The following is a 55,563-nucleotide window of genomic DNA, read 5'->3' as shown; positions in this document are numbered from 1 at the left end:
CCATGCCACCCGAAAACTTCAGCGGTGGCAATGCGCCCTTGGGGGCCAGCATGGGGTCCACCAATATGCGGCGTCGGCCCAACTCCACCACCACCGTGGCATTGCGAATTTGTTGAATGTTCATGGAAAGCCTCCTGTGTTGATGGTATTCATCATCCCAACAACCAGCCCTTGACAGGTATGGCATACATTGACATTTTTAAGTCATTTTCTGCCACCGTCTTTTCCATGATCATTGGCCTGTTGCTTTACCCGGGTTGCATGCCTGCCGGCCTGCTGTCGTTCAACGACTTGCTGCAGGCTGCCAATCGGCTTGCCCGAAAACCCCTGTTTGAAACCGTGTGGGTGGGCACTCGCCTGGAGGCAGTGGCCTACGGCAACGGTGTTTCGCTACAGCCCAATGCCCTGTTGAACAACACCGAGCTGGACGCACTGTTGATTCCAGGCCTGTGGACCGAGTCACCCACTGACATGGCACAGGCCTTGGCGCAACAGGCCGAGTTGATCGACCAACTTCGAACGTTGCCGGCCCCCATTCAACTGTGGAGTTACTGCACCGGGGTTTGTCTGGCTGCTGCCAGCGGGCGACTGAATCAACACGCGGCCACCGCCACCTGGTGGCTGGCTGAATTTGTTGAACGGAAATACCCGAAGGTTCGGTGGCACGTGGACAGCGACTGCATTCTGACCCCAAAGGTGGGCACGGCGGCTGGTGTACATGGTTACTTGATGTTGGCGCAGGAACTGGTTCGGACCCACCTGAAAACCCCGGTGTTTCAGGAATTCATGCGCTTGATGGTGCTCCCCCGCCCGGTCCAGCACCACCCGGCCTTCCGCTCCTTTGCGTTCATGGAACAGGCTGACCCGCTTTTGCGGCAATTGGCGGAGCTGGTGGCCAAAACACCGGCCGAAACAATCACGGTTCAAGCCTTGGCGACACAACTAAACCTGAGCGAACGCACTTTGGCCCGCAAAGTGCGGGATTTGACCAACACACCGGTTGCGACCTACGCACGCCTTTTAAAACTGCACCAGGTGAGCGAGCAATTGATTTGGTCCAGCCTGCCCGTGAGCAGCATCAGCAGCAACCTCGGCTACAGCAACGAATCCAACCTTCGCCGCCAGTTCAAACAGGTCACCGGGCTGTCGCCTTTCCAGTATCGGCGGCAATATGCTCGGCGTTGACTCTTCCAATCGACGACATGCCTGGAGATTTCCTACTGAGTACCTCGGTTGAATGAATCAATCTGGGCTCGATTTTGAATCGAGCGAAATCATCGATAACGTTGCCGATTGATTCTATTTTCTATCGGTGCAATGAAGGCTGATTTTTTTCTGAAACTGAGTGGTATCACTGGGGAATCTGTCGATGCCAAATTCAAAGATCATATCGAGATTCTTGGGTTGAATTGGAAGATTTCACAGCAAACCGATATGCAGCGTGGTGCGGGTGGTGCCATTGGAAGATCTGATGTTGGCGACGTCGTCATCACCAAGTTATTGGACAGATCCTCACCGACACTTCGCCTTTTGTGTTGCCAGGGCACCTGCTTAGAATCTGCCACTGTTTTAAAACGAAAATCCGGATCTATACCCCTTGAATATTTCAAGATGACTTTGAATAACGTTGTCATCAGCGAAATCCAATTGCATTTGGGAGAAGGTGGAACACCCGACTTAGAAACGATCCGTCTGAGTTTTTCAGAATTCATCGAGGAATATATTCCTCAAAACAAGATTGGCTCAGGGGGAGGCGCCGTGCGCCAAGGATACAGCGTGACAAAGCGTATCAAACTCTAGTGACTCACCATGGATGTTCTGTCACCCAAACGCGGAAAGCTTACCTTCGACAGTGAAGGAAACGAGGGTGGACCATATCACAGCAGAAGCTTGCACCATCCCAGTTTTGTATCGGGGGTAACGCTGGGTCGGGGCTATGATATGCGAGAAAAGTCGTCTCAAATGATTGAATCGGACCTGATCCGTGCGGGTCTTGAGCCTGTTTTAGCAAAACTGATTGCGCAGGCGTCTGGCCTGAGTGGAGAGAATGCCCGGCAATTTATCAAGCGCCCGGAGTTCAACAATTTTGAAATTTCGGCTGTTGTCCAGTTGAAGCTTTTTGAAATTGATTACGAACGTCATCGCCTGGATGCCAAACGAATATGGGATAGCTCTGAAAATCAACAACGATATGGTGCCGGTATGTGGGACGAACTCAACCCACGAATACAGGACTTCATCGTTGATTTACGTTACCAAGGTTTGTATTCAAAGTCGATGCGGGACCGAATTCAAAAGTCTGCCGGGGCAGGCAATCTGCAAGAATTGAAGTCCAAATTTTCGCAGGCAATCACTGAAATGGGTTTGCGAATGGATCAGAGAAACAAGCGCAGAATCGAGTTTTTAAGTTCGGATGGCTCATAGATTAACAAGCCTTCATTCTGAAGTCGAACCTGATCTCAACATTTCTTGCTGAAACCAGCCCCGCTTCCATCGGAATACCACTTGAAAATCAGGCTCCCGCTCAATCCAAGCTTTAGACATCCACGTAACCGGCTCGGCGACAAAGACGCCGTCCGGCATCAAGTACAGAGCCCCTTCATCATTGCTTTCATCAGGAAACTTTGCAGCCTGAGCGCTTAAAAAATCGTTGTTTCTCAGCGTACGAAGACCGACACTTTCCTTCTCAATCGGTGAAAATGAATGGGATGGACTCCACTTATAAAACTCATAGCGCCAGGTTTGGTGACCCTCACCATCCTCCGTTGCAACGACCACCAACTTGTGATGTTGCTCAAGCGCATAAGTCCGAATGTATTTAGTTAAATTGGTCGAACATTGCTGGAAAGCAAGTGCGTCAGAAGATTTTTGGGTCAAACGCCATGCCGTCTCAGTAGACGTGCTTTCCTCAACCTCAAAAAGCCTGCAAGCCGAGGGTTCAGCTTTTCCTCTGATCAGACTTAAGGCCCGATTTTTTGGAAAATCCTCAGCAAGAAGCGGGGAGTGATCGTATAGCGCAGCAACCCATCGAGAATCCCAGCTGGAGGCTGCCATTGAAACTGGATGAGCAATACACAAACCCAGCAAGATTAACAAACGAATGTTACGCAGCACGATGTATTGGTTCACGAATAAACTGCAGTCACTATAAACCGTGGTGACCCACCGAGCTGAGTCATCCCTCGCGATGGTGATGCTGGCACTTCCCTCGCACGAAGGAGGAACACTTTAAGCTCTGCAGATCAAATAGACTCGGATAACAGACTTGCTCAACCTTTATCAGAAACCAGTACAATAGAAAGATGGATTTGACGAACCTCGGGCTTTATTCACTTCAGCAAGCAGCTGCGCTATCCGGTGCCAAAACACTGGAGATTAACCGCTGGCTGTTTGGATATAGAAGTAGAGAAGGTGGTGTTCATGCGCCTTTGTGGGAAGTGGAACTTAGCGGGGAGAGGAAAAAAAATATCGGGTTCCGCGATTTGATGGAACTCAGAATTGTTTCTGCTTTCGTCAGAAAAGGGGTTCCTCTTCGAGTCATTCGACAAGCATTGGTTAATTCCAAACAAATATTCGGCATACAGTATCCGCTTACATCGCGCAGATTTTTAACTGATGGACAGTCGATTTATCATGAAGCGCTAGATAGCGAATCAGATGAGCTAACCGATTTAGTAAAGCGCCAACTGGTTTTCAGGAACATCATCAAACCGAGCCTATATGAAGGTATCGAATTTGATAAAAGTGGAGCTGCAAATCGTTGGTTTCCGATGAAAGACCATACAGTCGTAGTCGACCCGACTGTAGCTTTTGGCAGACCATCATTGGCTTCCTATGGAGTACCAACAGAGACTTTATTTCTTGTCTATAAAGCGGAGGGGAACGATTTCCTCGCCGTTAGCCATCAATTCGGTATTCCGGTGAATGACATTCAAAAAGCTGTGAAGTTTGAGTCGCAGCTTCTAGCAGCTTGAGATACTTTATCGACAACAACCTACCTCCAGCCTTTGCTAAAGGATTGGACGGATTTTCGCTTGGACGAGGGTTATCTGAAAAATCCGTTGTCCATCTAACCGACCTGTTTCCTCCGAACACCAAAGATCAAGATTGGATTCAATCGCTGGCCAGGGAAAAAAATTGGGTCATTATTTCTCAAGATGGGTTTAGAAAAAATGATCTTGAGCGTGAAGCCATTCGACGATCAGGACTTTTTGTGATTGTTTTGAGCAAACAGTGGTCAGATCATTCGTATTGGAGTAAGGCACAAAACTTTGTCAGGTGGTGGCCCTCCATATTAGATTTCGTAGAAAAAACACATGGTGGTGGTGCCGTCAGAATACCTTGGCGGTTCAGTGGCAGATTCGAGCAAATAAAGATTTAGTCATTTGAATCTGTTTGTATGAGATTCTAGCCAGATACCCCCACCCAGGGAACTTCCCAACCCCTTAGCACTCAAAGCGGAAGAGTGCTAAACTAAGCTCCAGATTTCGGTTGTTTTCTGGAGAATCCGGACCTATGACCACCACTGCATTGACATTGAACACCGCCCCCATGGCCGCTGCCAGCAGCACGGCCCTGACTGTTCGCGACCCCTGGGCCCTGGTGGCCCGCGGCCCGCTGGGCAATCTCGATGCCTATATTTCAGCCACCCACCAAATCCCCATGCTCACCCCCGAGGAAGAGCAGGAGCTGGGTGAACGCCTGCAACGCGACAACGATCTGGAAGCTGCCCGCCGCTTGGTGCTGAGCCACCTGCGGCTGGTGGTGGCTGTGGCCCGCCAGTATTTGGGTTATGGCCTGCCGCATGCCGACCTCATTCAAGAGGGCAACATTGGCCTGATGAAGGCTGTCAAGCGCTTCGACCCCAGCCGGGGCGTGCGCTTGGTCAGCTTTGCCTTGCACTGGATCAAGGCGGAAATTCACGAGTACATCATCCGCAACTGGCGCATGGTGAAAATGATCACCACCAAGGCCCACCGCAAGCTGTTTTTCAACCTGAGCAGCTTCAAGAAGTACGGCCAAACCCTGTCGCAAGACCAAATTGCCGAAGTGGCCAGCGAGCTGAATGTGCGCCCAGAGGATGTGAGCGACATGGAACGCCGCATGGCCGGTGCCGAGTTCAGCCTCGACCCCGTGATTGACATCGACAGCGACGAAGCCACCCACAACCCGGTGCGCTACCTGGCCGCCGAGGGTGCAGAGCCCTCTGAAGTGCTGGAAGCAGCCAGCCACGAGCGCCTGCACGCGGAAGGCCTGCAATTGGCCCTGGAAAGTCTGGACGAGCGCAGTCAACGGGTGATTTCCAGCCGCTGGTTGGCTGGCGACCAGGCCAAAACCCTGCACGACCTGGCGGCCGAACTGGGTGTGTCGGCCGAGCGGGTGCGCCAAATTGAGGTGGCTGCCATGAAGAAGATGAAAACCGCGCTGCTGAAATACGAAGCGGCTTGATTTGTCATTCACATCACCTACACTAAGGGCTTGGTATCAAGCCCTTTTTTATTGCACAAACTTTTACTGGCACGGCCCAGCGCGAGTCATCCATGATTGTTGTCCACCACCTTGAACACTCCCGCTCACAGCGCATTCTCTGGCTACTGGAAGAACTCGGCCTGCCGTATGAAGTGAAGCACTACAAACGGGATGCCAAAACCTACCTGGCCCCGCCGGAGCTATTCAAAGTGCACCCCTTGGGCAAAAGCCCGGTGATTACAGATGGCGATGTGACCGTGGCCGAAAGGGGCGCCATCATTGAATACTTGGTCGACAAGGCCGGTGGCAAATTGCGCCCGGCACCGGGCACACAAGCCCACCGCGACTACACCTACTGGCTGCATTTTGCGGAAGGCTCGGCCATGCCGTTTTTGGTCATGACCCTGATTTTCAACAAAATTGAGCAAGCCCCTGTGCCCTTGCTGTTGAAACCCCTCATTCTGCCCATCGCCAAAGGCATTTCAGCCCAAGTCAAAAAGAACTTTCTGAACCCCAACCTGGAACGGCAATTTCAGTATCTGGAGGGCATTTTGGCCAAGCAACCCTGGTTTTGCGGACAGAGCATGACCGCAGCCGACATCATGATGAGCTTCCCGCTGGAAGCCGCCATGGACCGGGCCTCCGATGCATCCAGCAACCTGCCTCACATCAAAGCCTTTGTGGACCGCATTCACGCCCTGCCCACCTACCAAAAAGCCCTTGAAGTGGGCGGCCCCTACGCGTACGCTTAAAGCACCATGAACACATCCAACACGCCAGAGAAAGCCCTGCAGGAAGCCACCCTCACCGGTGTTCGCGGCCAGGTTCAATTGATGCGCGACGGCGCGATTCTGCCAGCAGCAGAGGGTATGGCGCTGTTGCCGGGCGACCGCATTGTGACCGATGCCACGGCCCATGCCGTGGTGAAGTTCACCGGTGTTGCTGAGCCCTTGGTGATTGAACAAGGCTCCGCAGCAACCCTGAACCTGCAAACACTGGATGGGCAAGACGCCCCACAGTGGGTAGCCGCTGACATGCAAGGAGACGGTATTTTCTTCCAAGACCCCAGTGCAAGCGCGCAAGCCACAGGCGACGAAGGCGTGTTCGGTTTGGTGGGCACCGGCTTGGTCACAGGCGGAGCATTTCCCGTTATTGAAACAGTGGCAGCACTGGCCGGTACCGCCGCCATTGTGGCCGACAGTGGCAACAGCAGTGACACAACCACCAGCATGTCCGCGGACACCTCGGGCAGCGGCACCGACACCACGGGTGGCAACACGGGCGGGACGGATACCGGCGGTGGTAACACCGGGGGTGGCGACACAAGCGGTGGCGGTACAGACATGGGCGGTACGCCCACAGCGGGCCCGCTGGATGCAGTTCTTGCGCCAGTCACAGACAGTGTGGACACCTTGCTGACCACACTGGGGATCCCCAACCCGATTGGGCACTCTGCCTTGCCAACCGAGGGTTTGAGCAGCCTGACCGGTGCATTGACTACGGCCTAAGTAACTGGCACAGATCGGGCTGAGTGGACGTTCGCTGATGACTTGCTGCTGTGCACTGCGCGATCAAACCCAAACAATGCCGGTGTGCACGGCGCCGAACAGTCAGCCCCCCGATCGGTTTGACCCGCACAGCATTCGAACACACGGACCGAGATGTCTGAGCCACGCAGTGGCGAGTTCTCGGGACGGTTCGACATGCGCGGGGCAACCTTTACTTTTCGGGGGGCGTTCGGACCGGGCTACCGGTGTTGCTGGGGGCTATAAAACTGACCGGGCTACCGGCGTTGCCAAGGATAAGCAGACTAAACCGGGTCTGCGTTAACTTTTACTTCCCATCCAGAATTTGCGCCACATCCTCAACAACCGGCACCGGGTCAGCATTGTGCCTAACCAGCAAACGCGCCCTGCCCTGTTGATCAAACACATAACTGGCAGCGGTGTGGTCCATCAGGTAGTTGCCATCGGGCTTGTCCACCTTTTGCGCAAACACCCGCAGCCCAGCCAGCAAGGGCTTTAATTCATCGGGGGTGCCCCACAGTGCCTGAAAATCGGGGTTGAATTGCGGTACGTATTTGGCAAGAAGCTCAGGGGTGTCCCGCTCCGGGTCCACCGTCACAAAAATCACCTGCAGGTTTTTACCCTTCTCGCCCAGTTTGGCTTTCACCTCATTCCATTGCTGCATGGTCGTCGGGCACACATCCGGGCAGTGGGTATAGCCAAAAAACAGCGCAACCACCTTGCCTTTGTAGCTGTCCAGCGTACGGGTTTCGCCCTGCAAATCTTTCAGCTTGAACGGGGCCACCAGGGACGACCCAGTGATGTCGGTGTTCACGAACTTGGCAGGGCCAACATTGCAGGCGGACAACATGCCAATACCGAGGCTCAGGGCCAACACGGCCAGGACACGACGACGGGAAACAACTTGCAGGGACAACATCCAAACCCCCAACAGAACAGACAGACCAATGGCCTTCTTACCAGGCCACGTAGTGATCAACCAGAAGCGCGGCAAACAACAGCGCAAGGTAGGCAATGGAAAACGCAAAGGCCTTTTTGGCTTTGGCGTCGCTGTAGCGCTTCCACAGCACCCAACCATAGCCAATAAAAATGGCATTCAACACCACAGCACTGACCAGGTAAATCCAGCCACTCATTTTCATGGCGAAGGGAATCATCGTGGTGGCAGCCAGCATCAGCGTGTACAAAAATACATGCAGGCGGGTGAATTCAGCCCCATGCGTCACAGGCAACATCGGCAACCCGGCCTTGGCGTATTCCTGCGTGCGGTAGAGGGCCAAAGCCCAGAAGTGCGGTGGGGTCCACACAAAAATAATCAGGAACAGCACCAGCGCCTCGGGCGACACGGTGTTGGTGACCGCAGCCCAACCCAACACCGGCGGCATGGCACCGGAAGCGCCGCCAATCACGATGTTTTGGGGCGTGTTGGGCTTCAGAATGAGGGTGTAAATGATGGCGTAGCCCACGAAGGTGGCCAGTGTGAGCCACATGGTGAGCGGGTTCACGAAAAAGTAGAGCACCCACACACCCAAGCCGCCCACCAACCCGGAAAACACCAAGGTTTGCATGGAGTTCAGTTCGCCACGTGGCAAGGGGCGTGCGCGTGTGCGCGCCATGACAGCATCAATTTGCTGCTCAACCAGACAATTGAATGCCGCCGCAGCACCGGCCACCAGCCAAATGCCAAACGTGGCAGCCACCAGCACCTGCGCATCGGGCAGGCCGGGCACCGCCAAAAACATGCCGATGACTGCGCAAAACACAATGAGCGCCACCACGCGTGGTTTTGTGAGCGTCCAGTACTGCTTGGCAATGTGGGAGAGGCTGCTCACGGCGGGTCGGCTACTTTTGGTGGAATTGGCGCTGGTCATGGTGGATAAGCCTTGTCGATCAGGCCCCGGCGTGCGGGATCACTCGGTGGCTTGCAAGCCGATAGTTTACCAAGATCAGCGTCACCAGAAGCAGCGCCGCGCCCCCATTGTGCAGAACCGCCAACCACAACGGCAGGTGGAAGACCACATTGCCAATGCCCATGGCGATTTGCAGGGTCAGTACACCCACCACTTTCAAGGCCAATGCCTGGCGGCCGGGCGTGCGCCACAGGGCCAATGCCAGGGTCAGCAACACGGCAGTGACCACGATGGCGCCCATGCGATGGGTGAAATGAATGGCGGTGAGCGATGACACGTTCAACAACTGCCCATCGGGTGTTTCGCCCAGCTCACGCACAATGTGGAACGCGTGATTGAACTCCATGGTGGGCCAGTAGCTGCCTTGGCAGGTGGGGAAGTCGGTACACACCACCGCTGCATAATTGGTGCTGACCCAACCACCCAGAATGATTTGCGCGCACACCACCAGCAGACCTGCACGGGCCAGCCACACCAGCCGCTGCGAATCCCGCGGTGGAGATACGGTGCGGGCCGGCGTGGTTTGGCGCAGCCACAGCCAGGTGAGCAAACCGAGCACCGACATGCCGCCAATCAAATGGCCTGTCACGATGGCCGGCTTGAGCAGCAAGGTTACCGTCCAGGCACCAAAGGCGCCCTGCAAGCAGACCACGCCCACCAGGGCTGTGGCCAATACCGGCGACTGCCGCAGCTCATGACGCTTTCGCCAGGCCATGACGGCAATCGAGATAATCACCAAACCCAAGAAGCTGGCAATGTAGCGGTGAACCATTTCTTTCCACGCTTTGGGAATGGACACCGGCCCGTGGTCGCCGCCTTGCTCCTGCACAGCGGCTGCAATATCGGCAGCCGCGTGGCTGGGCGTGAGCTTGCCGTAACAACCTGGCCAGTCGGGGCAACCCAAACCTGCATCAGACAAGCGCACATAGGCGCCCAGCATGATGAGACCGAAGGTCAACACTGTGGCAAACATCACCAATCGCTTGAAACTCATGACTTCCTCAACCCACGCTTAACCAATATTGGACGCCCACAACAGGCGGCTGATGTCCTTTCGAAACTTGTCGAATTCCAGCTGTGCATTCGGCGGAAACCGCATCATGACGTGCCCAAGCGGGTCGGCCATGAACACATGGTCTCGAATGCTGCCCACCGCTTCAACGCCCTTGGTGCCGACAATACCCTGGCTGAGCGGCAGCCAGTTGTTCAGGTCAGCCTCAGCAGCGCGAATGAAATGCACATTCGGAAAAGCCCGCAACAGCTGGGTCTCCAGGGGGCCGCTGTCAGTCACAAACACCACCCGCTCAATTCGGCTTTGATCCTTGCCCTTGCTGGCACGCGCCTGCCGCTGGAAAAACAGGGTGTTTTGGCAGACTTGATCACATTGACTGCTGATGACCTGAATCAGCACCCACTTGCCTTTGAGCGACTGCATGGAAAAGTCGTCGCCGTTGATGTTTTTGAACACCGTGGCAGACACGGGCATCTGCGGATCGAGAATGGTGCCGTAGTTGTTGGTGACATCGGGCTTGTTGACGAAATAGAGGTAAAACGCCGCCACAATCGGCAGCGCACATGTCAAAAAAACCAGAATGATGGTGCGTCGGCCACTTCGGGTCGACGACGGTGTATTGGATGAGGTGGGCATTGCATTCATGGTGTCTGCTCTATCGATTCGTTTCAGCCGCAAAGCGGAATTCTTTCCACAACAAAAACAGGGTCAAGGCACCCAGTGCCACGGTCATGCCGTACCACTGGAACGCATAGCCCCGGTGCCGGGCCACCTGCTCGGGCAAACCCACCGCCGCCATGTAAAAGCCGTCTTGCTGGCGCGCGCCTTGGCCGGTTTGATCGGTGTCAGCCACCGGCTGCAAAGTGACCACAAAATTGCTCACCGGTTCCTTCATCAGCTGCGCAAACGCATCACTGCTGAAGTTGGACCACACGCGTCGCCCCTGGTCAGTCTCCTCATGAATGGCACTGGCAGCACCACCCACCTTGAAGCCGAACAATTCCGCTGCCTGCGCAAAGCGGGGCAAAATGGTGCCCGTCAGCTCGACCTCACCGGGTGCTGTGCTGGGCAACGGTGGTGCCTTGCGCGGGTTGGCCGGGTCACGCAACAACAAACCGCGGTCCACTGGAATGACATAATGCTGGCCAGTCGGCTGAAACCCCTGCACCACCATGACCGCGGGCAAACCGTTAAATTGACGGTTGTCCACGTACACCACCGCATCGGCTAAATATTGCCCATGCAGCAAAATTTTGCGATAGGACAAATTGTCCAAGTCCACACGGGCCGACTGCGGGCTGATGGGCGCTGCTTTCAGGGCCTGTGCCTGGTGATCGTGCAGGGCCTGCTTTTCATCGCCCCGACGGGTTTGCCAGTTTCCCAACGACCAGGTACCCCAAGCCATGGAAAACCCCAGGAATGCCGTCAACAGCCACTTTGAGCGCGAAAAAGGTTGAGCGGACTTATCCATGACACACCCTGCCATGACATACTGCGGTGGGCGCACACGCGCACACATTGATACAGGTGCAGTTCATGAAAGTTGTTATCGCCATTGGGTTCATCGTCATTTTGGGCAGCTTGGCCTCTGCCTTTTTCTTTCTGATGAAAGACCGCAGCAAATCACCCAACACCGTGGTGCGCTCGCTCACAGTGCGAATCGGTGTATCCATTGCCCTGTTTCTCATGATTCTGATTGCCTACAGCCAAGGCTGGATTGAACCCACCGGCATCCGTTAAACAGCTGCTGAACTGCAGCTAGGCGGCGCCACTGTCAAAAACAAGGCCACCGGACTTGATCCAGTGGCCTTGGGGTACTTCCTGTTTAATGGGTATTCGCAGTTCGGCACAATCCGTCCGAACCGGCTTACAGCCAGTACACCACCACGTACAGACCTAACCACACCACGTCCACGAAGTGCCAGTACCACGCAGCCGCTTCAAAGGCGAAATGGTGCTCAGGCGTGAAGTGGCCCTTCATGCAGCGAATCATGATGAAGAACAACATGATGGCGCCGATGGTTACGTGGAAACCGTGGAAACCGGTCAACATGAAAAAGGTGGAACCAAACACGCCGGAGGTGAGCTTCAGGTTCAGCTCGGTGTAGGCATGGTGGTATTCATAGGCTTGGAATCCCATGAAAATGGCACCCAGCAGGACGGTGAGGGCCAAGCCCATGATCAACTTGCCGCGCTGGTTGGCCAGCATGGCGTGGTGCGCCCAAGTCAGGGTGAGGCCAGAGGTCAACAGCAATGCGGTGTTGATGGTCGGGATGGGCCATGGACCCATTTTCTCGAAAGACTCGATGGTGCCCGCCGGACCGGTGTTGGGCCAATGCGCGCCGAAATCGGGCCACAGGAAAGACTTATTATCCAGGTCACCCAGCCAAGGCATCGCGATTTGGCGTGCATAAAACAGCGCACCGAAAAACGCGGCAAAAAACATGACTTCCGAGAAAATGAACCAACCCATGGACCAGCGGAAGGACACATCCACCCGGTCGCTGTACATGCCACCTTCAGACTCGGAGATGACGGTTCGAAACCAGCCAAACAGCGTGAAGAACAGGATCGCCATGCTCACCGCAAAGGAGATGGGCCCCCAGCTCACACCGTTGACCCAATTCGACATGCCCAGCACGAAAAAGAACATCGCCAATGCGCCCATGATGGGCCATTGGGACAGGCCCGGCACAAAGTAATATGGTGCATTCGCACGCATGGTGGTTTCTCCTATTTCTCGTATGTAGAGGTATTCACTGCTTCTTGAATTCTTATTGTGACTGCCTATACAACATCAGGCCGTGGCCACAACCCATTTCACCAACATCACCAACCCGATCACAAACACTGCGGCGGCACCAATGCCCACCAAAATGACATGCACCGGGTTGAGCTTTTGCATGTCTTCAGCGTGGCTTTTGCCCTTGCGCACCCCAAAAAACGACCACAACACAGCGGACAGCGTCTGCAAAAACGTGGCCTTATCAGCCTTGCGGCTGGCCGCCTGCTTGATGTCATCACTCAAGCGCGTTCCTCAGGGTTTGGCTTGCGCCGTTGCGCCAGCCACTTCAAAAAAGGTGTAACTCAGCGTGACGGTGTGAACATCCTTGGGCATTTTCGGATTAATCACAAACACCACGGGAAACTCTTTGCTTTCACCGGCCTTGAAGGGCTGCTGCTTGAAACAGAAGCATTCCAGCTTGTTGAAATCAGCGGCCGCCTTCATGGGCAAATAACTGGGAATGGCCTGCCCCTGCACATCCCGGTCCAGGTTGTTTTTCACCTGGTACTTGATGGTCACGATCTCACCCGGATGAACCATCATCCGGTGGGTTTCGGGCTTGAACACCCAATTGCCCCGCTCGTTGGCATCAAAAATCACTTCAATGCTTCGGCTGGTATCCACTTGCGTGTTTTTAACCACTTCCGCGGCATTCACATCCTGCTTGGTGAGCACATTGATGCCGGTCACCTTGCAAATGGCACGATAGATCGGCACCAGCGCGTAACCAAACGCAAACATGGCCACCACAATCACAGCCAGCCGCACCAGCATTTGCCGGTGCAAACCTTTTGAAGCGACCTGTTTGCTGCTCATCAATACTCCGCCCGAAGGCTTTTACTGCATCAAATTCAAAATACTGGGTTCCATGATCTTGCGGACCACAATTCCCACAAAGAACACCAACGCAACCGACAACAGAATCAGTCCGGTTTTCCGGTTGCGTTGCTTTTGTTCAGGTGTCACTTCGAGACCTCTCACTTCACCACGGGGGGCGTTTCAAAGGTGTGGAATGGCGCGGGTGATGGAACAGTCCACTCCAGGCCTTCTGCACCTTCCCAGGGTTTGGCGGGTGCCTGCTCACCTTGCTGGAACAACCAGGCCCTCAACACACACCACAGAAAGATCAGCTGAGACAAACCAAACCAGAACGCCCCAATGGTGGCAATGGCGTGGAAGTCGGTGAACTGTGTGGCGTAGTCTGCATAGCGGCGTGGCATACCGGCCAAGCCCAGGAAGTGCATGGGGAAGAAGGTCACGTTAAAGCTGATCAGGCTGGACCAGAAGTGCAGCTTGCCCAGTTTTTCGCTGTACATGCGGCCAGACCACTTGGGCAGCCAGTAGTAGGTGCCAGCAAACAGGGCGAACAGAGAACCGGCCACCAGCACATAGTGGAAGTGGGCCACCACGTAGTAGGTGTCTTGCAGCTGAATGTCCACCGGTGCAACCGCCAAAATGAGGCCGGTGAAACCGCCCATGGTGAACACGAAAATGAAGCCCACGGCAAACAGCATCGGGGTTTCGAAGGTCATGGAGCCTTTCCACATGGTGGCCAACCAGTTAAACACCTTCACGCCGGTGGGGATGGCGATCAGCATGGTGGCATACATGAAGAACAATTGGCCTGTGACTGGCATGCCGGTTGTGAACATGTGGTGCGCCCACACGATGAACGACAGGATCGCAATCGATGCTGTGGCGTACACCATGGAGCTGTAACCAAACAGGGTTTTGCGGGCGAAGGTGGGCACAATGTGCGACACGATACCGAAGGCCGGCAAAATCATGATGTACACCTCGGGGTGACCGAAGAACCAGAAAATGTGCTGGTACATCACGGGGTCGCCACCGCCAGCGGCGTTGAAGAACGATGTACCGAAGTGACGGTCGGTCAACACCATGGTGATGGCACCAGCCAGCACGGGCATCACGGCGATCAACAGGTAAGCTGTGATCAGCCAAGTCCAGCAGAACATCGGCATCTTCATCAGGGTCATGCCTGGCGCGCGCATGTTCAGGATGGTGGTGATGATGTTGATGGAACCCATGATGGAAGATGCGCCCAGAATGTGCATCGCGAAAATCGCGGCGTCCATGCCAGGGCCCATTTGTACAGACAAGGGTGCGTACAGTGTCCAGCCGGCTGCTGTGGCACCACCGGGCATGAAGAACGAGGCTGTCAGGATGATGGCGGCAGGCACCATCAGCCAGAAGCTGAAGTTATTCATGCGGGCAAAGGCCATGTCGGAACAGCCGATCTGCAGGGGGATCATCCAGTTGGCAAAGCCCACGAAAGCAGGCATCACCGCGCCAAACACCATGACCAAACCGTGCATGGTGGTGAGCTGGTTGAAGAACTCGGGGTGAAACAACTGAAGGCCGGGCTGGAACAATTCCGCACGCAGCATCAATGCCAGAATGCCGCCTTCCAGCAACATGGTGAATGAAAAAATCAGGTACAGGGTACCGATGTCTTTGTGGTTGGTGGCAAACAGCCAGCGACGCCACCCGTGCGGATGGTCATGGGCGTGGTCGTGGCTGTGGTCGTGTCCGTGGGCCAAATCTGCCGCGGTAGTGCTCATACTAATCTCCCAAGCAAATTATTGACGTGCAGCCATCACAGCTTTTGGCTGGACGACCGGGTCAGGACCTGTACCAGCATTGGCCCAGGCATTCCGTGTGTAGGTGATGACAGACGCGATTTCCACATCTGACAGCTGTTTCCAGGCCGGCATGGCATTGCGGCCGTGCAGCAGGATGTCAATTTGACCCGCCTGTGGGCCCATGACCAGCTTGGAACCCACCAGCGCGGGAAAAGCGCCAGGGATGCCCAAACCAGTGGCCTGGTGGCAAGCCGCACAGTTGGCATTGAATACTTTCTCGCCGCGGGCTACCAGGTCTTCCTTGGTCCATTCCTTGTTGGGATCGTCCTGCTTGGCCTTCATTTCGGTCAGCTTGGCTTGAACCCACTTGGCATAGTCTTCTTCGGATTTCACTTCCACCACGATGGGCATGAAAGCATGGTCTTTGCCGCACAGCTCAGCACATTGGCCGCGGTACACGCCCACTTTTTCTGCTTTGAACCAGGTGTCGCGCACGAAGCCGGGAATCGCATCCTGCTTCACGCCAAACGCCGGGATCATCCAGGCGTGAATAACGTCGTTGGCTGTGGTCACCATGCGGATTTTCTTGCCCACTGGAACCACCATGTTGTTGTCCACTTCCATCAGGTAGTGTTCGCCACGGGGAGCAGCGGTTTCACCTTTGTGGTCTTCAATCTGGTTTCGCGGGGTGGACAGTGTGGACAGGAAGGAAATGCCCTCGCCTTCGCCCGCGAGGTATTCATAACCCCATTTCCACTGGTAACCCGTCGCCTTGATGGTGATGTCCGCATTGGAAGTGTCTTTCATGGCGACCACGGTTTTGGTGGCGGGCAAGGCCATGCCGATCACGATCAAGAAAGGAACCACGGTCCAAATGATTTCAACGGTGGTGCTTTCGTGAAAAGAGGCCGGCTTGGCGCCTTTCGACTTGCGGTGGGCAAAGATTGAGTAAAACATCACGCCAAACACAGCCACGAAAATGACCAAACAAATCACCAGCATCATGGTGTGCAGGTCATAAATTTGGCGTGCAATTTCGGTCACAGGCTCAGCCAGGTTGTACTGGCGCGGTTGCCCGGACACGTTCTCGGCGAGTGCTGCACCTCCGAAGGTTGTCATCGCAACAGCAGCGGCCGCAGCCAGTGCTCCACGAAACCCCAAGGACGACTTCAACATGGCGATCCTCAATCTCAAAAAAAGTCCAATCGATAAACAGCTGCTTGACTAGAACCGAGCTGGTTTACACCGCACAAGCCGCCCTGGCCAACGCTGCACGCAATTCCTTGTGCAACGCCGGCTTGTCTTTTTCGGCAATAAACTTGCCGATTTTCACGTGTTGGCCTTTGTGACTGATGGTCAGAGGCGCCTTGTAACGTCCGTTGTAATCCAGCCGGGCCCACTGGGGGGACAGCGAAATTTCGGTGCGCTTGGCACCGTCTGCAAACACAAGCTTGAGCTGGTAGGGTGCAAGTTCGATCATTTCGAAATCTGTGGCATGCCTGGCATACACCAGAAACGCCACACCCACCAGCATCAACTCAAGGCCCGCAAACGGCAACACAATCCAGTAACCCGCAATCAGGAACCCGGTGGCTACAACCAGGGTCGAACCGCAGATGGCCGCATACCAAGCCAGCAATTGCCGTGGGGATAAGGAACAGTTTTTCCGAAACACCCACCGCTCAGACTGATTGGCCTCGACCAGATCAACCTCGGGTTTGGACGTCGTGTGTTCAAACCCGGGACTTGAATCTTCTGGAATCATGCCCATGTACCTCATAAGAGCAGTCATTCAGACCCACCACACCCATTGACTGGATGTAGAAGAAACCTTCGAATTATAGGCTCAAGAATTACGACCAATCAACAAGGCTGGCGCATTCAATCCGTGTTTTCCACGAAATACTTCAAGTACATTCGAGTACATTCAAAAAAGACCTTTAGCGACGGCTACTTGGCGCCACGTCGCCCACCAATGTCCTGAAGCCGAACCGTGGCCAAACCGGGCTTGGGCGCACGCTCAACCTTCCAGGCATGCCCATACACCAGCTCCAAAGTGAGCGGAATACGGCCTGTGTCATTTTGTCTCAGCCCTTCCAACTCGGCCAAAGCCTGTGTTAGGGCTGTTTTCCCACGCAGACCCGTTGAAACACCACCCCCCAGGGCGAGCAGGTTGTTACCCATCAGCGCACGCCAATCCGCGAGCAGCGCTTGCGGCGCGGCATAGGTCAAGGTCAATTTCTCCATCTCCATGACTGGGTCTGAAAAACCCAACCGGCTAAGCAGGTCGCCCACATCATGCATGTCGGGGAAGTCGGGCATGGCCACACCCAGTGCTTGCGCAACGCCAGCCAGCTCGGTGGCCGTGTCAGGACCAAACAACGAGAAAAACAGGCCACCGTCTGGCTTGAGGATACGGTGCCATTCCTGCACCTGAAATGCAGGATCGGCCACATGGTGCAACCACAGGGGCGACCACACCATGGCCATGCTGGCATCCGGCAACGGCACGGGTTGCGAAGGCAGCACGGCGGTCGTGCTGGCTGGCGACTTTCCCCAACCAGCCCACAGGCGGGACAGCACCCCTACCACGGTGTTGTGTTGATCCGGTGGCAACAGGGGCAGGGCTTCGGGTGCACAACGCATGAATTCCCGACCTTCAAAGAGTGTTTCCACCGGCCCAAGCACGGCTGGGTGTAACCAGCCTTGGTGCAATACCCCTCCCTCGGCTGGGCGCATGATCTGCGCCCGGTCCACCATCCGGCGATTGACTTCATCCAGGATAAACGGCGCTGGCCCACGAACCCTGCGTGCCCATTGACGAACCCAAGCGGCATTGGAACGCTCGATTTTCCAGAACTCACCCATATGAAACCACCAAACCGCATGCCCGCAACAAAGCACCGATTGTATCGGTTTTGGCTGAGTGCCCGGCATGCATTTGAACAAGCCGACCCCTGGCTCCCTTGGCGGGTTTGCACAGCCTGCGAACAGCCATTTCGCAGGCACGCCACGGCAGGCCATGCCCTGTGCGCCTGGCTGTGTACTTCGTGCACAAAACACGTGGCCATCGCGCAGCGCACTGTGCGCTGTGTTCAATGTGCCTTGCCATTGGGGCCACGCCCACAGGCCTTTGGCTGGACACGGTGCCGCCACTGCAAGGCAAACCCAGACCCTGATCTACAGGCGTTGGTCTGCAGCGATTATTCGCCCCCGGCCGATGACTGGATACAGACCATGAAATACCGAAAAGGCTGGGGCATGGTTCCGATGTTGGCCGACTGGCTGGCCGACCAATGGCGGCAAGACCACCGCTTTGCGCAGAATCGCGATTGGACAAGTTGCACGCTGCTGCCGGTGCCCAGCAGCCCCGGGCGCCTGCGACAACGCGGCTATAATCAGGCGGCGTTGCTGGCCAAAGCGCTGGGCCAGCGGCTGAACTGGCGATTGAACACCGACACGTTGCACAAGACAGAAGACACCCAATCCCAAGCCGGATTGGACAAGGCTGGCCGCCTGCAGAATTTGCAACATGTTTTTCGCGTGGTCAAACCCGTTCAACGCCTGGGCACCATTGCCTTGGTGGATGATGTGATCACCACCGGTGCCACGACCGCTGCTTGCGTTCACGCGCTGCGGCGGGCTGGCGCGCAGCGCATACTCGTCATGGCCATTTGCAGGACTCCAGAATGATTCACGTGGTATTGGTTGAACCCGAAATTCCGCCCAACACAGGCAATGTTATCCGGCTATGTGCCAACACCGGTGCGCAACTTCACTTGATCGAACCCTTGGGCTTTCCGCTGGACGACGCGCGAATGAAACGGGCGGGCCTGGACTACCACGAATACGCCCAGATGAAAGTGCACGCCAATTGGCAGGCATTTCTGGACAGCGAACAACCCCGACCTGACCGGTGCTTTGCCATGACCACCAAGGGCCAACGCTCACCATTTGAAGTGGCCTACCAAGCCGGTGATTACTTGGTGTTTGGCTGCGAAACCCGGGGCCTATCCGAGGACATTCGCAGTTGGTTTGCGCGCGAGAACTGGTTGAGGCTACCGATGCGACCTGAGAGCCGGTCGCTTAACTTGTCCAATTCCGTGGCAGTCAGTGTGTACGAGGCCTGGCGGCAACTGGGTTTTGGGGGTGGACGCTAGCCGGGGACCTGCTCCGATTTTGCGCCGCGGGAGAGCAGGCGCATCACCCCCTCGCCTGGGCTGATGCCCTCAAACAGGGTGGCATTCACCGCCGCGGTGATGGGCATGTCGACCCCCAACCTGGCAGCCAGTTCATGCACCACCGGCGCACATTTGACGCCCTCAGCCACCTGCCCCAGCTCTTGCAGAATCTGCTCAAGGCTTTTTCCCTGCGCTAGCATGAGTCCTACCCGCCGGTTTCGGGACAAGTCGCCGGTGCATGTCAAAATCAGGTCACCAAACCCGGACAGGCCATTCAGCGTCTCGGGCTGTGCACCCAAGGCAGCGGCCAGTCGCTTGATTTCAGCCATGCCGCGGGTGATGAGCGCTGCGCGCGCATTCAAACCCAATTGCATGCCATCGCACATGCCAGTGGCCACCGCCATGATGTTTTTAACGGCGCCGCCCACTTCGGCACCCACAATGTCATCGAGCTCGTAGACCCGCATGGCTGCATGGTGTGCCGCCGCCACCATGGCTGCCCGATGGGCAGGACAAGCGGATGCCGCGGTGAGTGCACAAGGCAAACCTTTGGCCACTTCGGCGGCAAACGAGGGGCCAGTGAGCGCGCCACCATGGGGTTTGCCCAGCACCGCCTCCACCACCTGGTGCGGCATTAAACCGGTGCCCACTTCAAATCCCTTGCAGAGCCACACAATGGGCGGCCATTTCTCAAAGGGAACAATGTTCAGCAAGGCCTGCAAAGTGGCACGCAACGCGCCCATGGGCGTACCCAACACCCACAGACGCTCGTCGGCTGGGCCCTGCAGGGCATGGCGGGCAGCCTCTGCAAAATCAGCCTCAGCCTTTAAATGCAGATTGAGCTTGATGCCAGCCAAGTAGCGGGGGTTTTCATTGACGTGGTTAATGGACTCGACCACCTGCACATCGCGCCCCCACAGCACCACATGGTGGGCAAACGCCATGTGCGTGGCCACTGCGGTGCCCCAGGCACCAGAACCGAAAACGGTGATGTGCATGGGGCCTCCCGTGGCGAATCAGGCGTTGGCGGTGGATGCGGCGGCGGCTTCTTGCGCAGCAGCCAGGCGTTGCTGGTAGAACTGCTCGAAGTTAATGTCCGACAGGTGCACGGGCGGAAAGCCTGTGCGGGTGATCATGTCGGCCACGTTGGCACGCAGGTACGGGTAGATCATGCCGGGGCAGAGAATGCCCAGCAAGGGGTCGTATTGGTCTTCGGGCACACCGGAAATTTCAAAAATACCGGCCTGCTTGCATTCAACCAAAAAGGCAACCTTGTCACCAATTTTGGCAGTCACCGTCACAGTCACTTCCGATTCAAACACGGTGTCGCCCAGGCGCTGAGCACCCACATCCACCGACACTTCAATGGCGGGTGGATTTTTTTCCAGAAAAATTTGGGGGGCGTTGGGCAATTCCAGTGAAGCGTCTTTGACGTACACACGCTGCATTTGAAAGACGGCTTCTTGGGCTTGTTCGGCCATGTGCTGGCTCCTTGATTCGGGTTTCGGGTTATTGGTCGCCGTTCAACAACGGCATGAGTTTGCCAGCGCGGTCCAGCGCGGCCAGGTCATCGAAACCGCCCACATGGGTGGAGCCGATGTAAATTTGGGGCACGGTACGGCGACCGGTTTCAGCCATCATTTTCTCGCGCTGTTCGGGCTCCAGATCGATCCGGATTTTTTCAATCGAGCTGACGCCGCGTTCGGTGAGCAGACGCTCAGCGCGCTGGCAGTAGGGGCACACCGCGGTGGTGTACATGCGGACTGGGGCCTGGGTGTTGCTCATGTGAATACTCCTTTACAGACATTGCCGGGACGATGGCTTAATAAGTGGACCGTTCAGGCTTTCGATTTGGTGCTGTTCTTTTTCAGGGGCAGACCCGCTTCAAACCAAGCAGCAATGCCACCATCCAGCACCTGCACATCGGTGTAACCCTCGCCCTGCAAAATTTTGGCGGCAGGCACGGCACGCAAGCCTTTTTGGCACACCACAATAACCGGGATATCCTTGTTTTTGGACACGGTGGCCGCCTTGGCCTTGATTTGGTCCAACGGGATGCGTTTGGACTGTGCGATGGCGCCCACGGTGTTGAAAGTGTCTTCGTCGCGAATATCGATCACCACGGCCTTTTTCTGGTTCAGCAACAGGGTGGCCTGCTGGGGCGTTACGCGGCGCGCACCGCCTTTCATCACGGAGGGCCACACCAGCATCAGGCCTGAACCAATCGCCAGGGCAATCAACCAGCTGTTGTGTACCAAAAATTCTTGAGTCATACAGGTTACTTCGAGTGGGTCTTGGACGGCCTTTGATTATATAGCCTTGAATCGAGGCTAAAATGTGGGTTTGCCCAATCCTGACCAATCCTCTGCGGCCAACAGGCCGCGACGACAAAGGCCTCGACATGTACAAACTCGTATTGATGCGCCACGGCGAGAGCCAGTGGAACCTGGAAAACCGATTCACAGGCTGGGCCGACGTGGACCTGACCGACAAAGGCCGTGAAGAGGCTCGCAAGGCAGGTGAACTGTTGAAAGCCGAGGGCTTCAGCTTCGATGTGGCCTACACGTCGGTACTGAAACGGGCCATCCGCACGCTGTGGATTGCCCTGGACACCATGGACCAGATGTGGCTGCCTGTGGTGCACACCTGGCGCCTGAACGAACGCCACTACGGCGACCTGCAAGGCTTGAACAAGGCAGAGACAGCCGCCAAGTTTGGTGAAGAGCAGGTGTTGATTTGGCGCCGTGCCTATGCGATTGCCCCCAACCCCATGACGGTGGACGACCCCCGCTTTGCGGGCAAAGACCTTCGCTATGCCAAGCTGAAGCCACAAGAGGTACCGCTGACCGAGTGCCTGAAAGACACGGTGGACCGCGTGATCCCCATTTGGAATGACGGCATTGCACCGGCCATCAAAGCCGGTCGGAAGGTGTTGATTGCTGCGCACGGCAATTCACTGCGCGCGCTCATCAAATACCTGGATGGCCTGTCGGAAGACGAAATTCTGAAGGTGAACATCCCCACCGCCCGTCCGCTGGTGTACGAACTGGACGAGAACCTCAAGCCCATTCGCCACTATTATTTGGGCGACCAGGCAGAGATTGAAGCAGCCATGGCCGCGGTGGCCAACCAGGGCAAGGCCAAGTAACGTCGATTGTTCCAACACCTGCCACCAACCATGAAGCCGCCCTGCTCAAGGTGCCTGCCCAGCGGCCTATTGCTGCTGGCGGCGCTCTATTTGTTCGCCCCTGTGGGACATGCCGCCACACAGGGCAACCCCGGGCGGGAATCGGCCGGCGCGCAGAAAGAACGGGATGAAGTTCGCAAGCAGCTCGAGGCTGTGAAAAAAGCGATTGCCCAAACCAGCACCGAAAAGAAACGCGCAGCCAAGGCACTGGGTGTGGTGGAACAAAAACTGAAAGACACGGCGGCCCGAATTGCGGCGTTGGACAAGGAACGCAAGGCCCTGGAGGCGGACATTGAGGACTTAACCCGGCAGGAAGCCCAACTGGCACTGGATTTGGCCAACACCCAAGACCGCCTGGCACGGGTGCTGCGCAACCAGTACCGCCGTACGGAAATCAACCCCACCCAGGCCTGGTTGGCAGGCCAATCCGCCAGCCAGGCTGCGCGGGACGGGTACTGGTACGAACGCATTTCCACAGCTGAAAAGGCATTGGCCGAACAACAGGTGAGGCAGGCTGAGGCGCTGGAAAAACTGCGCGTGGGCCTGGAGAAAAAACAAGACCGCCTGGAAGACACGATTGAGCGCCAGAGCAAAGCCCAAAAAGACTTGGCAGCCCAAAAAGAAGAACGCAGCCAGTTGATTGAAGACCTTAATTCCAAGCTGAGCGACCAGGAGTTGCAACGCAAGCGATTGCAACGGGATGAACAACGCCTGACCAACACCATCAACCAGTTGGCAAGGGCCATCGAAGAAGCCAAGCGGCGGGAGGCGGAGCGCGCCGCCCGCATCACCACCCTGCCCGATATCAAGAAAGGAACCCCGCCCAAAGAACGGGAAGCCCGCCCGTTCACGCCACCGCCCATGCCCAGCACGGGTGATTTTGCCAAACTCAAAGGCCGCATGGTGTTGCCGGTGCAAGGCACCATCGTGGGCCGCTTCGGCGCGACACGCACCAAAGACGGTCAAGGCCCTTCCTGGAAAGGCCTGTTCATTTCAGCAGACCCCGGACAACCCGTCCGGGTGGTGGGCAACGGCCGTGTGGTGTTTGCAGACTTTATGCGCGGGTTTGGCGAAATTCTGGTGATTGATCATGGTGACGAGTTCTTGAGCGTTTATGGAAACAACGGCAAACTGCTGAAGAAAACAGGCGATACCGTGAATGCCGGGGATGTGATTGCCGAAACCGGCAACAGCAGTGGTACCCTAGACAACGGGCTATACTTTGAACTCCGGCGTCAGGGCATCGCCTTCGACCCGCTTTCGTGGACCAAAGGTCAATAAATACTATGCAGCAGAAGTTACGGACAGTCAGTTTGGTGTCGGCCGGTGTGGTGGCTGGCGTGTTGGTCAGCCTGGGCGTGAGTGCCGTGGCCCAGCGGCAGCAACAACCGCCCGAGGCCTTGCCGCTGACCGAGCTTCGGCAGTTCACCGAAGTGTTTGGCGCCATCAAGAACTTCTACGTGGAGCCGGTGGGTGACGACAAGCTGTTTCAGGGTGCCATCAGCGGCATGGTTTCGAACCTGGACCCGCACTCCAGCTATCTGGATGCCGACGCGTTTAAAGAGCTGCGTGTGGGCACCCAAGGTGAATTTGGTGGCCTGGGCATTGAGGTGGGAACCGAAGACGGCTTTGTGAAGGTGATCTCGCCGATTGAAGACACCCCAGCGCAAAAAGCCGGCGTGAAAGCGGGCGACCTGATTGTGAAAATTGACGACAAACCCACCAAAGGCATGAGCCTGTCCGACGCGGTGGGCATGATGCGCGGCAAGCCAAAGACCGAGATCAAGCTCACTTTGTTGCGCAAAAACGAGGACAAGCCGATTGTGGTGACCATTGTGCGCGACGTGATCCGCGTGCAAAGCGTGAAGGCCAAAATGCTGGAAGGTGGCTATGGCTACGTTCGCGTGACCCAATTCCAGGAACACACCGGCGAATACCTGGCCAAGGCCCTGAACAAGCTGCAGGCTGAAAAACCCATGAAAGGCATTGTGCTGGACCTGCGCAATGACCCCGGCGGTTTGCTGAATGCCGCCGTGGGCGTTGCGGCAGCATTCCTGCCCCAAAACAGCCTGGTGGTCAGCACCGATGGCCGCACCGAAGACTCCCAGCGCAAGCTGGTGGCTTCTCCCGATGATTACCTGCGCGGCAAAGAAAAGGATTACTTGCGAGACCTGACCGCCGTGGCCAAAACCCTGCCCATGGTGGTGGTGGTCAATGGTGGATCGGCATCGGCATCGGAGATTGTGGCTGGTGCCCTGCAAGACCATGGCCGCGCGAAGGTGCTGGGCACGCAAACCTTTGGCAAAGGTTCGGTACAGACCATTCTGCCCCTGAACAACAACACGGCCATCAAACTGACCACGGCGCGCTATTACACGCCGTCAGGCCGCAGCATCCAGGCCAAGGGCATTGTGCCCGACTACCTGGTGACGGAAACACCCAATGGCGACGTCATTGAGCGTGTCCGCGAAGCCGACCTGTCACGCCACTTGTCCAACGACAAAGGTGAAAAGGAAACCCCCAGCGAGAAAAAGCCGGATGCCGATGTGCCCGCCAATGCGAAGCCAGTGGTGTTTGGTTCGGAGGACGACTTCCAGTTGCAACAGGCGGTGAATTACCTCAAAGGCAAGCCTGTGCAGCAAAATCGCAAGTTGGCCGAGCAACAAGCCAAGCAAGCCAAATAAGCCTGGTCATGCCGCTGAAGGACTTGAATGACGCGGAGTTGCTTCGCTACTCCCGCCACATCCTGTTGGACGATATTGGCATCGAAGGCCAAACCCGCATTGCCAACGCCACGGTGCTGGTGGTGGGTGCGGGCGGTCTGGGCTGCCCCAGCGCACTGTATTTGGCCAGCGCTGGCGTGGGTACCCTCATCATGGCCGACGATGACGAAGTTGACCTGACCAACCTGCAACGACAAGTGCTGCACACCACCGCACGGGTGGGCATGCCCAAGGTGGATTCGGCACGCGAACAACTGCTGCAAATCAATCCACTGATCCAGATTGAGCCCTTGAACAAGCGCCTAGAAGGTACCGGGCTGGAAGCACTGGTGGCCAGGGCCGATGTGGTGCTGGACTGCAGCGACAACTTCAAAACCCGGCATGCGGTGAACCGGGCCTGCGTGAAACTGGGCAAGCCCTTGGTGTCGGGCGCAGCCATTCGCCTGGATGGCCAACTGGCCTGCTTTGAATTGCAAAACCCGCAAGCCCCCTGCTACCACTGCCTGTTCCCCGAAGGTGACGATGTCAGCGAGGTGCGTTGTGCCACCATGGGGGTATTTGCACCACTCACCGGTGTCATTGGTACGCTGCAAGCCAGCGAAGCCCTGAAAATATTGGCGGGTTTCGGCAAACCCTTGTACAGCACCTTGCAAATTTACGACGCCCGGGCTTGTGAATTTACCCGCATGCGTATCCGGAAAGACCCGGCCTGCCCAGTGTGCAGTCAGAATGCCAGCCGCTTGACCTGATCAAACCGGCGAATGCGGCTGCGCACGCGCCCCGTGGGTTTGTGCGCTGGAAAGCCCAAACCCGGTGATGTGATCCAGCAGGTTTGGATACCGTGTCGGGCCGCCTCATGCAGGTGTCCAAGGGTATCGTCCACCAGCAACACTCGCTTGGCCTTGAGTGCGGCCTTGAGGTGCGGCCACAGCATGGGGGTTGGCTTTGGGCGCCAGGCGCCATGAATCACCATGTCTTCTATCGACACCAGCGCGTGATAATGCCGGTGAAGCCCCAGGATTTTGGACACCTCGGTGGCATAGGCGCGGGGTGCATTGGTGAGCAGCACACGCAAGCCGTTGAGGCGGGAAAGCCGATGGGGCACACTGGCGTGTCGGCGGCTGACGGCCTTCAGGTCATCAAAGCGGTGCGTCTGGGCAAGAAACTCATGCGGGTTGATGCCGTGGTGGCGCATCATGCCCAGCAAGGTTGCCCCATAGCGCTGCCAGTAGTGAGTTCGGGCCGCGCTGGCGGCTTCATGGCTCAAGTTCAACTTGCGGGCCAGGTAATGGGTCATTTGCCGGTTGATCTCCGGCAAAATAAAGGTGGACGCCTCGTGCAGGGTATTGTCCAGGTCCAGCAAATAAACCCGCCCGGCTGTGCGAGCTGGGGGTCGACGAAGGTAACGAATGCGCAAAACAGGTGGTCCAGAATGGCGTGAATACAGGGACGAAAGCTCGGTTTCCGGTTTTCATCCGGATTTCGGGCCTGTCGTATTGTGCCATTCCGACACGGCGAACAGAACCGGCCTGGACAACCATTGCCCACCGGAGTGCCTGGACAACTTACGCCGACTGTCTCACCTGTTGGGACAACTGTGTGCCGAACTGGGCATACCCGCCAGGGCCCTGCGCATCAACAGCGGTTATCGGAGCCCCATGCTGAATGAAAAAGTGGGTGGGGTACCGGGCTCGCAGCACTGTTTGGGACTGGCTGCCGATGTGGTGTGCCCGGAATGGGGCGATGCTGCGTTATTGGCTCAGGCGGTGTCGCGCTCGGCATTGCCATTTGACCAGTTGATTTATGAATTTGGGCGCTGGGTCCATGTATCGGCGGCGCCAGCCGACCGCACGGCGCGACGGGAAATTTTGACGATTTACACAGCCGATGAGGGCTATCTGGACGGATTGGTGATTCGATGAGATTCGATGGAACACGAAGAACATGGCGGCAAAGCTGGATGGGGATGGCCTGGTCCCTGGCCTTGCTGGCAGGCCATGCCCATGCTGCCCTGGAATGCGGGGCGCCCGGCAAAGCGCTGGCCGACGCTGACCTTCAATATTCATTGACCCACAGCCAGGTTCCGGGGCAGTTGGCGGTCAGCCTTCATACCTTGCGAGTGGCTGGCAACCATTACACACTGGAATCGGTGTCACAGGCCAAAGGCCTGATGGCCCTGATGTTTTCAGGTCAACTGACCCAGAAAAGCGAGGGCCTGGTGGACACCAAGCTCGGTTTTGTCCCGCTGTACTATGCAGAAAAACGTGGAAAAAAGCCGCTGGTGGAGTCGGTGGTGAATGAAGCCCAACAGGAGGTTCAGTTCAAAAAGAACAACACGGCGGCCCCGCTGGAAAAAGGCTTGCAAGACCGACTGAGCATGATTCATCAAATTGCAGCGCAATTGCGGTGCGGTGCGCCGGCAAAAGCCGGGGATGAATTGAAGTTCCGTGTAATCGGGACCGGTCGCATCGGTACAGAGTGGTTTGTGCTCAAAGGCACCGAAGATGTGGTGCTGAACCTGGGTGAACGCGAGCAAACCGTCGTCGCGTTGAAGTTCGAAAGCAAACCAGATGAGCCGGGTGACGACATTGTGCGGGTGTGGTACGGCAAACAGTTGGGTTGGCAGCCAGTTCGCATTCAGATTCAGGATGCAGACGGCAAGTCATTGACTCAAACCCTGACGGGCCTGAACAGGAAACCCTGATGTACGCCGCCTTTTATTCAGGGGCACGCTTGAGCAAATTGGGGTCTGCCTGCAGCACCGGCAGGTTCAACTGAACGCGCTGACCGCTTCGACCCATCACGGCGAATGTGGGCCCCACCTCATCCAGTGTCCAGCCGTTGGCAACCTCGTCCCCAACAGACTTGGACTGGGCTGGTTGCCCCTCAATCGACAACACCGCGGCCCCGGTCCCGTCACCAGCTGCAAACACGCCCATTAAACTCACCGATGGCGGCGTGAGGCCGCCAGCCGTCTCCACACCCAGTAGACGGGCCTCTGCCGACTGATCCATCTGAAACTGTGCAGACATGTCGGCCGGCATGGCCTGGGCCACCACCGGGGCAGGCGCCATCCATTGAATGACCACCCAGGTCGACAAACCCGCAGCAGCCGCCCAGACACACAGCGCAATGGCTCGATAGCCTCGATCCGACAGGGCGGGCAAGGCGCGGGGCAATGTCAGGGCAAGTTTCATGAACGGCTCACAGGTGGATGGGGGCTTGGTGTATTGTGCACCAAAAAAAAACCGGACCACTGTTCTCGAGTGTCCGGTTTAAGCCATGCTTCAAGGGTTATCGGCGGCAAAACCGCCAATGTGGTCATTATGTGAGTAAGCACGCATGTCCTAAAGCCCCTGTTCGCGTGACAGAACCCGCATTTTACCGACCTGCAAACCCGATCTTTTGTTCGACAAACGAATGCGCGGCTGTGACCAACGGGTGACATTGCACAAGCCGCTCAGGGCGCGCAAGCCTGCAAAATCGGTGTAACCTCTACCGTTGATCCTGTTTAACTTTTGCACATGAACCGCATGAAGACCATGACTCGCCGCCTTGCCCCCATCGCCTGTACCCCACGTCGCCAATCCGCTGGCTTTACTTTGATCGAGATCATGGTGGTGGTGGTCATTCTGGGCATTCTGGCCACGTTGGTGGTGCCGAAAATCATGGGCCGCCCAGACGAGGCTCGAGTGGTTGCTGCACGACAAGACATTGCGTCGGTGATGCAAGCGCTAAACCTGTACCGCCTGGACAACAGCCGCTACCCCACCACCGAACAAGGGCTGCAGGCACTGGTTCAAAAACCCACCACGGAGCCTCAACCCAACAATTACAAACAGGGCGGGTATCTGTCCAAAGTGCCCAACGACCCTTGGGGCAACCCTTACCAGTTCCTGAGCCCCGGACTGAAGGGGGAGGTTGACGTCATGAGCTTTGGTGCAGATGGCAAGGCGGGTGGCGAAGGGGTCAATGCGGACATTGGATCCTGGAGCCTCTAAGGTTGTCTCACTCGAAGACCACTTAACCATGACGCATCACCGGGGTTTCACACTGCTGGAGTTGCTGGTTGTGGTGGTGGTGCTGTCGATTGCCACTGGGCTTATCGTGGTGAAAGGCACGCCGGGCGACGGAAACCTGCTGGAATCAGACGCCAGGCAACTGGCGCAGCTGCTGCGTGTAGCCCAACAGGAAGCATTGCTTAAATCCAAGTCGATTCGGTTTGTGGCAGGCAACAACGGGTATGAGTTTCAAGAGCTAACAGGAGCCCGGTGGGTTCCAGTGAAAACCGAAGCCGCACTTCGGCCACGTCTTTGGGGGCATGGTCCCTTGACAACCCAGTTGCTGGTCGAGGGTAGCCCCAACAGTTATTTGACCTTAGAGCGCAGCCCAGACTTGACCCGACGCACGGTTGTTCTCCAAAAAAACCGCACTCGACTTGTGCTTGAAAGCCGCAATGGCGGCCCTTTCGTGGCCAGCAAGCCGCAAGTGGTGCTGACAGAGGCGCCAAACCGATGATGCGTGCCCTGGCGAACCCTGGCAAAGCAACGGGATTCACGCTCATTGAAGCCCTGGTGGCGATGACCATCATCGCCGTGGCATTGATGGCGTGCCTGAAAGCCGCTGGCAACATGAATCTGCAGCAGGACGACCTGCTCAGGCGCCAGTATGCGCAATGGAGCGCCCGCAACATGGCCAACATGGTGGCGGTGGCTGGCGTTTATCCGGCAAGCCAAACAACCCAACTGCCCTGTCCTCAGGCCAACTTTCAGTTTGTATGCCGCATCGATGTCACCAACACCCCCAATCCCAATTTTCGCCGGATTGAAATCCAGGTGAAAGAGGCCAATGCTGTGGATGAGAAATTCCAGCTGGCCCGGTTGGTGGTTTTTTTCAGCAGCGCACCATGAAGCGACAGCGCGGTTTTACCTTGCTAGAGGTGCTGGTGGCGCTGGGCATTGTGGCCATTTTGGCCCTGCTGTCCTGGCGAGGCCTGACCGAGGTGCTGCGCAGTGCAGAACGGGTGAACAGGGTGGACAATGAATTGCAGACCACGACTGCCGTTTTTGGCCAGCTAGACCGAGACCTCTCATCACTGAACCTCGGCACCCAGTGGCCGGGCACTGATCAGGAATCGGTCGAGTTGGTGGATCAAGGCCTGATCATTCGCACGGTTCGACGCGACACCAGTGAGAATGCATTCCGTGAAGAAATCCAATGGTTACAAACGGCGCAGGGGCTTTTGCGCACGGTGAAGCGCAACCAAACCGAGAACAACAACACGACCGCCCCCACAGACGGCCTGCTGCCCATTCAGGGCTTGCGTGTCCGCCTGTGGCGCGAACCTGGCGGATGGACACCGCCCGTGTTGCTGGGCAATGTGGCGCCACTGCCACTGACAGCCATGAACCTTCAGGGCAACCCGCTGGCCACCGCCACGGTGACGGCCAACCCGGCAGCACCGGGTGGGGAGCAAGCGGGCGGCGAGGGGGACTCTCCAACCCAACGTGGACATGTGCGGGCGGTCGAAGTGGCCTTGACACCCGCCAATGGGCAAACAGTGATGCGGATTTTGCTGACCGGTGGGGTGTATTGATGGGATGCGCCATGCCAACAGAACAACGCGGTGCCGCGGTGGTGATGGCCCTGTTCATTGTGGTGTTGTGCACCCTGGCGGTTAGCCCCCTGATCTGGAACCTGTTTGCCACAGCCAAAACCATTTCAGTGACGGCCGCACGAGATCAGGCAGAACTGGTGAGCCGCAGCGGAGTGGACTGGGCCCGGGTGATTTTGCGGGAGGATGCCCGGGTGTCCACCACCGACACACTCACAGAGCCCTGGGCTGTGCCGTTGGCAGAGAGCCGTATCAACGAAGGGCTGATGCGCAAAGACGAGAACGCCACCGCTGCGGACCAGCGGGAAGTGGTGTTGACCGGCCGGATTGAAGACGCCCAGGGGCGGTTCAACCTGAGGAACCTGGGCCTGGACAACCCAACCCGCGCAGAATGGCTGGCCGGGTTTGCCAAGCTGTGTGATTTGCTGGGTGTCAACCCGCAAGATCGCGAACGGATTGCAGGTACGGTGGCTCGCATGTTCAAGCCCGATGTGCCGACTGGACAGGACAAGCCTGCGACAGAGCGTCAACCTCCGCTGCCACCCGCCATTCGCTGGGAAGATTTTCGGGGGCGCTATGGCATTGGTGAAGACGCCTGGAACCAGCTTCGCCCCCATGTCGTGTTGCTGCCCCGCACCACACCCGTGAATGCGAACACCACCACGCCAGAAGTGCTATATGCCACCCTGGAGCCGCTCAGCTATGCACAGGCTCAATCGGTGATCTCGCAACGTGACCGGGTCAGCTTTCGCAACATCAGTGATTTCAAAGCGGCGTTGGGCCCAAATATTCAGGCAAACAGTGATTTAATAAGCGTCAATACCGCCTTCTTCCTGATTGAGGGTTCTGCACAGGTTGAACAGGCGCTGATACGCACGCGCGCACTGCTGGAGCGCAAAGACCAGAAAGTACTGGTGATTTGGAGACAATGAGTGAGCAATAAGCAGGCAAGCCTGTTGGTGTGGTGGCCCAACAGTCACGACCAGGCCAAGGCCGACGGTGAAGGCCGAGCGCTGCGTGTACGGTACGAAGTGCACGGGCCCGGCGGCAAGTTGCATGGTGGCGAAGAACTGCCAACCCACTTGCCCAAGGATTTGCCTTGCATTGTGTTGATCGCCCCCTCGGAAGTCAGCATGTTGGCCGTAACACCGCCCAAATTGAGTGGGCAAAAATTGCAGGATGCCCTGCCCTATGTGGTCGAACCCTACCTGCTCAACGACCCTGATGACAACCATGCCAGTTTGTGGCATGCGCTGTCCGATGGTCAGCGCCTTGCGGCCGTGGTGGGAAAAGCCACAGTGCGCTCCGTGGTCAGCGCCTGTCGGCAAGCCGGGCTGCAGGTTCAGGCGGTGTCTTGCGAAACCCTGCGCAGGCCTGTTCAGGCTGACCGGGTCATGTGGTTCAGCGGCAGCGACCTGCTTTTGGCAGAGCCAGCTGCCCCGCCCACGGTGTTACCAACCCAGCCCCCCGTGGTGCTCACCGCACTGCTGCAACGGGTGCTGGGCTCCACAACAGTCGAGATGCTGGCAGCTGACCGCAGCAGGCTAGAGGCCCTCCTGGCGAGTTCCACACTGCTTGAGCATGTTCAGACTGTGCCCCGTTTGCCCTTGTCTGCCCTCGCCCTGCTGCGTGAATGTAGCTTGGTTCGGGCCGACGAACTTCGCCGGCTGGGTATTCGCGCACCCGCGGCAAGCCATGGAAAAAAGTCCCTTCTGACCGCAGCAGCGGGGCTGTTGTTGGTGGGTGTAATCGGTTTGAATGCATTGGCGCTTAAAGCGCGTCACCAAAGCGCCCACATCGAGCAATCCATTGCAGAACGGTATGCGCAGGCCATGCCCGACACCCCGATGATTGCGGACCCCCTGTTGCTGATTGAACGGGAAAAACGCACGTTGAGCAGCGGTTTGGCCAGCAGCAATGCCCAGGGGGGAGCCAGCCACTGGCTGCATGAGGTGGGGGTGGCCATGCAGGAGGCACCTTTTAACAGCCTCAATGAGGTGGCCTTCTCCAAGGGCACCCTGAGCCTGCGCTTTGGCGCGAATGTGACCCAAGCCATGCAGGAGAGCACCGTACAACGGCTGAAGGCCCGCGGCTTGTCTGCCCAATGGACCAAAGCTGGCACTGACAACCAGCCGGTTCTCCAGGTGAAACAAGGTGCACCATCATGAAGTTACAACAGGCCATGGAGCAGGTTCGAGCCCGCCTGGACCAACTCAACCCCCGTGAACGGCGGCTGGTGACCTGGGGCAGCGCATTGACCGGCGCAGTCCTGTTGTGGACCGTGGGCCTGGACCCTGCCATCCAAACCTTGAAGAGTGCGCCAGGCCAACAGCAGGCATTGCAGGCCAAAGCCGCTGAGGTCATGCGTGCAGCCTCCGAACTTGAGGCGCTCAGGGGTGCCCGTTCCCGCGTGGTGGTGCGTGACAGCGAACTGGAACCCCGGCTGGCACAGCTGTTGGTTGACCAGACACTGCAGCAGCAAACCACGCTACGGCGCACCGAAGAAGGCGAATTGCGGATTGAATTCACCGAAGCACCCGCGGCGGCCGTGCTGGCCTGGCTGAGCAAGGCGGAATCGATTGCCAGCCTGACGCTGCTGGAAGCTGAGCTGAACAAGGTTGCTGCTGCCACGCTCACTGGCCATGTGGTGTTTCTGCCCAAAGCGGGCAATGCACCATGAGCCGTGCGCGCCAGTGGCTGCTTCCAACCTTGGCAGCGCTTGCAGTGGCTGTGGTGGCCTGGCCGGCCTACAGCTTGAAATCACGGCTTGAGTCCATCATGGGGCCAACCCTGAGCGTGCTGGCCATGGATGGCAGCCTCTGGAACGGCGCAGTGCAGTTGGGAGTTTCCGATGGCGGGCAAGTTTACGCCGTGCCGGGTGTGCTGGCCTGGCACACCCGCCTGGGGGAAGGTGGGCTGCAGGTCACCCTGACCCACCCGCGAATTGCGCAAGCCTTGCATCTGGCTGTGGGTTTGAACGGTATCAGGGTGGAAGACGGTGCACTGCAGTTTCCGGCCTCATGGCTCATGGCGCTGGGGGCACCCTACAACACCATTCGGCCGGAGGGGCTGATACAAGTGCGCTGGCAAGGCTGGCAGGCTGGGCAAGCGCTGGATGTGCGCGTGACCTGGTCCGATGCCCAATCTGCACTGGCGAGCATCCGGCCTTTGGGCGAATATGTCATCACGGTGACAGGAAACCCAGGTAAACAGTTGGATGTGAATTTGAACACCCTGCGCGGCCCATTGATGATGGAAGGCCAGGGTGCCGTGGTTCCCGGTCAGCGGTTCTCGTTTACAGGCTATGCCCAGGCCCAAGAGGCCAGCCGCGAGGCCTTAACAGGCTTGTTGAGCCAGATGGGTCGCCTGGAAGGCCAGCGTTACCGCCTCGGTGTATTTTGATGATTGCTTTGAACAATAAAGGATCAGTGCTTTGAACACTGCGCGCAATATTCCGGTCACCAAATCGGTGTTGAATCTCATGCTGGCAACCTTGCTGGCCGGCGTTGGCAACCAGGCCATAACCCCCGCATTGGCTGCCCCCAACAGCACCAAAGTGCAAGGCCAGGCCAGCGACCGGTTTTCACTGAATTTTGTGAATGCGGAAATTGATGCGGTGGTCAGGGCGATTGGCTCGTTCACCAACCAAACCTTTGTGGTTGACCCCCGGGTGCGCGGCACCATCTCACTGGTGTCGCCCGAACCGCTCAGCGCGGCTGACGCCAAAAACGCCTTGCTGGCGGCCTTGCGCCTGCAGGGTTTCACCATTGTTGAAAGCGGTGGTGTGGCCCGTGTGGTGCCGGAAAACGACGCGAAAATTCAGGCCTCCAACGAGGTGGACCCCCGACGCGCCATGAACCAAAGCGGTGGCGCCATTGTGACCCAGGTGTTTCAGCTGAACTACGAATCGGCCACCGCACTGGTGCCCGTGCTTCGCCCCCTGATTGCACCCAACAACACCATTGCAGCCTACCCCAACAACAACACGTTGGTCATTACTGACTACGCGGACAACCTGCAACGGATTGCCCGCATCATTGCCTCCATTGACGGCCCCAGCTCGGGCGACCTGGAGGTGGTTCCGCTCGAACATGCGCTGGCTGTGGATATCGCAACCATCCTGAACCGCATGTTGGATGAGGGCAACCGTGGCACGGGTGCTGCCGTGGATGCGGGCCAACGCTTGACCGTCATGGCCGACCCGCGCACCAACAGCCTATTGATCCGCACACCCAGCCAGGCGCGGTTAAACCTGGCCAAAAACCTGATCCGTAAACTGGACCAACCGACCAAACAGCCCGGCAACGTCTGGGTGGTTTACTTGAAAAATGCGGAAGCCACCAAGTTGGCCAAAACATTGCAGGGTGTGCTCACCAACAGCCCCATCAAGGTGGACACCGGTTCTGGCTTAAGTCAGAACAACGTCGGTGCAGGCGGCTTGGGCACCGGTAATTTGAACGGCCCCAGTGGCCTGGGCAGCTCGCCCACCGGGAGCACCGGTAGCGCCAGTGGCTTGTCGGGTGGCGTGGGTGGTGCGACGGGCGGGCAACTGAGTGTGGCTTCAGGCAACAATGACGTGAACAACGGCGGCATTGTGCAGGCGGATGCCTCCACCAACTCGCTCATCATCACTGCACCAGAGCCGGTTTACCGCAACCTGCGCTCCATCATCGAAAAACTGGATGTGCGGCGTGCCCAGGTGTTTGTCGAAAGCTTGATTGTGGAAGTGTCCAGCGACAAGGCGGCAGAATTCGGCATTCAATTCCAGGGTTTGTCCGGCGCTGCCGGCAACTCTGCCAAAGTGATTGGCGGCACCAATTTCAACGACATCGGCTCTGGCAAAAACATCATTGGCGCTTCAGCCAACCTGGGGTCTATCGGGCGAGGCCTGAACATCGGCATCATCGACGGGCAGGTCAATATTCCCGGGGTTGGTACGATTTCCAACCTGGGCTTTCTGGCACGCGCGCTGGAAAGCAAGGCCAACGCCAACATCCTGTCGACACCCAACATCCTGACGCTGGACAATGAAGAGGCCAAAATCGTGATTGGCCAGAACGTGCCTTTCATCACCGGTCAATTTGCCAATGCCGGCGGCAACGGCGGGGCTGCCATCAACCCTTTCCAGACGATTGAGCGGCAAGACGTGGGCCTGACCCTGCGCGTCAAACCCCAAGTGTCGGAAGGCGGCGTTGTGAAGCTGGGTATTTTTCAGGAAGTCAGCTCGGTGGTGGACTCCACCAACGTGTCTGGCATCATCACCAACAAGCGCTCCATCGAAAGCAATGTGCTGGTGGAAAGCGGCAACATCATTGTGTTGGGTGGATTGGTTGAAGACCGCGTGACCGGCAATGAAGAAAAAGTACCAGGCATTGGCGATGTGCCAGTGCTGGGCCAGTTCTTCCGCTACGACAACCGCCGACGAATGAAAACCAACCTGATGGTGTTTTTGCGGCCTGTGGTGGTGCGCAACGAAGACCAGGCCCAAAGCATCGTCACCAACCGCTACGACTACATGCGTGCCCAGCAGCAAGGCAACCAGCTTGAAAACCGGTTTGCGTTGCCCGACATGAAAGGGCCTGTGCTGCCCGATCGATCGCTGCGTGAAATCAAACCCAACAACACCGGCTCGCCCAGCGCCAGCTCCAACACTGGGCCCAATGGCGCGCAGTCAGGCAATCTCCAACTGGCCCCTGCCCAACGCATCTTGGTGATCCCAAGGCCTGCTGGCAGCGCTGGGGGTAGCAATGGCGGCAGCGCCAATTGATGGGGATCGAGGTTCTTTGATGGTGCAATTCAATCCACAAGCGGTGTCACGGTTGAATTATGGTTTTGCCCGGCAAAACCAGTTGCTGTGTCTGGATGCACAGGTTGACGGATGGCGGATTGCCTTCAGCCCCAGGACACCACCGCATGCGTTGACCGAAACGCAGCGGGTGGCGCCCTGCCCCATCGACTGGGTGTATTGCGCCGATGCTGCCGAACTGGAAAAAACCATCAACCAGGCCTACTCCAATCAGGAAACCAGCGCTGCAGCGGTGGCCGATGAAGTGGCTGGGGACCTGGACTTGACCCAGCTCATGCAGGACATTCCCGCCGTGGAGGACCTGCTGGAAACGGAAGACGATGCGCCCATCATTCGCATGATCAATGCGCTGCTGACCCAAGCCAGTCGGGATGGTGCATCGGACATTCACATCGAAGCGTTTGAAACCCACTCTGCTGTGCGTTTCCGTGTGGACGGGACATTGCGGGATGTGCTGCAACCACGGCGTGAACTGCACTCTGCCCTGATTTCACGCATCAAAATCATGGCCAGCCTGGACATTGCCGAAAAGCGATTGCCACAAGATGGCCGCATTACCTTGCGCATCGGCGGCAAACCCATGGATGTGCGGGTGTCGACCCTGCCGACCGGCCACGGCGAACGCGCGGTGTTGCGCTTGTTGGACAAAGAGGCTGGGCGCTTAGAGCTGACCCGCTTGGGCATGCCTGCCCACACCCTGCACGACATGGACCGGCTGTGCCGAATGCCCCACGGCATTCTATTGGTAACTGGCCCCACCGGGTCTGGCAAAACCACCACGCTGTATGCGGCGTTGTCGCGGATTGATTCCAGCACCACCAATGTCATGACCGTGGAAGACCCGGTGGAATACGATCTGCCCGGCATTAGTCAAACCCCGGTCAACCCGAAAATCGACATGACTTTTGGCAAGGCCTTACGCGCCATTTTGCGCCAAGACCCGGACGTGATCATGATTGGTGAAATCCGCGACCTGGAAACAGCCCAAATCGCTGTGCAGGCCTCGCTAACGGGCCACCTGGTGCTGGCCACCTTGCACACCAACGATTCGGTGAGTGCGGTCACCCGCCTCATCGACATGGGTGTGGAGCCTTTTTTGTTGTCCAGCAGCCTGCTGGGCGTGCTGGCCCAGCGCCTGGTGCGCCGCCTGTGTCCCCATTGCAAACGCCAGGAAACCGGTGCCGACGGACACACACACTGGCATCCGGTGGGTTGCGAGCGCTGCGCACACACCGGCTACGTGGGGCGCACCGGCGTGTATGAACTGTTCACGGTGGACGATGCCGTGCGAACACTCATCCACAACGGCGCAGCCGAAAGCGAGATGCGAACCCACGCACTGAACCATGGCATGAAAACCATGCGGGAAGACGGCCAGCGCTGGGTCGACCAGGGTGAAACCACCCTGGAAGAATTGTTGCGTGTCACGAAAGACTGACGACGGCGGGCACACACATGGCTGTATTTCGATACGACGCATTGGGTTCAGATGGCAAAGGCATCAAGGGGTCGCTGGAAGCCGACTCTGCCCGCGCCGCCCGCAACCAGTTGCGCATGCAAGGCATGACGCCGATTGAAGTCACTGAAGTCAACAAAACCCAGGCTCAGGGCATGAGCCTGAATCGCCGTTTCAGTCGGGAACTGAGCAGCCGTGAAGTGGTGCTGATCATTCGGCAGTTGGCCAGCCTGCTGCAGGCGCGACTGGCATTGGCACAGGCCCTGGCCGCGCTCATTGAACAAGCTGAAAAGCCGCTGGTGCGCGAACGGCTATCCAGCATTCGTTCCGATGTGGTGGCGGGCACCCCCCTGTCACAAGCCCTGGCCAATTATCCAAAGGCCTTTCCTGAATTGGTGGTAGCCACCGTGGCAGCCGGCGAAAGCACGGGTGAGTTGGGCAATGTACTCACCAAGCTGGCCGATGCACTGGAGGCCCGGCAGGCCCTGGCTCAAAAAGTGAGCGCAGCCTTCATATACCCCGCCGTGGTCACCCTGGTGGCGCTGATGGTGGTGGTGGGGCTATTAACCTACGTGGTACCCCAAGTGGTGGCGGTGTTTGAAAACACGAACCAGCAATTGCCCACGCTCACCATTGTCATGATTGCCCTGTCCGATTTTTTGCGCCACTGGGGTTGGGCATTGCTGCTGGTGCTGGTGGCCACTGTTGTGCTGTTTCAAAATGCATTGCGCAGTCGCAGTTTCCGCTTGCGGGTCGACGAATGGGTGCTGGCCATGCCGGTTGTGGGTCCATTTGTCCGTGCGGTGAACACTGCCCGGCTGGCCTCGACCCTGTCCATTCTGGTGGGCAGTGGTGTACCCATTCTGAAAGCCTTGTCTGCCGCCAACCGCACCATGGGCAACACCGCCTTGCAAGGTGCCATGGGTGAAGTGCAGGAACGCGTGAAAGAAGGCAGTGGGCTGAGCAAGGCCATGGGCAAAAGCGGCTTGTTCCCACCGGTGCTCACCCATTTGGTGGCCAGTGGCGAGTCCACCGGGCAATTGGCAGCCATGCTGGAACGCGCATCCGACTCCCAACGCGCTGAAGTGGAACGCAAAGCATTGTGGCTGACCAGCCTGCTGGAGCCTGTATTGATTCTGGTGATGGGCCTGGTGGTGTTGCTGATTGTGCTGGCGGTGATGATGCCCATCATTGAAGTCAACCAATTGGTGCGCTGATCATGAGCAGCCCGAAGCCAGACGCCAAAATCCGCGTGTGCGTTGTTGATGACGACGAGCGCATGCTGGAAACACTGACCCAGGCGATACACACCCACCCCGACCTGTCGTTGCTGGCCTGCGCCCATACACTGGCGCAAGCGTATGAGATGCTCGACCTGCACAGCCCCAATGTGGTGTTGGTGGACCTGGGGCTGCCCGATGGCAATGGGCTCGAATTGATTCGCTACATCCATGCCAACCGGCCAGGGTGTGAGTCCATGGTATTCACGGTGTTTGGTGATGAATCCCACGTGATTGCCAGCATTGAGGCCGGGGCCACGGGCTACCTCACCAAAGACACCCGCACCGAGGACATCGTCTCACGCCTGCTTCAATTGCATGCGGGTGGCTCACCCATCAGCCCGGTGATTGCGCGCCGACTGCTGACCCGCTTTCGAGCCCTGCAACCAGACGCCGCACCGGACAATAGCCCGCGCCTGGCAGACGCCAAACACAGTCAAGCGCCTGCAACACTGGTCACGCCCTTGTCTGACCGGGAAATGCAAGTCCTGGAAATGGTGGCCAAGGGCTTTATGCAGTCTGAAATTGCAGACCTGATGCAGGTATCCATCAACACAGTGAGCACCTACATCAAGCGCATCTATCGGAAGCTTGCCGTCAACTCCCGGACAAGCGCCGTCCACCGCGCCAGCGAATTGGGATTGATCAACCTGCGGGAGCGACCCTGAACACCACGGCGTCCACAACAGCATCCCCAAGCTGGACCCGCCGGGTGTTGCGCCTGCACCTGTGCGGCACGGTCATGGCTGGTTTATTGCTGTGGATGCTCTTGGCGCAAATGGCGCGCGGCATACCCAGTGACCCGGAAGCACTGCGAGTTACCAATGCTCGGCACCTGGCCATGGGCGAATACCAGCGCATGCCACCAACGGCCCTGTTGACAGCCCCCACCGTGACACTACCCCACCGGGAAGACACCCTGTTGCAAACCGCTGGCGGCTTTTACTGGTTCCAGTTTGATGTGTTTGCCCATCCAGACCACACCTACGAGTCCATCTACATTCCCCGCTTGGCCATGAATGGCGAGGTGTACCTGAATGATGAGCGGGTGGGCTATTTTGGACCGTTGACTGGCGACTATGCCGAGCGCAACTGGAACCGACCGCTGTATGTGCAACTGGCGCCCAGCCTGGTCAAGCCGGGCTTGAACCGGGTGTCTGTTCAAATCCGCGTATTTCCGGATTACATGGCCGGCCTGTCCACGGTGTGGGTGGGCTCTGATGAAAATTTGCGCGAAGCCTATTTGTCGCGCCGCGGGCTGCAAATTACGTCGGTGTTTTTCAGCACGTCGTTCATCATCGGCGCGGGCATTGTGTTACTGATTTTGGTGACCCTGCGCGAAACCCGCAAATGGAACCTGGTGCTGCTGGCGCTCACCTGCATGCTGTGGGGGCTGCGCAATCTGGCTTTTCTGGCCACTGAACCGCCGGTGAGCCACAGCCACTGGGTGCAAATTTCGCAAGGTGGTTTGCTGTTTTTTGCCAGCACCGTGTTCCTCATGGTACTCAACTACTGCAAGGTGCCACGCAACCGCTGGGAGCGAAAGGCCTGGTGGACCTACCTGCTGACGTTTCCAGCCTTGCTGCTGGTGCATCAAGATTGGTCACTGCGAGTGGTGGAAGTCTACGGTTCCATCATCTTGCTGGGTTATTTGTGGTGCGTTCGCCTGATGTGGCGGCATGGCAACCAGCACAAGGCCTTGGATGCCCACGCTTTTTCATTCGGCCTCTTGTGCTTTTGCCTGCTGAGTATTCATGACCTGTTGCTGTTGGCCGGGTACCGCAGTTTCGACGGTTACTTTCTCAACCAGTACATGGGCATCGTGATGTTTCTGGTGCTGAGTTACTTCATGATTGACCGGTACAGCCGCCTCCTGAAAGAGGCCGACCTTTTCAACGAAACCCTGCAAGCGCGACTGGCCAGGCGGGAGGCTGAACTGGCCGCACAATACCAGGTGATGCAACACATTGATGCAGAAAAGGTAAAACTGAATGAACGGCAACGACTCATGGCCGACATGCATGATGGCATTGGCGCTTACCTGGTGGCAGCAATCCACCAGTTGCGGGGAAACGCGGTGGACACCCGAACCACCCTGGCCTTGCTGGAAGATGGGTTGCGTGACCTGCAACTCAGCATCGACTCACTGGAACCCATGGAGCAAGACCTCACCACATTGTTGGGATCCTTCCGCTATCGAATCGCCAGCAGCCTGACTGCAGCAGGCATCGAATTGCAATGGCAAGTGGACGAGCAGATTCCCCCGCTGCCCTACCTCGACCCCCGACACTGCCTGAACCTGTTGCGGGTTCTACAGGAAGTGTTCGCCAATATTCTCAAACACGCCAACGCCAGCCGTGTCACGCTGCGCGTATCCAACGGTGCCGGCCATGTTGGTGTTCAGATCACGGACAACGGTGTAGGATTTGATTCGGATGACCATCCAGCAGGGCGTGGACTGCACAACATGCGCCAGCGCGTGGCCCTGCTGGGCGGCAAACTCACGGTGACCGCACACACTGGGCAGGGAACCAACATCCTGATTGAATTGCCAACCTCGACCAACACCTGACCGTGATGAGCAACTGCCCCGCAACGCCCACCCCGGAACGTTTGTCAGTCATCTTGATTGAAGACGATCCCGCCACGCAAGACCACCTGGCCCGCGTATTGTCCGGCTCACCGCGCTTGGAACTGCTGGGCTGCGCATCCACCGCCAACGAGGCCTACAGCCTGCTGTTCATGACAACCCCCCGGGTTGCATTGATCGACCTGGGTTTGCCCGACTTTTCCGGCATCGACATCATCCGTTGGATTAGCAAAAACAAACCAGACATTGAAACATTGGTGATCACGGCATTTGGCGATGAAGACCATGTGATCCGCAGCCTGGAAGCTGGTGCCAGCGGCTACCTGTTGAAAGATTACTCCTCGGAAGAGCTGGAAAACCATATCCTGGAAGTGGCCAACGGCGGTTCTCCCATCAGCCCGCTGATTGCACGGCAACTGCTGTTTCGCCTGCAAAAACCAGCAGCACCGGTTCCCGGCCCCTCGCCGCAGAGCAGCGAGGCAGCACGCCACAACCTGATCACCGACCGTGAACTCATGGTCATCCAGCAAGTGTCCAAAGGCTTTACAGTGCAGGAAATTGCGCGGCAGATGGGCATTTCCAACCACACCGTGGCCACCCATGTAAAACGGATTTATAAAAAACTGCATGTGCACAGCCGCTCTGAGGCGGTCTATGAGGCATCCATGCTGGGCCTGCTGGACTTGTGAGCAAACCCGATCGCTTTCACTTCTGGTTTGCATGCTGGGTCATCAGTGCAGTACTGCTGGCCCTGCTGGGTGCGTTCAAGGCCCCGGTGCATGCGGACGGCAACGCCCTGCTTCAGACCCAGGGAACCTTGCTTCAACGCGGCAGCATCCACTATGCCGGTGTGGCACAGGTCGGCGATCTGGCCTGGAACCCCAGTGACCCACCCATCGAATTGCCCGATGTCTGGAACAACACCCAACCCAACTTCGAAGGCCAGGCCCTTTACAAGTTCCGCTTCGACCTTCAGGCAGACAAACCAGTGCCTGACGCCATCTTTCTGCCACGAGTGGTCATGAATGCCCATGTGTTCCTCAACGGCAGCAAAATCGGTGGTTATGGCCAAGTCACCGGGGAGTTGTCCCGCTACTGGAACTTCCCACTGATGTTCCAGTTCTCCACCGCACTGCTCAAGCCCACCGACAATGTTCTGGTGGTTCAAGTGGCTGGCTACAAAAACTACCGCTCGGGCCTGGGGCGGGTATGGCTGGGGCCCACCAGTGCCATCGAGCCCCTTTATTGCAGTGCATTTCGCTGGCAAGTGACAGGCTCCATGTTGGCCACGTTGGTGGCCTTGGGTGCCGGCCTGTTGCTGGCCTTTTTTTCACGGTATGCCGCCAGCGACCAAGGCTTGCTCTTTCTGGGTTTGGCCGTGCTCACGTTCGCCTTGCGCAATGTGGGCTATTTCACCACCTGGGCCCCACTGCCGCACCCAATATGGGCCGAAGCCGTGCACTCCCTGCATGCGTGGTTTGTCTGCCTGTATGGGCAATTCCTGTTGCGCTACATTCGCCATCCATCCCGCTTGCTGCGGGGCACACTGTGGGGCTATGCGGTGCTGGTGACCGTGGCCACCTTTGCACTGAGCGGACGGGACATCCTCCAATTCACCCTGTTTGTGCTGGCACCGGTGGTGCCCCTGTTTTTCATCCTCAACCTCATGCTGCTGCGCCATGCGTGGCTATATCGGGACATGGAGGCCACCCTGCTGGGTGCCAGTTCCATGCTTTTTGTGCTGCTCAGTGTGCGCGACCTGTCCATCATGGTGGATGCACTGCCGATCGAATCGGTGCTGTTGTCGCAATACACCGGGATCGCGCTCTTTGGCAGTGGCTGCTGGATTTTGCTCAAACGCTTCAGTGTGATGTTCAGACAGCTCCAAGACGTCAACCAATCCCTCAACTCACAGCTGTCTCTGCGCGAACGGCAACTCATGGACCAGTTCATGAAAATTCGCCAAATCGAGCAACAGCGAACCAAGGACGAAGAACGGCGACGCATCATGCAGGACATTCACGATGGCGTGGGCTCAAGCCTGGTGTCGGCATTGAATGAGAATGAAAGCCGGCCGCTCAGCCGAGATGAAATGACCACCGTGCTTCAAGACTGTTTGGATGACCTGCGACTGGCGATTGATTCGCTAGACCCCCAAAGTGACGACCTGCTGGCCCTGCTGGGCAATTTTCGCTGGCGCTATGAACGTCGGTTGAGGCTCAGCGGCATCGAGTTGCATTGGCGGGTTCGGGATATTCCAACACTGAAGGGCTACCGATCACGGGATCTGTTTGATCTGCTGCGGATCGTTCAGGAAGCCTTTGGGAATATTTTGAAACATGCCAAGGCACAGGCCATTGAACTGTCCATCCGCCCACTGGACGGTCGTGACCGGCTTGAACTGTGCATTCGCGACAACGGCTGCGGCCTGCCAGCAGACCGCATTCAGGCCGGCAGGGGCATGGCCCACATGGCCACGCGCGCAAGGTCTCTCGGGCTGGTCCTTGAATACACCGAGGGTCTGGACGGGCAAGGCTTTGGCCTGCGGATCCTGATCCCAATACAACGCCAAGCCTGAAAACCAATGCGCCCAAGCGCATTCAACCGTGCCGCCGGGTCCACAGGGCTCGCCCGGCACGGCTGCCGTAAGGCCTGGCCAGCACCGCTGTGCTAAACCATTGCCCAACGTCCACCAAGGCATTCAAATCAACGCCCGTGTCGTAACCCATGCCGTGCAACATGTAAACCACATCTTCGGTGGCCACATTGCCAGTGGCCCCTTTGGCGTACGGACAACCACCCAAGCCAGCCACTGAACTGTGGAAGGTTCGAACACCCACGTCCAAGGCCGCCAATATATTGGCCAGGGCCTGTCCATAAGTGTCGTGAAAATGCCCCGCCACGCTGTGCAGGGGCACAGCCTTGGCCACCGCCTCAAACACAGCCCGGGTTTGTCCGGGTGTGCCAACACCAATCGTGTCGGCAACATCAAATTCCTGCACGCCAACATCGGCCAGACGGCGAGCCACATCCCCCGCACGGCCCACCGGAATGGGGCCTTCGTACGGGCACCCCAGTGCGCACGAAATGGAGCCTCGAACATGGACCTGGTGCTGACGGGCCAGTTCAATCACCGGCTTGAACCGCTCAATGCTGTCGGCAATCGTGCAATTGATGTTCTTTTGGGTGAAGGCTTCGGATGCAGCGGTAAATACCACCACCTCCTGCACACCCGCTTCAATCGCCGCCTCCATGCCCTTCACGTTGGGCACCAGGGCCGATAACGACACCTCCGAATGTCGAAAACCATTCAAACCGGCCAGAACATGCGCGCCATCAGCCATTTGTGGAACCCACTTGGGCGACACAAACGCGGCTGCCTCCAAGCGCGTTACACCGGCTGCCAACAGACGTTTGCACAGTTCAATTTTGTCAGCAGTGGATATGGGCGCTTGCTCATTCTGCAAACCATCCCGTGGCCCCACCTCCACCAGGCTCACCGCGTGAGCCCCCACATTTGTTTGAATCATTCTTCAAACTCCACCAGCTCAGTGCCTTCTGCAACCTGCTCACCCACCTGGTGAACAACGGCTTTGACCACGGCGTCTTTTGGTGCTGTCAGGGTGTGCTCCATTTTCATGGCCTCCAGCCCCACCAAGGCCTGCCCCTTCTTCACAGCATCGCCGGGCTTTACATGCACCGCAAACACCTTGCCGGGCATGGGTGCAGCCACACCATGACCGCTGTGCGCATCGTCGGCACGAATATGGGTCGGATTCAACCACAGCAGGGTGTGTTGGCAGTCACCCAGGTGAACATGCAACTGGTCCCGATGCCAAATCAGGTCAAACGGTTTAAAGCCGGCGTCCGACTGGACCTCACCCTGGATGCGATTCAAATCGCCCTGTCGGGCACGGCTCGACACCTGTACCGACAAGGCCACCACGGAAGAACCTGCCACTTGTGTTCGAACCAGCAACCCGGACTTCAGTGCAGCCACATGGCTTTTGACCACCCACCGGTCATCGTGGCGGGTTTGCCAGTGGTCTTGACGCATCAACGGCACGGCCGATGAGAAACCATCCAGCCGGGCCAGGGGATCAGCCGTCTGCCAGTCTGTTTGCTGCCCCCACCGGGCCACCGCAGCCAAGGCCGCCAGCACAATGGGCATGGGCTGGGCTGAGGAGTCTGCGGCAGACTCCACACCCATCCGGTCAATCAATCCAGTGTCATACCCACCCGCCTGAAATTCTGGATGCAAACACAGCGACTTTAACCACTGCAGGTTATTTTTCAGCCCGACGCAACGCAATTGCGACAATGTTTTCACCAACAGGCTCAAGGCTTGAGCCCGGTCTTCGCCCCACACAATCAGCTTGCCGATCATGGGGTCATAATGGGGTGTAACCGACAAGCCCGAGGCAATTGCGCCATCCAGGCGTACCGCCTGGCTACGATTGAATTCAGCGGCAGGTGGTGTTTCCCACAGCACCACCTCCCCAATGGCCGGCAGAAAACCCTGCTCAGGGTTCTCGGCATACAAACGCGCTTCAAATGCATGGCCAAACGTTGAAATATCGGCTTGCTGCACAGGCAAGGGCTCGCCTGCCGCAATTCGGATTTGCCATTCCACCAGATCAAACCCGGCGATCATTTCCGTCACCGGGTGCTCCACCTGCAAGCGCGTATTCATTTCCATGAAGTAATAATCGCCGCGTGCATCGAGCAAAAACTCCACAGTGCCCGCACCCAAATAATTCACGGCCCTGGCCACTTGAACAGCCGTTTGACCAATGGCTTCACGCAGCGCCTGGCTCAAACCATGGGCTGGTGCTTCTTCAATCACTTTCTGGTGGCGGCGCTGGGCCGAGCAATCGCGTTCGTACAAGTGCACCACATGCCCATGCGAATCGGCAAACACTTGAACCTCCACATGGCGAGGTCGAATGATCTGCTTTTCCAACATCACGGTGGCATCGCCAAAGGCATTCTTCGCCTCACGCTGGCAGCTCTCCAGCGCAGCGGGCAATTCATCGGACGAATTCACCACCCGAATGCCTTTGCCACCACCGCCCGCCACCGCCTTGATCATAAGGGGGTATCCAATCCGCGCCGCCTCGGCTTGCAAAGTGGGCAGGCTTTGGTCAGCCCCAAAATAACCGGGGATCAGCGGCACACCGGCAGGCTGCACGCAGGCCTTGGCTTCGCTTTTGCTACCCATGGTGCGAATGGCTTGAACGCCAGGGCCAATAAACACCACGCCCGCATCGGCGCAGGCTTGCGCAAATGCTGCATTTTCCGACAAAAAACCATAGCCCGGGTGTATGGCTTGCGCACCGGTTGCTTTGGCAGCGGCCATGATCTTGCCAATGTTCAAATAGCTTTCGCTGGCTGGCGCAGGGCCAATGCACACGGCCTCGTCGCACTCGCGCACATGCAGGGCCTGCGCGTCCGCCTCGGAATAGACGGCGACCGTGGCGATGCCCATGGCCTGCGCGGTGCGGTTGATGCGGCGGGCAATTTCGCCGCGGTTGGCGATCAGGATTTTTTGAAACATGGCAATTCAGGGGTTGGAGTTGTTCTGCGCGCGAAGCGTGGTGACCGCCCAGCGGGCTGCCGGGTCATCAAAATTCTTGATGTGCACCACATCCAGTTTGGACATGATCTTGTCGTATTCTTTTTGTTTGGCTTCACTCATTTGCGGATCCACATCGGTGGGTATCCACGGGTGCAGGTAATACACCTTGGTGATCTTGGCTTGCACCAATTCTTTGGCACACCCGAAGCAAGGCTGCATGGTGGTGTAAATGTTGGCGCCTTCCACCGAAATACCGAAGCGTGCTGCCACCAGCAAGGCATTTTGCTCGGCGTGCACGCAAATACAGAGGTCGTATCCAGTACCCGACTGGAAACGCCCGCCCGGGTTGCTGCAGCGCAGGCAGCCGCCGTCCAGGCAGTTTTTCATGCCTTCAGGCACACCGTTGTACCCCGTGGCAATCACCCGGTTGTTTTTCACAATCACCGCCGCCACCCGGTTTCCGGTGCAGTTGGCCTTGCGGCGCACGGCCAGGGCAATGCCCATGTAATAGTCATCGCTTTCGGGTGGGCGGTCAGGGTCGAGTTTCATGGTTGAGGCATCCGGTTATTGTGCCCATGCAGGCTTGCGCTTCTGCATGAATGCCATCATACCCTCGGTCGCCTCGCTGCTGCTGCGCACCTTCACCAGGCGCATGGCCACATCGTGGTGGGTGTCATCACTGGTGATGTCCATTCGGCTGACATCGCGCACCAGCTTTTTGCACTCAGCCATGGCCAGTGGGGCACAGGTGTCCAGCTCCGCCAAAATGGCGTCCACCCGGGCGTCGAGTTCAGCTGGCTCGCACAGTTCATGCACCATGCCCATGGCATGGGCCTGCTCAGCTGTGAAGGTTTCGCCCGTGATGAAATAGCGCCGCGCTGCCTGCACACCCATGGCTTGCACCACATACGGGCTGATGGTGGCGGGAATCAAACCACGCTTCACCTCGGGCAAACCAAATTTCACATTGCGGCTGGCCACCAGAATATCGCTGGCCGACACCAAACCCGTTGCACCGGCAAAGCACAGGCCATGCACCCGGGCCACCACGGGCTTGGGGCATTCGGCAATGGTGCGAAACAAACTACTCAAGGTCAGCCCGCTTTGCTGATTTGCAGCTTGTTGCTGGGCCTGTTGCATCATGTAGGCCAGGTCAGCCCCGGAGCAAAAGGCATCGCCCGCACCGGCCAGCACAATCGCACGGGTGTTGTCGTCGGCACCCAAACGGCGGAAGGCTTCCACCAAGGCTTCAATCATTTCGCCATTCATGGCGTTTTTCACTTCGGGGCGGTTCAGCGTCAGCCAAACCGATTTACCCCGGCGCTCTTCCAGCACTGCGGTGTTGTTGCTCATGCGTTGTCTCCGTTTTTATTGATGTGCCTGAGTTACATTCGATACACGCCAAAGCGCGTCTCGGGAATGTCGGCATTCAGGCTGGCCGACAAGGCCATGCCCAATACACGGCGGGTGTCGGCTGGATCAATCAGACCGTCGTCCCACAGGCGGGCTGTGGCGTAATACGGCTGGCTTTGCTCATCAAACTGCTTCAAGGTGGGTGCCTTGAAAGCAGCCTCTTCCTCAGCACTCCACGTGCCGCCTTTGCCTTCAATCTGATTGCGCTTCACCGTGGCCAATACGCCGGCGGCCTGTTCACCACCCATCACGCTGATGCGTGCATTGGGCCACATCCACATAAAGCGGGGGCTATATGCGCGGCCACACATGCCGTAGTTGCCTGCACCAAACGAGCCGCCAATCACCACCGTGAATTTGGGCACCTTGGCACAGGCCACCGCCATCACCATTTTGGCGCCATGGCGTGCAATGCCCTCGTTTTCCACTTTTTTGCCGACCATAAAGCCGGTGATGTTCTGCAAAAACACGAGTGGAATTTTGCGCTGGCAACACAGCTCAATAAAATGCGCGCCCTTTTGGGCCGACTCGGAAAACAGAATGCCGTTGTTGGCCACAATGCCCACCGGCATGCCGTACAAGCGGGCAAAACCACAGACCAGCGTGGTGCCAAAGCGCGCCTTGAATTCATCGAACTCACTGCCGTCCACCAGGCGGGCGATGATGTCGCGCACATCAAACGGCTTTTTGGTGTCGGTGGGCACAATGCCGTAAATTTCTTCGGGGCTGTACAAGGGCTCGCGGGGCTCAGTGATCGCCCAGGGCAACCGCTTTTCGGGACGACCCAGGTTGGCCACAATTCGGCGTGCAATCTCCAGTGCATGTTGGTCATTTTCGGCCAAGTGGTCAGCCACGCCCGACAAGCGCGTGTGCACATCCGCACCGCCCAATTCTTCGGCGCTCACCTTCTCGCCCGTGGCGGCTTGCACCAAGGGCGGGCCACCCAAAAAAATCGTTGCCTGGTTTTTCACGATGATGGCTTCGTCGCTCATGGCGGGTACATACGCGCCACCGGCGGTACAACTGCCCATGACCACCGCGATTTGGGCAATGCCCTGTGCACTCATGTTGGCCTGGTTGAAGAAGATGCGGCCAAAGTGATCACGGTCTGGAAACACTTCGTCTTGATTGGGCAGGTTGGCCCCGCCCGAGTCCACCAGGTAAATGCAGGGCAGGTTGTTCTCGGCTGCCACCTCTTGTGCACGCAGGTGTTTTTTCACGCTCAATGGGTAATAGGTACCACCTTTCACTGTGGCGTCGTTGCACACAATCATGCAGTCCACACCACTCACGCGACCAATGCCCGCAATGGCGCCCGCACCGGGGGCGGCGTTGTCATACATGCCCCAAGCGGCCAAGGGTGCCAGCTCCAGGAAGGGTGAGCCAGGGTCGAGCAAACCGGCCACACGCTCACGAGGCAGCAATTTGCCGCGTGCGGTGTGGCGTTCGCAAGCTTGTGCACCACCGCCTTGCGCCACCACGGCCAAGCGGTCGCGCAGCTGTTGCACCAGCCCGCGCATGGCCGCCTCGTTGTCGGCAAAGCCTGGCCGGTTGCGCACATTGTTGTGGTCGAGCACCGCCATCAGAACGGCCCCTCCACCACCCACTTGCGCAGCTGGTCCAGGCGGTCCTGGCCCCAAAAGGCTTCGCCATCCACCACACAATACGGGGCACCAAACATGCCAATGTCAATCGACTCTTGCACGGCAGCTTTCATCTGTTCCTTGATGGCTTCGTCGTTGTTGGCGGCCGCCAGCGCTGCACCATCCAGCCCCATGGCGTCGGCCACCGCTTTGACACCCTCCTCAGAAGTGATGTCGCCTCCGGTTACGAAATAGGCGCGGTATAAAGCACGGACAAAATCACCCACCTTCTCCGGTTGCGTGGCCTTCAATTTCAAAATAGCCCGTGAGGCTACCGTGGCATTGATGGGAAACTGCTTCGGCCAATTCAGCTCAAGCCCATAAAAACGGGCGGTGCGGGGGAAGTCTTTGATGGAGTATTTGCCCTTGGCCGGGTTCATCATGGGGGCCGAGTTGCCCGTGCTTTTGAACACGAAACCCAACAAGGTGGGTTTGTAATTCACCGTGCGGTTGCCCGCTTGCGCGATGGCTTCAATCTGCTCGGCCGCCACATAGCTGTAGGGGCTGGTCAGGTCGAAATAAAAATCAATCGTTTGTTTGGTAGCCATGGCGTGGCGGGGCTCCAGATCGGGTTAATCCCATGATTCTAACGAACTTAGGTGATACTTCGCTCGGCAGCTTGCGCCTTAGAAGTATTGTTTCGCCATGAACCAATCATTTGCCAGTAACCACTGAATGGACTCGTTTGATTTTGTGGTTTTGTGATGTTCAGAAATACCCCCCCCCATAACCTGGCATTCAACGGACTCCCAGACAATACCCAGCGTATTAATAACGCTCCGATTTACCATGTAGCCACACCGGTTCAACCGGGCCCAGGGTCTGCATTAACACAAGGTACTGCAATACTGCTCAGGCCATTGGTTAGCCTTGCAGGCACAGCACCCATTTACAGTCTCATGCTAAACCCGGCCGAGCCACCAGCCCCGATTGTTCATCTTGCAGCCACGGCTCTGCGCGCTCAACTTGCAAATGCAGTCAGCGTTACGGCTTATAACAAACTACTCGCGTATCTATGCTCTGCGCAGTGTTCCCCATTAACAAAACAAATCCTGTGTGACTTACCTGTTGTTCCGAATGACAAACGTCATAACCTTGGCCTAAACAATAAAGACGAGAATAAAGCAAAGGTCGGGATTGACATTGTCAACAACGGATGGATGAACATTCGAAGGTCTTTACATAAAAACGTTGCGGATGAAATTCTGAAAATACACAATGAATTGCTAGGTAAAGTGCTCACCATTGCCAAGGAGTGCATTCAGTTCAATAGGGAGACGCAGTCAGATCCAGATCTCTTGTTCGACTCTAGTTTTGCGAAGCGCAAGAAAAACTGGATTGAGCAGAAGTTGTCTGAATTTCTAAATCGAGCAAATCAAGCGACTGACATGCTGAAGACTGGAATTTGCGACCCACATTTGGTCGATGTGGTCAAATCTTGTCAAGCAGCAATTGCAAGTCTTTATCTGATGGAACTGATGGGAAATATCAAGTACCGATTGGACTCCATCACACCAGAAGTAGAGATGACCAAAGCTTGGGTGGGCATTTTGGACGAAATCGACAAATCGATTAATTCGAACGTCAAAACGATTCATGACATCCAATCACATTCAGGTCAAATTTCGGAAAACAAGTTAAAACTTTTTACTCTCGGCAATAAAGATGCCCTCAAAAATCGCTATTCAGTGGCCACGCTGCAGGACGACCGAGCAAGTAATCACGAATCGGATGAAGACAAATCAGTATCACTGTGCGATATCTTGGATCTGAAACTTCCCGACCACAAAACAGAGTCAGCAAGACAAAAAATTGCTCGGATGTACTTTACTTCCCTCATCAGCAAAACCGCTCAGGCCATGTTTTTCCCTGACACCAAACGATCACTGAAAAAGGACGGGTTGCCAACCAATGGGTCGCATGTTCTGAGCTTGTATTACGAAAATTTGCGATCCAACATGAGCTTTGCCAGAGAATATCCCGTTGCTCAGTGGATACAAACCCTACTGGTCAACCGACCTTTAGAAGCCGATGTGCAGGGTGCTTCATCAAGCGCCCCCAGGCAGGAGTTTGCTGTATTTGACTGCTGCGCTGGTTGGGGTAACAGAATCTATGCTGCAGTGGGTTTGCTGTCGAAAAATTACATACAGTACCTTCATGCAAGCGATCCAAATATGTCATCCAACGGCATCGAAGCACACTTGAAAAAACACCTGCAAAAGGAGGGCATTCCCGGTGTCAATCAAGATGAACTCTTTCAACAAATAAACCTGGATGACTTGTCCATCTCGGATAATTTGACCAAGGCTTTATCGAATAAATTCGACAAACAGTTTGATCTGCTTGCAACCTGCCCGCCTTACGCCAACACCCTACTGGAAAGCGAGCGCACTCAGACTAACAAAGTGAATGTCGTGTTTGAACGATATGACAACTGCACTGAGAACAGCGAACATCGGTTTGTTGAAGAATTTGGAATTAAACTCGGAGCCCTTGCCGCCATCTTGATCAAGGCGAATGGCGCCTGTGTCGTTCAGTTCAATAGTCAACATGCACTGGTATTCGCCAACATCATCGAGTCCAGTGGATTTTTTTCAAATGTGCGCCTTGCCGTGGCGAATGATAGTCTGGGAAATAAAGGTGCACGCAAGAGTAAGGCAACCACTTACGCCCAATTGCCATTGATTGACCGTGTGCTCAAACACAATCAAATGTATGTGATTGCCACCCGAAACACCAAGGAAGCCCGGCAGCCCATGGGCATGCTGTTGTCAGGTGGTGCCAACGACTCACAGGAGCAGTATGGCTATCGAAGTCGAAAAGCGATTCTTGGCAAACTACATTTAATCGACACATCGGAAGGATCATCCCCAAGCTTCACCATCGACTCAAAGCCTCCGCGAAATCAATATTCGGCCGATAGCGATACGGAACCCATGGCCCAGGAATGGTCGGGCCCGCCTACGGAGAGTAGCAAACGCCAAAAGTTGCACTGACCAGAACGGACGACCAAACCTGACCGTTGGATGGATGACCGTACACGTGAATCAGCGCAGCCCCTCAAATTTCAAACCAAAGGGAAGCTCGCCATCAAACCATGGCGTGGGGAATGGTGCTGGATTGGTGAACATGCCTGAACTGATCCTAACCAGGTAGCCTGAACCGAATCGCGCCCTGCCAAGGTTCCGTTGGGCTCAGTGTGGCGTCCTTCTGCGTCACCCGCAAGCGCCCATCCTGCGCCAGTTTCCGGGCGGCCTGTCGAACCGGTTCCATCCAGTTGCGCCAATTGGCCCCGCCCACCTGCCTGGCCACTTCAGACGGGCAAATGCTGCCCCCCGCGCGGCGTTGGGCCAGCACGCTCAAAATGGCCTCGGGAAGATCGGTTTGCGTTGGGTTCACACCGCGACTACCACTTTGTGATTAAGAATTTGGCCGATGGACAGTGTTGGCCCAGGCCGTTATAACGGAAGGGTATCACTCGCCGTGATGACACACGGCAACCAACACCCGGAGGTCATCATGGTCCATCGCTGTCTGTCGTTCAACACCTGGGTGCGTGCAGCACTGCTGGTGACTACAGTATGTGGCATCCAAACACACGCTGCCGTTCCAGAACCAGTCAGCTTAAACGCGGGGCAACTTGGCCTGCCCGAGGTGGCCAGGCCAGTCGATGACTTTCTTCGCGGTGACGGATTGGACGGCGTGGATACCCTGCGGGACTTGAAACGCGCCGAGGGCCCCTTTCCGTTTGGCAAAGCCCTGCTGACCATTGGGCAAACCCAGTTTTTGGGTTTGAACCCAAACCTGAACAGCTTTGACGTGAGCACGTTGGAAACACCGCTGGGCGGCGACTTCCCGGTTGACCAGGAAACCCCTGTGGGCTTTAAGCGGGACAAATTCAACCAGTTTGACCGGCCGTTGTTGCGCATGCACAGCACCCCGCCGGGAAGTCGATCACGCGCTGCGTTGGGCGAGTGGGTGTATTGAAATGCCCGACTCAACGAAATGGGCTGATCGAAGTCAAGCCATTCTTAGTAACATCGAATAACAACCTAAAATCGCCATACTGACTTGACGCTAAAAATTCGATCCCAGCAGGGTTGGCGATGATATCGAAATAGATTAATAAAATCCCCTTTTCATATTGTGGCAATTTGAATAGTACGTTTTTATGCAAATCAACCAAGTATGCTGAATTCAATTGCATATCAAATGGCGCCTCAATAACCGCAATTACACCCAGCATCGCTTTCACAATCAGACCACGTGAGGATTGCAACGAATAACTGACACCTGAATGTGTCCATGTGACTTTTTGTGGTAGGGCATCAGATACGCTCAGCGGATGGTTTCCCTGCGATTGTGCATAGACTGAAAATTCCTCTTTCAATTCGAAGTTATTCATAACATACCTCACTGAATGGGTCGGGGCTCACCTACAGGGATTAGCTTCGCCCTATCGGTGAAATTTAGAATCTGAACTTGACTACCCCCGCCAGGGAAAGCCACTCCCTCAAAAACTTGTGGGCCTACTACACCTTTTTGGAGTTGAACGCCCTCCGGAATCAAGAATTTTTGAACGCTTCCAACCTCTGGTTTAAATTCTGGCGTCACTGCCAAACGTTGTCGAACGTAATTTATATCGGGAATATGGTCTGTGGGTAATACCCCCAGCAAATAAACGGGATCGGAAGTAGAATTTTCAACCTTAGAGGAAGAGAGTTCTGCAATGAAACAATCAAGATTTTCTGACAGCCAAATCATGGCAATCCTGAAGCAAGCGGAGA

At 56.9% G+C, this 55,563-nt stretch carries 64 protein-coding genes (1 of these 64 only partly in view); 34 read left to right on the top strand and 30 right to left on the bottom strand.

Annotated features, from left to right (window positions below; genetic code table 11):
- A protein-coding gene (locus tag NQT62_RS14635; protein WP_256765483.1) for an MBL fold metallo-hydrolase crosses the window boundary here: on the bottom strand, positions 1-124 show its 5' end (the start). The gene continues 665 nt to the left of window position 1, outside the view; only the first 124 of its 789 coding nucleotides appear in the window; it begins with the start codon at positions 122-124; its stop codon lies beyond the left edge, outside the window.
- Between the two features lie 56 nt (positions 125-180).
- Between NQT62_RS14635 and NQT62_RS14630 the strand changes: the two genes are divergently transcribed.
- From NQT62_RS14630 to NQT62_RS14620, 3 genes are all read left to right on the top strand, one after another.
- Positions 181-1,185, top strand: a complete 1,005-nt coding sequence (locus NQT62_RS14630; protein WP_256765482.1) for a GlxA family transcriptional regulator — start codon at positions 181-183, stop codon at positions 1,183-1,185.
- A gap of 108 nt (positions 1,186-1,293) precedes the next feature.
- Positions 1,294-1,800, top strand: a complete 507-nt coding sequence (locus tag NQT62_RS14625) for an Hcp family type VI secretion system effector (protein ID WP_256765481.1) — start codon at positions 1,294-1,296, stop codon at positions 1,798-1,800.
- A 9-nt stretch (positions 1,801-1,809) separates the two neighbouring features.
- On the top strand, positions 1,810-2,424 hold the full coding sequence (locus tag NQT62_RS14620) for a DUF8812 domain-containing protein (protein WP_256765480.1): 615 nt from the start codon (positions 1,810-1,812) through the stop codon (positions 2,422-2,424).
- A gap of 12 nt (positions 2,425-2,436) precedes the next feature.
- On the opposite strand, the gene NQT62_RS14615 is transcribed toward NQT62_RS14620, so the two are convergent.
- Positions 2,437-3,129, bottom strand: a complete 693-nt coding sequence (locus NQT62_RS14615; RefSeq protein WP_256765479.1) for a hypothetical protein — start codon at positions 3,127-3,129, stop codon at positions 2,437-2,439.
- Between the two features lie 173 nt (positions 3,130-3,302).
- Between NQT62_RS14615 and NQT62_RS14610 the strand changes: the two genes are divergently transcribed.
- The 5 genes from NQT62_RS14610 (at position 3,303) to NQT62_RS14590 (ending at position 6,977) form a co-directional block, all read left to right on the top strand.
- A complete protein-coding gene (locus tag NQT62_RS14610) occupies positions 3,303-3,974 on the top strand; it encodes a DUF433 domain-containing protein (RefSeq protein WP_256765478.1) in 672 nt (223 codons plus the stop codon).
- Positions 3,971-4,381 carry a PIN-like domain-containing protein gene (locus NQT62_RS14605; protein ID WP_256765477.1) on the top strand — a complete coding sequence of 137 codons (411 nt, stop codon included), beginning with the start codon at positions 3,971-3,973 and terminating at the stop codon, positions 4,379-4,381. The genes NQT62_RS14610 and NQT62_RS14605 overlap by 4 nt, the downstream gene beginning before the upstream one ends.
- Before the next feature lie 134 nt (positions 4,382-4,515).
- Positions 4,516-5,448, top strand: coding sequence for an RNA polymerase sigma factor RpoH (gene rpoH, locus NQT62_RS14600; protein WP_256765476.1), 933 nt, complete (start codon positions 4,516-4,518; stop codon positions 5,446-5,448).
- 92 nt (positions 5,449-5,540) lie between these two features.
- Complete coding sequence (locus NQT62_RS14595) at positions 5,541-6,221, top strand: glutathione S-transferase family protein (RefSeq protein ID WP_256765475.1); 681 nt, start codon at positions 5,541-5,543, stop codon at positions 6,219-6,221.
- Between the two features lie 6 nt (positions 6,222-6,227).
- Positions 6,228-6,977 carry a FecR family protein gene (locus NQT62_RS14590; protein WP_256765474.1) on the top strand — a complete coding sequence of 250 codons (750 nt, stop codon included), beginning with the start codon at positions 6,228-6,230 and terminating at the stop codon, positions 6,975-6,977.
- 325 nt (positions 6,978-7,302) lie between these two features.
- On the opposite strand, the gene NQT62_RS14585 is transcribed toward NQT62_RS14590, so the two are convergent.
- Genes NQT62_RS14585 through NQT62_RS14565 form a run of 5 tightly spaced genes read right to left on the bottom strand, consistent with a single transcriptional unit; the run spans position 7,303 to position 11,388 of the window.
- Positions 7,303-7,914 carry an SCO family protein gene (locus tag NQT62_RS14585; protein WP_256765473.1) on the bottom strand — a complete coding sequence of 204 codons (612 nt, stop codon included), beginning with the start codon at positions 7,912-7,914 and terminating at the stop codon, positions 7,303-7,305.
- 37 nt (positions 7,915-7,951) lie between these two features.
- Complete coding sequence (gene cyoE / locus NQT62_RS14580) at positions 7,952-8,866, bottom strand: heme o synthase (protein WP_256765472.1); 915 nt, start codon at positions 8,864-8,866, stop codon at positions 7,952-7,954.
- A 19-nt stretch (positions 8,867-8,885) separates the two neighbouring features.
- Complete coding sequence (locus tag NQT62_RS14575) at positions 8,886-9,899, bottom strand: COX15/CtaA family protein (protein ID WP_256765471.1); 1,014 nt, start codon at positions 9,897-9,899, stop codon at positions 8,886-8,888.
- A gap of 18 nt (positions 9,900-9,917) precedes the next feature.
- Positions 9,918-10,562 (bottom strand): SCO family protein, encoded by a 645-nt coding sequence (locus NQT62_RS14570; protein WP_256765470.1) that lies wholly within the window; start codon positions 10,560-10,562, stop codon positions 9,918-9,920.
- A gap of 10 nt (positions 10,563-10,572) precedes the next feature.
- Entirely contained in the window at positions 10,573-11,388 is an 816-nt protein-coding gene (locus tag NQT62_RS14565; RefSeq protein ID WP_256765469.1) for an SURF1 family protein, read from the bottom strand.
- Between the two features lie 65 nt (positions 11,389-11,453).
- On the opposite strand from NQT62_RS14565, the gene NQT62_RS14560 reads away from it, so the two are divergent.
- A complete protein-coding gene (locus NQT62_RS14560; protein WP_256765467.1) occupies positions 11,454-11,657 on the top strand; it encodes a twin transmembrane helix small protein in 204 nt (67 codons plus the stop codon).
- Positions 11,658-11,784: 127 nt separating this feature from the next.
- Here the strand turns inward: NQT62_RS14560 and NQT62_RS14555 are convergent, their stop codons facing one another.
- The 8 genes from NQT62_RS14555 to NQT62_RS14520 form a co-directional block, all read right to left on the bottom strand.
- Entirely contained in the window at positions 11,785-12,639 is an 855-nt protein-coding gene (locus tag NQT62_RS14555) for a cytochrome c oxidase subunit 3 (protein WP_256765466.1), read from the bottom strand.
- Positions 12,640-12,714: 75 nt separating this feature from the next.
- Positions 12,715-12,945: a DUF2970 domain-containing protein gene (locus tag NQT62_RS14550; RefSeq protein ID WP_256765465.1), complete on the bottom strand. Its 231-nt coding sequence runs from the start codon at positions 12,943-12,945 to the stop codon at positions 12,715-12,717.
- Positions 12,946-12,954: 9 nt separating this feature from the next.
- Entirely contained in the window at positions 12,955-13,518 is a 564-nt protein-coding gene (locus NQT62_RS14545; protein WP_256765464.1) for a cytochrome c oxidase assembly protein, read from the bottom strand.
- Positions 13,519-13,539: 21 nt separating this feature from the next.
- The gene (locus NQT62_RS14540) at positions 13,540-13,668 is read right to left on the bottom strand and encodes a cytochrome oxidase small assembly protein (RefSeq protein ID WP_256765463.1); all 129 of its coding nucleotides are present in this window, start codon (positions 13,666-13,668) and stop codon (positions 13,540-13,542) included.
- Between the two features lie 11 nt (positions 13,669-13,679).
- A complete protein-coding gene (gene ctaD, locus NQT62_RS14535; protein WP_256765462.1) occupies positions 13,680-15,284 on the bottom strand; it encodes a cytochrome c oxidase subunit I in 1,605 nt (534 codons plus the stop codon).
- Positions 15,285-15,302: 18 nt separating this feature from the next.
- Positions 15,303-16,481 carry a cytochrome c oxidase subunit II gene (gene coxB, locus NQT62_RS14530; protein ID WP_370569194.1) on the bottom strand — a complete coding sequence of 393 codons (1,179 nt, stop codon included), beginning with the start codon at positions 16,479-16,481 and terminating at the stop codon, positions 15,303-15,305.
- Between the two features lie 64 nt (positions 16,482-16,545).
- Entirely contained in the window at positions 16,546-17,097 is a 552-nt protein-coding gene (locus NQT62_RS14525) for a DUF2244 domain-containing protein (RefSeq protein ID WP_256765461.1), read from the bottom strand.
- A 158-nt stretch (positions 17,098-17,255) separates the two neighbouring features.
- On the bottom strand, positions 17,256-18,173 hold the full coding sequence (locus NQT62_RS14520) for a methyltransferase domain-containing protein (RefSeq protein ID WP_256765460.1): 918 nt from the start codon (positions 18,171-18,173) through the stop codon (positions 17,256-17,258).
- Between the two features lie 18 nt (positions 18,174-18,191).
- On the opposite strand from NQT62_RS14520, the gene NQT62_RS14515 reads away from it, so the two are divergent.
- Positions 18,192-18,998: a ComF family protein gene (locus tag NQT62_RS14515; protein ID WP_256765459.1), complete on the top strand. Its 807-nt coding sequence runs from the start codon at positions 18,192-18,194 to the stop codon at positions 18,996-18,998.
- Complete coding sequence (gene trmL / locus NQT62_RS14510; protein WP_256765458.1) at positions 18,995-19,465, top strand: tRNA (uridine(34)/cytosine(34)/5-carboxymethylaminomethyluridine(34)-2'-O)-methyltransferase TrmL; 471 nt, start codon at positions 18,995-18,997, stop codon at positions 19,463-19,465. Before NQT62_RS14515 ends, trmL begins: the two co-directional genes overlap by 4 nt.
- Here trmL and NQT62_RS14505 read toward each other — a convergent pair.
- From NQT62_RS14505 to NQT62_RS14490, 4 genes are read right to left on the bottom strand one after another with little or no spacing between them, the layout of a single operon-like run.
- Positions 19,462-20,484, bottom strand: a complete 1,023-nt coding sequence (locus NQT62_RS14505) for an NAD(P)H-dependent glycerol-3-phosphate dehydrogenase (protein ID WP_256765457.1) — start codon at positions 20,482-20,484, stop codon at positions 19,462-19,464. The two genes, trmL and NQT62_RS14505, sit on opposite strands and share 4 nt — an antisense overlap.
- Before the next feature lie 18 nt (positions 20,485-20,502).
- Entirely contained in the window at positions 20,503-20,967 is a 465-nt protein-coding gene (secB, locus tag NQT62_RS14500) for a protein-export chaperone SecB (protein WP_256765456.1), read from the bottom strand.
- A 28-nt stretch (positions 20,968-20,995) separates the two neighbouring features.
- Positions 20,996-21,271, bottom strand: a complete 276-nt coding sequence (grxC, locus tag NQT62_RS14495) for a glutaredoxin 3 (protein WP_256765455.1) — start codon at positions 21,269-21,271, stop codon at positions 20,996-20,998.
- Positions 21,272-21,324: 53 nt separating this feature from the next.
- Positions 21,325-21,759, bottom strand: a complete 435-nt coding sequence (locus NQT62_RS14490; RefSeq protein WP_256765454.1) for a rhodanese-like domain-containing protein — start codon at positions 21,757-21,759, stop codon at positions 21,325-21,327.
- 128 nt (positions 21,760-21,887) lie between these two features.
- Here NQT62_RS14490 and gpmA point away from each other — a divergent pair, with 128 nt between their 5' ends.
- Genes gpmA through NQT62_RS14470 form a run of 4 tightly spaced genes read left to right on the top strand, consistent with a single transcriptional unit; the run spans position 21,888 to position 26,145 of the window.
- Positions 21,888-22,634, top strand: coding sequence for a 2,3-diphosphoglycerate-dependent phosphoglycerate mutase (gene gpmA, locus NQT62_RS14485; RefSeq protein WP_256765453.1), 747 nt, complete (start codon positions 21,888-21,890; stop codon positions 22,632-22,634).
- Positions 22,635-22,664: 30 nt separating this feature from the next.
- Positions 22,665-23,954, top strand: coding sequence for a murein hydrolase activator EnvC family protein (locus NQT62_RS14480; RefSeq protein ID WP_256765452.1), 1,290 nt, complete (start codon positions 22,665-22,667; stop codon positions 23,952-23,954).
- 5 nt (positions 23,955-23,959) lie between these two features.
- Complete coding sequence (locus tag NQT62_RS14475) at positions 23,960-25,357, top strand: S41 family peptidase (protein WP_306173706.1); 1,398 nt, start codon at positions 23,960-23,962, stop codon at positions 25,355-25,357.
- Positions 25,358-25,380: 23 nt separating this feature from the next.
- Positions 25,381-26,145, top strand: a complete 765-nt coding sequence (locus NQT62_RS14470; protein ID WP_256765553.1) for a HesA/MoeB/ThiF family protein — start codon at positions 25,381-25,383, stop codon at positions 26,143-26,145.
- On the opposite strand, the gene NQT62_RS14465 is transcribed toward NQT62_RS14470, so the two are convergent.
- The gene (locus NQT62_RS14465; RefSeq protein WP_256765451.1) at positions 26,121-26,813 is read right to left on the bottom strand and encodes an HAD family hydrolase; all 693 of its coding nucleotides are present in this window, start codon (positions 26,811-26,813) and stop codon (positions 26,121-26,123) included. The two genes, NQT62_RS14470 and NQT62_RS14465, sit on opposite strands and share 25 nt — an antisense overlap.
- Between NQT62_RS14465 and NQT62_RS14460 the strand changes: the two genes are divergently transcribed.
- Together NQT62_RS14460 and NQT62_RS14455 are read left to right on the top strand one after the other, a co-directional pair.
- Positions 26,806-27,318, top strand: coding sequence for a D-Ala-D-Ala carboxypeptidase family metallohydrolase (locus NQT62_RS14460; protein ID WP_256765450.1), 513 nt, complete (start codon positions 26,806-26,808; stop codon positions 27,316-27,318). The genes NQT62_RS14465 and NQT62_RS14460 overlap by 8 nt on opposite strands.
- Before the next feature lie 44 nt (positions 27,319-27,362).
- Positions 27,363-28,100: a DUF3108 domain-containing protein gene (locus NQT62_RS14455; RefSeq protein ID WP_256765449.1), complete on the top strand. Its 738-nt coding sequence runs from the start codon at positions 27,363-27,365 to the stop codon at positions 28,098-28,100.
- 13 nt (positions 28,101-28,113) lie between these two features.
- On the opposite strand, the gene NQT62_RS14450 is transcribed toward NQT62_RS14455, so the two are convergent.
- Positions 28,114-28,593: a type II secretion system protein N gene (locus NQT62_RS14450; RefSeq protein ID WP_256765448.1), complete on the bottom strand. Its 480-nt coding sequence runs from the start codon at positions 28,591-28,593 to the stop codon at positions 28,114-28,116.
- Between the two features lie 336 nt (positions 28,594-28,929).
- Between NQT62_RS14450 and gspG the strand changes: the two genes are divergently transcribed.
- The 15 genes from gspG to NQT62_RS14375 all read left to right on the top strand — a co-directional run bounded on the left by gspG (position 28,930) and on the right by NQT62_RS14375 (position 44,720).
- Positions 28,930-29,397 (top strand): type II secretion system major pseudopilin GspG, encoded by a 468-nt coding sequence (gspG, locus tag NQT62_RS14445; RefSeq protein ID WP_306173705.1) that lies wholly within the window; start codon positions 28,930-28,932, stop codon positions 29,395-29,397.
- A 28-nt stretch (positions 29,398-29,425) separates the two neighbouring features.
- Positions 29,426-29,914, top strand: coding sequence for a GspH/FimT family pseudopilin (locus NQT62_RS14440; RefSeq protein ID WP_256765447.1), 489 nt, complete (start codon positions 29,426-29,428; stop codon positions 29,912-29,914).
- Entirely contained in the window at positions 29,911-30,306 is a 396-nt protein-coding gene (locus tag NQT62_RS14435) for a type II secretion system protein (RefSeq protein ID WP_256765446.1), read from the top strand. The genes NQT62_RS14440 and NQT62_RS14435 overlap by 4 nt, the downstream gene beginning before the upstream one ends.
- Positions 30,303-30,992, top strand: coding sequence for a PulJ/GspJ family protein (locus NQT62_RS14430; protein WP_256765445.1), 690 nt, complete (start codon positions 30,303-30,305; stop codon positions 30,990-30,992). The genes NQT62_RS14435 and NQT62_RS14430 overlap by 4 nt, the downstream gene beginning before the upstream one ends.
- Before the next feature lie 11 nt (positions 30,993-31,003).
- Positions 31,004-31,942 (top strand): type II secretion system minor pseudopilin GspK, encoded by a 939-nt coding sequence (gene gspK / locus NQT62_RS14425; protein WP_256765444.1) that lies wholly within the window; start codon positions 31,004-31,006, stop codon positions 31,940-31,942.
- Positions 31,943-33,178 (top strand): type II secretion system protein GspL, encoded by a 1,236-nt coding sequence (gspL, locus tag NQT62_RS14420; RefSeq protein ID WP_256765443.1) that lies wholly within the window; start codon positions 31,943-31,945, stop codon positions 33,176-33,178. It abuts the gene before it with no gap.
- Positions 33,175-33,690 carry a type II secretion system protein M gene (locus NQT62_RS14415; protein WP_256765442.1) on the top strand — a complete coding sequence of 172 codons (516 nt, stop codon included), beginning with the start codon at positions 33,175-33,177 and terminating at the stop codon, positions 33,688-33,690. Before gspL ends, NQT62_RS14415 begins: the two co-directional genes overlap by 4 nt.
- Positions 33,687-34,412 carry a type II secretion system protein N gene (gspN, locus tag NQT62_RS14410; protein WP_256765441.1) on the top strand — a complete coding sequence of 242 codons (726 nt, stop codon included), beginning with the start codon at positions 33,687-33,689 and terminating at the stop codon, positions 34,410-34,412. The genes NQT62_RS14415 and gspN overlap by 4 nt, the downstream gene beginning before the upstream one ends.
- Positions 34,413-34,491: 79 nt before the next feature.
- Positions 34,492-36,777: a type II secretion system secretin GspD gene (gene gspD, locus NQT62_RS14405; RefSeq protein ID WP_370569196.1), complete on the top strand. Its 2,286-nt coding sequence runs from the start codon at positions 34,492-34,494 to the stop codon at positions 36,775-36,777.
- Positions 36,758-38,254, top strand: coding sequence for a type II secretion system ATPase GspE (gspE, locus tag NQT62_RS14400; RefSeq protein ID WP_306173702.1), 1,497 nt, complete (start codon positions 36,758-36,760; stop codon positions 38,252-38,254). The genes gspD and gspE overlap by 20 nt, the downstream gene beginning before the upstream one ends.
- Positions 38,255-38,271: 17 nt before the next feature.
- Positions 38,272-39,489 (top strand): type II secretion system inner membrane protein GspF, encoded by a 1,218-nt coding sequence (gene gspF / locus NQT62_RS14395; protein WP_256765439.1) that lies wholly within the window; start codon positions 38,272-38,274, stop codon positions 39,487-39,489.
- Between the two features lie 2 nt (positions 39,490-39,491).
- Positions 39,492-40,220 (top strand): response regulator transcription factor, encoded by a 729-nt coding sequence (locus tag NQT62_RS14390; protein WP_256765438.1) that lies wholly within the window; start codon positions 39,492-39,494, stop codon positions 40,218-40,220.
- 44 nt (positions 40,221-40,264) lie between these two features.
- Positions 40,265-42,124, top strand: coding sequence for a sensor histidine kinase (locus NQT62_RS14385; RefSeq protein ID WP_256765437.1), 1,860 nt, complete (start codon positions 40,265-40,267; stop codon positions 42,122-42,124).
- A 5-nt stretch (positions 42,125-42,129) separates the two neighbouring features.
- Positions 42,130-42,831: a response regulator gene (locus NQT62_RS14380; RefSeq protein ID WP_256765436.1), complete on the top strand. Its 702-nt coding sequence runs from the start codon at positions 42,130-42,132 to the stop codon at positions 42,829-42,831.
- A complete protein-coding gene (locus NQT62_RS14375; RefSeq protein WP_256765435.1) occupies positions 42,828-44,720 on the top strand; it encodes a sensor histidine kinase in 1,893 nt (630 codons plus the stop codon). The genes NQT62_RS14380 and NQT62_RS14375 overlap by 4 nt, the downstream gene beginning before the upstream one ends.
- A 22-nt stretch (positions 44,721-44,742) precedes the next feature.
- Here NQT62_RS14375 and NQT62_RS14370 read toward each other — a convergent pair whose 3' ends face one another.
- From NQT62_RS14370 to NQT62_RS14345, 6 genes are read right to left on the bottom strand one after another with little or no spacing between them, the layout of a single operon-like run.
- Positions 44,743-45,672, bottom strand: a complete 930-nt coding sequence (locus tag NQT62_RS14370) for a hydroxymethylglutaryl-CoA lyase (protein ID WP_256765434.1) — start codon at positions 45,670-45,672, stop codon at positions 44,743-44,745.
- Positions 45,669-47,699 (bottom strand): acetyl/propionyl/methylcrotonyl-CoA carboxylase subunit alpha, encoded by a 2,031-nt coding sequence (locus tag NQT62_RS14365; RefSeq protein ID WP_256765433.1) that lies wholly within the window; start codon positions 47,697-47,699, stop codon positions 45,669-45,671. Before NQT62_RS14365 ends, NQT62_RS14370 begins: the two co-directional genes overlap by 4 nt.
- A 6-nt stretch (positions 47,700-47,705) precedes the next feature.
- Positions 47,706-48,269: a deoxycytidylate deaminase gene (locus tag NQT62_RS14360; RefSeq protein WP_256765432.1), complete on the bottom strand. Its 564-nt coding sequence runs from the start codon at positions 48,267-48,269 to the stop codon at positions 47,706-47,708.
- A 15-nt stretch (positions 48,270-48,284) separates the two neighbouring features.
- Positions 48,285-49,073 (bottom strand): enoyl-CoA hydratase-related protein, encoded by a 789-nt coding sequence (locus NQT62_RS14355; protein ID WP_256765431.1) that lies wholly within the window; start codon positions 49,071-49,073, stop codon positions 48,285-48,287.
- Positions 49,074-49,105: 32 nt separating this feature from the next.
- A complete protein-coding gene (locus NQT62_RS14350; protein ID WP_306173701.1) occupies positions 49,106-50,716 on the bottom strand; it encodes a carboxyl transferase domain-containing protein in 1,611 nt (536 codons plus the stop codon).
- The gene (locus tag NQT62_RS14345; RefSeq protein ID WP_256765430.1) at positions 50,716-51,324 is read right to left on the bottom strand and encodes a 2-hydroxychromene-2-carboxylate isomerase; all 609 of its coding nucleotides are present in this window, start codon (positions 51,322-51,324) and stop codon (positions 50,716-50,718) included. The genes NQT62_RS14350 and NQT62_RS14345 overlap by 1 nt, the downstream gene beginning before the upstream one ends.
- A gap of 156 nt (positions 51,325-51,480) precedes the next feature.
- Here NQT62_RS14345 and NQT62_RS14340 point away from each other — a divergent pair, with 156 nt between their 5' ends.
- The gene (locus NQT62_RS14340) at positions 51,481-53,772 is read left to right on the top strand and encodes a hypothetical protein (protein ID WP_256765429.1); all 2,292 of its coding nucleotides are present in this window, start codon (positions 51,481-51,483) and stop codon (positions 53,770-53,772) included.
- A 148-nt stretch (positions 53,773-53,920) separates the two neighbouring features.
- Here the strand turns inward: NQT62_RS14340 and NQT62_RS14335 are convergent, their stop codons facing one another.
- On the bottom strand, positions 53,921-54,175 hold the full coding sequence (locus NQT62_RS14335; protein ID WP_256765428.1) for a DUF3253 domain-containing protein: 255 nt from the start codon (positions 54,173-54,175) through the stop codon (positions 53,921-53,923).
- 120 nt (positions 54,176-54,295) lie between these two features.
- Between NQT62_RS14335 and NQT62_RS14330 the strand changes: the two genes are divergently transcribed.
- Entirely contained in the window at positions 54,296-54,763 is a 468-nt protein-coding gene (locus NQT62_RS14330) for a hypothetical protein (protein WP_256765427.1), read from the top strand.
- Positions 54,764-54,773: 10 nt separating this feature from the next.
- Here the strand turns inward: NQT62_RS14330 and NQT62_RS14325 are convergent, their stop codons facing one another.
- Positions 54,774-55,181, bottom strand: coding sequence for a hypothetical protein (locus tag NQT62_RS14325; protein ID WP_256765426.1), 408 nt, complete (start codon positions 55,179-55,181; stop codon positions 54,774-54,776).
- An 8-nt stretch (positions 55,182-55,189) separates the two neighbouring features.
- Positions 55,190-55,563, bottom strand: a 374-nt coding sequence (locus NQT62_RS14320) for a hypothetical protein (protein WP_256765425.1), incomplete at its 5' end; no start/stop codon positions are given.

The organism is Limnobacter humi, from assembly GCF_024518835.1.
Taxonomy (GTDB): Bacteria; Pseudomonadota; Gammaproteobacteria; order Burkholderiales; family Burkholderiaceae_B; genus Limnobacter; species Limnobacter humi.
Note: the sequence above shows the minus strand (reverse complement) of the source record. Positions and strands in the feature narration are given on the sequence as shown.

Coding starts and splice junctions, on each gene's coding strand:
- NQT62_RS14340 (WP_256765429.1), top strand. CDS start 51,481: ATGTTCAGAAATACCCCCCCCCATAACCTGGCATTCAACGGACTCCCA.
- NQT62_RS14460 (WP_256765450.1), top strand. CDS start 26,806: ATGCGCAAAACAGGTGGTCCAGAATGGCGTGAATACAGGGACGAAAGC.
- NQT62_RS14515 (WP_256765459.1), top strand. CDS start 18,192: ATGCCCGCAACAAAGCACCGATTGTATCGGTTTTGGCTGAGTGCCCGG.
- NQT62_RS14590 (WP_256765474.1), top strand. CDS start 6,228: ATGAACACATCCAACACGCCAGAGAAAGCCCTGCAGGAAGCCACCCTC.
- NQT62_RS14345 (WP_256765430.1), bottom strand. CDS start 51,324: ATGGCTACCAAACAAACGATTGATTTTTATTTCGACCTGACCAGCCCC.
- NQT62_RS14565 (WP_256765469.1), bottom strand. CDS start 11,388: ATGGATAAGTCCGCTCAACCTTTTTCGCGCTCAAAGTGGCTGTTGACG.
- coxB (WP_370569194.1), bottom strand. CDS start 16,481: ATGTTGAAGTCGTCCTTGGGGTTTCGTGGAGCACTGGCTGCGGCCGCT.
- rpoH (WP_256765476.1), top strand. CDS start 4,516: ATGACCACCACTGCATTGACATTGAACACCGCCCCCATGGCCGCTGCC.
- grxC (WP_256765455.1), bottom strand. CDS start 21,271: ATGAGCAACACCCAGGCCCCAGTCCGCATGTACACCACCGCGGTGTGC.
- NQT62_RS14610 (WP_256765478.1), top strand. CDS start 3,303: ATGGATTTGACGAACCTCGGGCTTTATTCACTTCAGCAAGCAGCTGCG.
- trmL (WP_256765458.1), top strand. CDS start 18,995: ATGATTCACGTGGTATTGGTTGAACCCGAAATTCCGCCCAACACAGGC.
- NQT62_RS14560 (WP_256765467.1), top strand. CDS start 11,454: ATGAAAGTTGTTATCGCCATTGGGTTCATCGTCATTTTGGGCAGCTTG.
- NQT62_RS14620 (WP_256765480.1), top strand. CDS start 1,810: ATGGATGTTCTGTCACCCAAACGCGGAAAGCTTACCTTCGACAGTGAA.
- NQT62_RS14430 (WP_256765445.1), top strand. CDS start 30,303: ATGAAGCGACAGCGCGGTTTTACCTTGCTAGAGGTGCTGGTGGCGCTG.
- NQT62_RS14505 (WP_256765457.1), bottom strand. CDS start 20,484: ATGCACATCACCGTTTTCGGTTCTGGTGCCTGGGGCACCGCAGTGGCC.
- cyoE (WP_256765472.1), bottom strand. CDS start 8,866: ATGACCAGCGCCAATTCCACCAAAAGTAGCCGACCCGCCGTGAGCAGC.
- NQT62_RS14555 (WP_256765466.1), bottom strand. CDS start 12,639: ATGCGTGCGAATGCACCATATTACTTTGTGCCGGGCCTGTCCCAATGG.
- NQT62_RS14355 (WP_256765431.1), bottom strand. CDS start 49,073: ATGAGCAACAACACCGCAGTGCTGGAAGAGCGCCGGGGTAAATCGGTT.
- NQT62_RS14390 (WP_256765438.1), top strand. CDS start 39,492: ATGAGCAGCCCGAAGCCAGACGCCAAAATCCGCGTGTGCGTTGTTGAT.
- NQT62_RS14330 (WP_256765427.1), top strand. CDS start 54,296: ATGGTCCATCGCTGTCTGTCGTTCAACACCTGGGTGCGTGCAGCACTG.
- NQT62_RS14595 (WP_256765475.1), top strand. CDS start 5,541: ATGATTGTTGTCCACCACCTTGAACACTCCCGCTCACAGCGCATTCTC.
- NQT62_RS14575 (WP_256765471.1), bottom strand. CDS start 9,899: ATGAGTTTCAAGCGATTGGTGATGTTTGCCACAGTGTTGACCTTCGGT.
- NQT62_RS14455 (WP_256765449.1), top strand. CDS start 27,363: ATGGCCTGGTCCCTGGCCTTGCTGGCAGGCCATGCCCATGCTGCCCTG.
- NQT62_RS14630 (WP_256765482.1), top strand. CDS start 181: ATGGCATACATTGACATTTTTAAGTCATTTTCTGCCACCGTCTTTTCC.
- gspF (WP_256765439.1), top strand. CDS start 38,272: ATGGCTGTATTTCGATACGACGCATTGGGTTCAGATGGCAAAGGCATC.
- NQT62_RS14350 (WP_306173701.1), bottom strand. CDS start 50,716: ATGGCGGTGCTCGACCACAACAATGTGCGCAACCGGCCAGGCTTTGCC.
- gspN (WP_256765441.1), top strand. CDS start 33,687: ATGAGCCGTGCGCGCCAGTGGCTGCTTCCAACCTTGGCAGCGCTTGCA.
- gspG (WP_306173705.1), top strand. CDS start 28,930: ATGAAGACCATGACTCGCCGCCTTGCCCCCATCGCCTGTACCCCACGT.
- NQT62_RS14570 (WP_256765470.1), bottom strand. CDS start 10,562: ATGAATGCAATGCCCACCTCATCCAATACACCGTCGTCGACCCGAAGT.
- NQT62_RS14525 (WP_256765461.1), bottom strand. CDS start 17,097: ATGACTGCTCTTATGAGGTACATGGGCATGATTCCAGAAGATTCAAGT.
- NQT62_RS14325 (WP_256765426.1), bottom strand. CDS start 55,181: ATGAATAACTTCGAATTGAAAGAGGAATTTTCAGTCTATGCACAATCG.
- NQT62_RS14480 (WP_256765452.1), top strand. CDS start 22,665: ATGAAGCCGCCCTGCTCAAGGTGCCTGCCCAGCGGCCTATTGCTGCTG.
- gspD (WP_370569196.1), top strand. CDS start 34,492: ATGCTGGCAACCTTGCTGGCCGGCGTTGGCAACCAGGCCATAACCCCC.
- secB (WP_256765456.1), bottom strand. CDS start 20,967: ATGGCCGAACAAGCCCAAGAAGCCGTCTTTCAAATGCAGCGTGTGTAC.
- gspE (WP_306173702.1), top strand. CDS start 36,758: ATGGCGGCAGCGCCAATTGATGGGGATCGAGGTTCTTTGATGGTGCAA.
- NQT62_RS14360 (WP_256765432.1), bottom strand. CDS start 48,269: ATGAAACTCGACCCTGACCGCCCACCCGAAAGCGATGACTATTACATG.
- NQT62_RS14585 (WP_256765473.1), bottom strand. CDS start 7,914: ATGTTGTCCCTGCAAGTTGTTTCCCGTCGTCGTGTCCTGGCCGTGTTG.
- NQT62_RS14370 (WP_256765434.1), bottom strand. CDS start 45,672: ATGATTCAAACAAATGTGGGGGCTCACGCGGTGAGCCTGGTGGAGGTG.
- NQT62_RS14490 (WP_256765454.1), bottom strand. CDS start 21,759: ATGACTCAAGAATTTTTGGTACACAACAGCTGGTTGATTGCCCTGGCG.
- gspK (WP_256765444.1), top strand. CDS start 31,004: ATGCCAACAGAACAACGCGGTGCCGCGGTGGTGATGGCCCTGTTCATT.
- NQT62_RS14475 (WP_306173706.1), top strand. CDS start 23,960: ATGCAGCAGAAGTTACGGACAGTCAGTTTGGTGTCGGCCGGTGTGGTG.
- NQT62_RS14450 (WP_256765448.1), bottom strand. CDS start 28,593: ATGAAACTTGCCCTGACATTGCCCCGCGCCTTGCCCGCCCTGTCGGAT.
- NQT62_RS14440 (WP_256765447.1), top strand. CDS start 29,426: ATGACGCATCACCGGGGTTTCACACTGCTGGAGTTGCTGGTTGTGGTG.
- NQT62_RS14435 (WP_256765446.1), top strand. CDS start 29,911: ATGATGCGTGCCCTGGCGAACCCTGGCAAAGCAACGGGATTCACGCTC.
- NQT62_RS14545 (WP_256765464.1), bottom strand. CDS start 13,518: ATGAGCAGCAAACAGGTCGCTTCAAAAGGTTTGCACCGGCAAATGCTG.
- NQT62_RS14380 (WP_256765436.1), top strand. CDS start 42,130: ATGAGCAACTGCCCCGCAACGCCCACCCCGGAACGTTTGTCAGTCATC.
- NQT62_RS14415 (WP_256765442.1), top strand. CDS start 33,175: ATGAAGTTACAACAGGCCATGGAGCAGGTTCGAGCCCGCCTGGACCAA.
- gpmA (WP_256765453.1), top strand. CDS start 21,888: ATGTACAAACTCGTATTGATGCGCCACGGCGAGAGCCAGTGGAACCTG.
- NQT62_RS14365 (WP_256765433.1), bottom strand. CDS start 47,699: ATGTTTCAAAAAATCCTGATCGCCAACCGCGGCGAAATTGCCCGCCGC.
- NQT62_RS14520 (WP_256765460.1), bottom strand. CDS start 18,173: ATGGGTGAGTTCTGGAAAATCGAGCGTTCCAATGCCGCTTGGGTTCGT.
- ctaD (WP_256765462.1), bottom strand. CDS start 15,284: ATGAGCACTACCGCGGCAGATTTGGCCCACGGACACGACCACAGCCAC.